Source organism: Terrabacter sp. NPDC000476 (assembly GCF_040300125.1).
GTDB lineage: Bacteria > Actinomycetota > Actinomycetes > Actinomycetales > Dermatophilaceae > Terrabacter.
Map to the genome: position 1 here is coordinate 2,233,462 of NZ_JBEPDF010000001.1, position 55,969 is coordinate 2,289,430.

General features: G+C 74.2%; 57 protein-coding genes and 1 riboswitch (2 of these 58 running past the window's edge). Of the genes, 23 read left to right on the forward strand and 34 right to left on the reverse strand.

Translation table 11 applies throughout. The features are described 5' to 3' along the window. From clpB to dnaK, 7 genes are all read right to left on the reverse strand, one after another. Positions 1-28 carry the 5' portion of an ATP-dependent chaperone ClpB gene (gene clpB / locus ABT295_RS10520; RefSeq protein ID WP_352394297.1) on the reverse strand. 2,534 nt of this gene lie to the left of the window's left edge, so the window shows 28 of its 2,562 coding nt (coding positions 1-28); it begins with the start codon at positions 26-28; its stop codon lies off the left edge, out of view. Positions 29-173: 145 nt separating this feature from the next. Next, a complete protein-coding gene (locus ABT295_RS10525; RefSeq protein ID WP_352394298.1) occupies positions 174-437 on the reverse strand; it encodes a ribonuclease E inhibitor RraB in 264 nt (87 codons plus the stop codon). A 49-nt stretch (positions 438-486) separates the two neighbouring features. Next, on the reverse strand, positions 487-3,558 hold the full coding sequence (locus ABT295_RS10530; protein ID WP_352394299.1) for an ATP-binding protein: 3,072 nt from the start codon (positions 3,556-3,558) through the stop codon (positions 487-489). 171 nt (positions 3,559-3,729) lie between these two features. Next, the gene (locus ABT295_RS10535) at positions 3,730-4,182 is read right to left on the reverse strand and encodes a heat shock protein transcriptional repressor HspR (protein WP_345506147.1); all 453 of its coding nucleotides are present in this window, start codon (positions 4,180-4,182) and stop codon (positions 3,730-3,732) included. A gap of 43 nt (positions 4,183-4,225) precedes the next feature. Continuing rightward, the gene (locus ABT295_RS10540) at positions 4,226-5,260 is read right to left on the reverse strand and encodes a DnaJ C-terminal domain-containing protein (RefSeq protein ID WP_352394300.1); all 1,035 of its coding nucleotides are present in this window, start codon (positions 5,258-5,260) and stop codon (positions 4,226-4,228) included. A gap of 95 nt (positions 5,261-5,355) precedes the next feature. Then, a complete protein-coding gene (locus tag ABT295_RS10545; RefSeq protein ID WP_352394301.1) occupies positions 5,356-6,030 on the reverse strand; it encodes a nucleotide exchange factor GrpE in 675 nt (224 codons plus the stop codon). Then, entirely contained in the window at positions 6,027-7,940 is a 1,914-nt protein-coding gene (gene dnaK, locus ABT295_RS10550; protein ID WP_352394302.1) for a molecular chaperone DnaK, read from the reverse strand. Before dnaK ends, ABT295_RS10545 begins: the two co-directional genes overlap by 4 nt. A 264-nt stretch (positions 7,941-8,204) precedes the next feature. Here dnaK and ABT295_RS10555 point away from each other — a divergent pair, with 264 nt between their 5' ends. Together ABT295_RS10555 and ABT295_RS10560 are read left to right on the forward strand one after the other, a co-directional pair. Then, positions 8,205-8,627: a hypothetical protein gene (locus ABT295_RS10555; protein WP_352394303.1), complete on the forward strand. Its 423-nt coding sequence runs from the start codon at positions 8,205-8,207 to the stop codon at positions 8,625-8,627. Position 8,628: 1 nt separating this feature from the next. Continuing rightward, entirely contained in the window at positions 8,629-8,823 is a 195-nt protein-coding gene (locus ABT295_RS10560; RefSeq protein WP_352394304.1) for a helix-turn-helix transcriptional regulator, read from the forward strand. A 6-nt stretch (positions 8,824-8,829) separates the two neighbouring features. Here the strand turns inward: ABT295_RS10560 and ABT295_RS10565 are convergent, their stop codons facing one another. The 7 genes from ABT295_RS10565 to ABT295_RS10595 all read right to left on the reverse strand — a co-directional run bounded on the left by ABT295_RS10565 (position 8,830) and on the right by ABT295_RS10595 (position 15,886). Further along, positions 8,830-9,942, reverse strand: coding sequence for a glycerate kinase (locus ABT295_RS10565; RefSeq protein WP_352394305.1), 1,113 nt, complete (start codon positions 9,940-9,942; stop codon positions 8,830-8,832). Then, entirely contained in the window at positions 9,933-10,778 is an 846-nt protein-coding gene (locus ABT295_RS10570) for a sugar phosphate isomerase/epimerase family protein (protein ID WP_352394306.1), read from the reverse strand. Before ABT295_RS10570 ends, ABT295_RS10565 begins: the two co-directional genes overlap by 10 nt. Next, the gene (locus ABT295_RS10575) at positions 10,775-11,956 is read right to left on the reverse strand and encodes a dihydrodipicolinate synthase family protein (protein ID WP_352394307.1); all 1,182 of its coding nucleotides are present in this window, start codon (positions 11,954-11,956) and stop codon (positions 10,775-10,777) included. Before ABT295_RS10575 ends, ABT295_RS10570 begins: the two co-directional genes overlap by 4 nt. After that, on the reverse strand, positions 11,953-13,110 hold the full coding sequence (locus ABT295_RS10580; protein WP_352394308.1) for a Gfo/Idh/MocA family protein: 1,158 nt from the start codon (positions 13,108-13,110) through the stop codon (positions 11,953-11,955). Before ABT295_RS10580 ends, ABT295_RS10575 begins: the two co-directional genes overlap by 4 nt. Positions 13,111-13,196: 86 nt before the next feature. Continuing rightward, a complete protein-coding gene (locus ABT295_RS10585) occupies positions 13,197-14,003 on the reverse strand; it encodes an ABC transporter ATP-binding protein (protein WP_352394309.1) in 807 nt (268 codons plus the stop codon). A 17-nt stretch (positions 14,004-14,020) separates the two neighbouring features. Continuing rightward, the gene (locus ABT295_RS10590) at positions 14,021-15,052 is read right to left on the reverse strand and encodes an ABC transporter substrate-binding protein (protein WP_352394310.1); all 1,032 of its coding nucleotides are present in this window, start codon (positions 15,050-15,052) and stop codon (positions 14,021-14,023) included. 48 nt (positions 15,053-15,100) lie between these two features. Continuing rightward, positions 15,101-15,886: an ABC transporter permease gene (locus ABT295_RS10595; RefSeq protein WP_352394311.1), complete on the reverse strand. Its 786-nt coding sequence runs from the start codon at positions 15,884-15,886 to the stop codon at positions 15,101-15,103. Between the two features lie 235 nt (positions 15,887-16,121). Here ABT295_RS10595 and ABT295_RS10600 point away from each other — a divergent pair, with 235 nt between their 5' ends. Next, complete coding sequence (locus tag ABT295_RS10600; protein ID WP_352394312.1) at positions 16,122-17,147, forward strand: LacI family DNA-binding transcriptional regulator; 1,026 nt, start codon at positions 16,122-16,124, stop codon at positions 17,145-17,147. A gap of 6 nt (positions 17,148-17,153) precedes the next feature. Here the strand turns inward: ABT295_RS10600 and ABT295_RS10605 are convergent, their stop codons facing one another. After that, positions 17,154-18,869, reverse strand: coding sequence for an alkaline phosphatase D family protein (locus ABT295_RS10605; RefSeq protein ID WP_352394313.1), 1,716 nt, complete (start codon positions 18,867-18,869; stop codon positions 17,154-17,156). Next, positions 18,866-19,606: a dienelactone hydrolase family protein gene (locus ABT295_RS10610; protein WP_352394314.1), complete on the reverse strand. Its 741-nt coding sequence runs from the start codon at positions 19,604-19,606 to the stop codon at positions 18,866-18,868. Before ABT295_RS10610 ends, ABT295_RS10605 begins: the two co-directional genes overlap by 4 nt. Positions 19,607-19,655: 49 nt before the next feature. Between ABT295_RS10610 and ABT295_RS10615 the strand changes: the two genes are divergently transcribed. Genes ABT295_RS10615 through ABT295_RS10625 form a run of 3 tightly spaced genes read left to right on the forward strand, consistent with a single transcriptional unit; the run spans position 19,656 to position 21,723 of the window. Beyond that, the gene (locus tag ABT295_RS10615; protein ID WP_352394315.1) at positions 19,656-20,537 is read left to right on the forward strand and encodes a phosphotransferase family protein; all 882 of its coding nucleotides are present in this window, start codon (positions 19,656-19,658) and stop codon (positions 20,535-20,537) included. 10 nt (positions 20,538-20,547) lie between these two features. After that, positions 20,548-20,856: a TFIIB-type zinc ribbon-containing protein gene (locus ABT295_RS10620; protein WP_352394316.1), complete on the forward strand. Its 309-nt coding sequence runs from the start codon at positions 20,548-20,550 to the stop codon at positions 20,854-20,856. Positions 20,857-20,877: 21 nt separating this feature from the next. Beyond that, a complete protein-coding gene (locus tag ABT295_RS10625) occupies positions 20,878-21,723 on the forward strand; it encodes a DUF3626 domain-containing protein (protein ID WP_352394317.1) in 846 nt (281 codons plus the stop codon). 10 nt (positions 21,724-21,733) lie between these two features. On the opposite strand, the gene ABT295_RS10630 is transcribed toward ABT295_RS10625, so the two are convergent. Both ABT295_RS10630 and ABT295_RS10635 read right to left on the reverse strand, forming a co-directional pair. Next, positions 21,734-22,351: a hypothetical protein gene (locus ABT295_RS10630; protein WP_352394318.1), complete on the reverse strand. Its 618-nt coding sequence runs from the start codon at positions 22,349-22,351 to the stop codon at positions 21,734-21,736. A gap of 23 nt (positions 22,352-22,374) precedes the next feature. Further along, a complete protein-coding gene (locus ABT295_RS10635; RefSeq protein ID WP_352394319.1) occupies positions 22,375-24,087 on the reverse strand; it encodes an alpha/beta hydrolase in 1,713 nt (570 codons plus the stop codon). A gap of 108 nt (positions 24,088-24,195) precedes the next feature. On the opposite strand from ABT295_RS10635, the gene ABT295_RS10640 reads away from it, so the two are divergent. The 5 genes from ABT295_RS10640 (at position 24,196) to ABT295_RS10660 (ending at position 27,939) form a co-directional block, all read left to right on the forward strand. After that, positions 24,196-25,035: an alpha/beta fold hydrolase gene (locus tag ABT295_RS10640; RefSeq protein ID WP_352394320.1), complete on the forward strand. Its 840-nt coding sequence runs from the start codon at positions 24,196-24,198 to the stop codon at positions 25,033-25,035. Between the two features lie 219 nt (positions 25,036-25,254). Then, on the forward strand, positions 25,255-25,974 hold the full coding sequence (locus tag ABT295_RS10645; protein ID WP_352394321.1) for a DsbA family oxidoreductase: 720 nt from the start codon (positions 25,255-25,257) through the stop codon (positions 25,972-25,974). Between the two features lie 17 nt (positions 25,975-25,991). After that, positions 25,992-26,414 carry an MmcQ/YjbR family DNA-binding protein gene (locus ABT295_RS10650; protein ID WP_352394322.1) on the forward strand — a complete coding sequence of 141 codons (423 nt, stop codon included), beginning with the start codon at positions 25,992-25,994 and terminating at the stop codon, positions 26,412-26,414. Between the two features lie 30 nt (positions 26,415-26,444). Beyond that, positions 26,445-27,092: a CAP domain-containing protein gene (locus tag ABT295_RS10655; protein WP_352394323.1), complete on the forward strand. Its 648-nt coding sequence runs from the start codon at positions 26,445-26,447 to the stop codon at positions 27,090-27,092. Further along, positions 27,085-27,939 carry a 2-phosphosulfolactate phosphatase gene (locus ABT295_RS10660; protein WP_352394324.1) on the forward strand — a complete coding sequence of 285 codons (855 nt, stop codon included), beginning with the start codon at positions 27,085-27,087 and terminating at the stop codon, positions 27,937-27,939. The genes ABT295_RS10655 and ABT295_RS10660 overlap by 8 nt, the downstream gene beginning before the upstream one ends. Before the next feature lie 46 nt (positions 27,940-27,985). Here ABT295_RS10660 and ABT295_RS10665 read toward each other — a convergent pair whose 3' ends face one another. Further along, complete coding sequence (locus ABT295_RS10665) at positions 27,986-29,368, reverse strand: NAD(P)/FAD-dependent oxidoreductase (protein ID WP_352394325.1); 1,383 nt, start codon at positions 29,366-29,368, stop codon at positions 27,986-27,988. Between the two features lie 151 nt (positions 29,369-29,519). Here ABT295_RS10665 and ABT295_RS10670 point away from each other — a divergent pair, with 151 nt between their 5' ends. Then, positions 29,520-30,875: an aspartate aminotransferase family protein gene (locus ABT295_RS10670; RefSeq protein WP_352394326.1), complete on the forward strand. Its 1,356-nt coding sequence runs from the start codon at positions 29,520-29,522 to the stop codon at positions 30,873-30,875. Between the two features lie 41 nt (positions 30,876-30,916). Here the strand turns inward: ABT295_RS10670 and ABT295_RS10675 are convergent, their stop codons facing one another. Beyond that, the gene (locus tag ABT295_RS10675) at positions 30,917-31,675 is read right to left on the reverse strand and encodes a YqjF family protein (protein ID WP_352394327.1); all 759 of its coding nucleotides are present in this window, start codon (positions 31,673-31,675) and stop codon (positions 30,917-30,919) included. A 74-nt stretch (positions 31,676-31,749) separates the two neighbouring features. Between ABT295_RS10675 and ABT295_RS10680 the strand changes: the two genes are divergently transcribed. Together ABT295_RS10680 and ABT295_RS10685 are read left to right on the forward strand one after the other, a co-directional pair. Then, positions 31,750-32,733 (forward strand): L-lactate dehydrogenase, encoded by a 984-nt coding sequence (locus ABT295_RS10680; RefSeq protein WP_352394328.1) that lies wholly within the window; start codon positions 31,750-31,752, stop codon positions 32,731-32,733. A gap of 20 nt (positions 32,734-32,753) precedes the next feature. Beyond that, positions 32,754-33,476, forward strand: a complete 723-nt coding sequence (locus ABT295_RS10685) for a TetR/AcrR family transcriptional regulator (RefSeq protein WP_352394329.1) — start codon at positions 32,754-32,756, stop codon at positions 33,474-33,476. Here ABT295_RS10685 and ABT295_RS10690 read toward each other — a convergent pair whose 3' ends face one another. Further along, a complete protein-coding gene (locus tag ABT295_RS10690) occupies positions 33,477-33,860 on the reverse strand; it encodes a VOC family protein (protein ID WP_352394330.1) in 384 nt (127 codons plus the stop codon). 88 nt (positions 33,861-33,948) lie between these two features. Here ABT295_RS10690 and ABT295_RS10695 point away from each other — a divergent pair, with 88 nt between their 5' ends. The 4 genes from ABT295_RS10695 (at position 33,949) to ABT295_RS10710 (ending at position 38,259) form a co-directional block, all read left to right on the forward strand. Beyond that, a complete protein-coding gene (locus tag ABT295_RS10695) occupies positions 33,949-34,659 on the forward strand; it encodes a TetR/AcrR family transcriptional regulator (RefSeq protein WP_352394331.1) in 711 nt (236 codons plus the stop codon). A 10-nt stretch (positions 34,660-34,669) separates the two neighbouring features. After that, entirely contained in the window at positions 34,670-35,485 is an 816-nt protein-coding gene (locus tag ABT295_RS10700) for a thioesterase family protein (protein ID WP_352394332.1), read from the forward strand. Between the two features lie 122 nt (positions 35,486-35,607). Then, positions 35,608-37,266, forward strand: a complete 1,659-nt coding sequence (locus ABT295_RS10705; protein ID WP_352394333.1) for a L,D-transpeptidase family protein — start codon at positions 35,608-35,610, stop codon at positions 37,264-37,266. Between the two features lie 69 nt (positions 37,267-37,335). Further along, on the forward strand, positions 37,336-38,259 hold the full coding sequence (locus ABT295_RS10710) for a helix-turn-helix transcriptional regulator (RefSeq protein WP_352394334.1): 924 nt from the start codon (positions 37,336-37,338) through the stop codon (positions 38,257-38,259). 85 nt (positions 38,260-38,344) lie between these two features. On the opposite strand, the gene ABT295_RS10715 is transcribed toward ABT295_RS10710, so the two are convergent. Together ABT295_RS10715 and ABT295_RS10720 are read right to left on the reverse strand one after the other, a co-directional pair. Then, complete coding sequence (locus tag ABT295_RS10715; protein WP_352394335.1) at positions 38,345-38,773, reverse strand: OsmC family protein; 429 nt, start codon at positions 38,771-38,773, stop codon at positions 38,345-38,347. Positions 38,774-38,813: 40 nt separating this feature from the next. Continuing rightward, positions 38,814-39,827 carry an LLM class flavin-dependent oxidoreductase gene (locus tag ABT295_RS10720; RefSeq protein ID WP_352394336.1) on the reverse strand — a complete coding sequence of 338 codons (1,014 nt, stop codon included), beginning with the start codon at positions 39,825-39,827 and terminating at the stop codon, positions 38,814-38,816. Between the two features lie 98 nt (positions 39,828-39,925). Between ABT295_RS10720 and map the strand changes: the two genes are divergently transcribed. Further along, positions 39,926-40,708 (forward strand): type I methionyl aminopeptidase, encoded by a 783-nt coding sequence (gene map / locus ABT295_RS10725; RefSeq protein ID WP_352394337.1) that lies wholly within the window; start codon positions 39,926-39,928, stop codon positions 40,706-40,708. Beyond that, a complete protein-coding gene (locus ABT295_RS10730; protein WP_352394338.1) occupies positions 40,705-42,153 on the forward strand; it encodes a hypothetical protein in 1,449 nt (482 codons plus the stop codon). The genes map and ABT295_RS10730 overlap by 4 nt, the downstream gene beginning before the upstream one ends. A 33-nt stretch (positions 42,154-42,186) precedes the next feature. Here ABT295_RS10730 and ABT295_RS10735 read toward each other — a convergent pair whose 3' ends face one another. Next, entirely contained in the window at positions 42,187-42,567 is a 381-nt protein-coding gene (locus ABT295_RS10735) for a hypothetical protein (protein WP_352394339.1), read from the reverse strand. A 96-nt stretch (positions 42,568-42,663) separates the two neighbouring features. On the opposite strand from ABT295_RS10735, the gene ABT295_RS10740 reads away from it, so the two are divergent. After that, positions 42,664-42,945 (forward strand): hypothetical protein, encoded by a 282-nt coding sequence (locus tag ABT295_RS10740; protein WP_352394340.1) that lies wholly within the window; start codon positions 42,664-42,666, stop codon positions 42,943-42,945. A gap of 114 nt (positions 42,946-43,059) precedes the next feature. Here the strand turns inward: ABT295_RS10740 and ABT295_RS10745 are convergent, their stop codons facing one another. The 7 genes from ABT295_RS10745 to ABT295_RS10775 form a co-directional block, all read right to left on the reverse strand. Then, positions 43,060-44,274, reverse strand: a complete 1,215-nt coding sequence (locus ABT295_RS10745; protein ID WP_352394341.1) for a pyridoxal phosphate-dependent aminotransferase — start codon at positions 44,272-44,274, stop codon at positions 43,060-43,062. A 141-nt stretch (positions 44,275-44,415) separates the two neighbouring features. Beyond that, positions 44,416-44,958: a hypothetical protein gene (locus tag ABT295_RS10750; protein WP_352394342.1), complete on the reverse strand. Its 543-nt coding sequence runs from the start codon at positions 44,956-44,958 to the stop codon at positions 44,416-44,418. Between the two features lie 4 nt (positions 44,959-44,962). Next, entirely contained in the window at positions 44,963-46,567 is a 1,605-nt protein-coding gene (mptB, locus tag ABT295_RS10755; protein ID WP_352394343.1) for a polyprenol phosphomannose-dependent alpha 1,6 mannosyltransferase MptB, read from the reverse strand. Further along, on the reverse strand, positions 46,560-47,156 hold the full coding sequence (locus ABT295_RS10760) for a histidine phosphatase family protein (RefSeq protein ID WP_352394344.1): 597 nt from the start codon (positions 47,154-47,156) through the stop codon (positions 46,560-46,562). The genes mptB and ABT295_RS10760 overlap by 8 nt, the downstream gene beginning before the upstream one ends. A gap of 2 nt (positions 47,157-47,158) precedes the next feature. After that, a complete protein-coding gene (locus tag ABT295_RS10765; RefSeq protein ID WP_352394345.1) occupies positions 47,159-47,536 on the reverse strand; it encodes a hypothetical protein in 378 nt (125 codons plus the stop codon). A gap of 190 nt (positions 47,537-47,726) precedes the next feature. After that, a complete protein-coding gene (locus tag ABT295_RS10770; protein ID WP_352394346.1) occupies positions 47,727-50,099 on the reverse strand; it encodes an ATP-binding cassette domain-containing protein in 2,373 nt (790 codons plus the stop codon). Beyond that, the gene (locus ABT295_RS10775; protein ID WP_352394347.1) at positions 50,089-50,730 is read right to left on the reverse strand and encodes an ECF transporter S component; all 642 of its coding nucleotides are present in this window, start codon (positions 50,728-50,730) and stop codon (positions 50,089-50,091) included. The genes ABT295_RS10770 and ABT295_RS10775 overlap by 11 nt, the downstream gene beginning before the upstream one ends. 82 nt (positions 50,731-50,812) lie before the next feature. Next, a riboswitch (TPP riboswitch) is annotated at positions 50,813-50,929 on the reverse strand. A 63-nt stretch (positions 50,930-50,992) separates the two neighbouring features. Between ABT295_RS10775 and ABT295_RS10780 the strand changes: the two genes are divergently transcribed. After that, positions 50,993-51,436 (forward strand): DUF4235 domain-containing protein, encoded by a 444-nt coding sequence (locus ABT295_RS10780; RefSeq protein WP_352394348.1) that lies wholly within the window; start codon positions 50,993-50,995, stop codon positions 51,434-51,436. Between the two features lie 155 nt (positions 51,437-51,591). After that, a complete protein-coding gene (locus tag ABT295_RS10785) occupies positions 51,592-53,010 on the forward strand; it encodes an MBL fold metallo-hydrolase RNA specificity domain-containing protein (protein ID WP_352394349.1) in 1,419 nt (472 codons plus the stop codon). A 9-nt stretch (positions 53,011-53,019) separates the two neighbouring features. Here the strand turns inward: ABT295_RS10785 and ABT295_RS10790 are convergent, their stop codons facing one another. The 3 genes from ABT295_RS10790 to ABT295_RS10800 form a co-directional block, all read right to left on the reverse strand. After that, a complete protein-coding gene (locus ABT295_RS10790; RefSeq protein WP_352394350.1) occupies positions 53,020-54,018 on the reverse strand; it encodes a zinc-dependent alcohol dehydrogenase family protein in 999 nt (332 codons plus the stop codon). Between the two features lie 80 nt (positions 54,019-54,098). Beyond that, on the reverse strand, positions 54,099-54,752 hold the full coding sequence (locus ABT295_RS10795) for a response regulator transcription factor (RefSeq protein WP_352394718.1): 654 nt from the start codon (positions 54,750-54,752) through the stop codon (positions 54,099-54,101). 32 nt (positions 54,753-54,784) lie between these two features. After that, positions 54,785-55,969, reverse strand: the 3' portion of a protein-coding gene (locus tag ABT295_RS10800; RefSeq protein ID WP_352394351.1) for a sensor histidine kinase. The gene runs 54 nt beyond the window's last position; the window shows 1,185 of its 1,239 coding nt (coding positions 55-1,239); its start codon lies beyond the right edge, outside the window; its stop codon occupies positions 54,785-54,787.

Below are 55,969 nucleotides of genomic sequence, written 5' to 3' on the forward strand. Positions count from 1 at the left end.
CCTTGCTGGTGAGGGACAGCTCTGCCATTCGTCCTCCTCGTGCTGAGTCTGCTCGTGCTGAGTCTGCTCGTGGCAACCGGTTTCTACTTGAGTCTATTCCACTCAACTTCGTGCTGCGGGGGGACGTGACCGGGGCGACACGGGAGCCGGTCGGCGATGGCCGCGGGGACGGTTCAGGGCCGGTCGAGGGGGTCGGGGTCGTACCACCCGTCGAGGGCGGCGGCGAGCGCCGCGAACCGGACGGCATACGTCGGGTCGCGGGGCGTGCGCACGTACACGGCCCACTCGTGGTCCTCGCTGTCGTCCTCGCCGGCGAGCGCCTCGCGGACCACCCGGACGCCGGCGAACCCCTCGGCCTCGAGGTCGTCGGCCACCCCCTCGGCCGACTCCCGGTCGGGCAGCACGATGAGGTGCTCGGTCTCGGCCGGCGTGGTCACAGGACCCAGCGTAGGCGCCGGACCCGGCCTGGGCGCGCCCCGCCGGCGCTCAGGCCGTGTCGGGGTCCTGCCCGGTCTCGACGACGCGCGCCGCGATCTCACGCAGCTTGATGTTGCGGTTGAGCGAGGCCTGCCGCAGCATCTCGAAGCCCTGCTTGCCCGTGACCTTGTGCCGCTCGATGAGCACCCCGACGGCGTGGCCGATGAGACGGTGGCTCTCGATGGCGGCCTCGAGCTGCGACTCCTTGGCCTCCCGAGCCTGCTGGGCGACCACCCGGTCGACGGCCTGCCCGAAGGCCTGCGCGAGCAGGTCGCCGACGATGAGCTCGTCGCTCGCGACGAGGCGGGGCTCGTCGAAGGCCACCCAGGCGCGGCAGTCGGACTCGTGGGCGGTCGGCAGCAGCAGCAGCCCGTCGCGCTTCTCGCCGGCGAGCGCGTCGTGGCTGCGCGGACCGGACTCGAGGCCGCGCCGCACGTCGTCGGGCAGCTCCCCGGCGCGGACCCGTCCCCGCGGGGAGAGCAGGACGGCCTCGCCACGATGGGGCGAGACCCGGAGCGTGACCTCGCCGTCGAAGAGGACGGTGAACCCGGTGACCGCCGTCGCCACGGCCTGGTCGAGGTCGTCGGCGGCCGCGAGGTCGACGGCGATGCGCGCCGCGAGCTCACGGCGCATCCGGGACTCGCGTTCGCGGGTCTCGTCGTCGAAGACCGCCAGGACGAAGCCCTCGTGGTCCGCGGTGCCCGGCACGCTGGCCGAGCGCACCCGCACCCACGCCTCGCCGCCGCCCTTGCGCAGGATGCGGTGGCGGTCCTCGGCGGCCGGGTTGGCGGCGTCCAGCTCGCCCGTCGCGCCGTCGGTGGCCCACGGGTAGGGCGGCTCGAGCGGGCCGTCGGCGAGCGACCAGCCGAACGTGCGGTGGAAGGCGTCGTTGAGCTCGACCACGGCACCGGAGGCGTCGGCGACGACGAACGGCTCCTGGAGCGCGCCGAGGATCGCCCGGAGCCAGGCGCCGTCGCGCGACCGGGACTGCGCGCGGAGCAGGTTGGCCGAGAGCCGGGCCCGCAGCTCACGGGGCTGGAAGGGCTTGACGACGTAGTCGTCGGCGCCGTGCTCGAGTCCGGCGGCGCTGGCGTCGACACCGGCGCGGGCCGAGAGCAGCACGACGGGCAGGTCGCGCAGCGCCGGGTCGGCGCGGATCTCGCGCACGAGCGTCAACCCGTCCATGCGCGGCATCATGACGTCGGCGAGCACGATCGACGGGCGTGCGGAGCGCAGCTGGGCGAGGGCCTCGACGCCGTCGCGCACCGTGACGACGTCGTAGTCCTCGACGACGTGGCGCACGATGTAGTCGCGCATGTCGTGGTTGTCCTCGACGACGAGCAGCACCGGCCGCGGCAGCTCGGCACGCGTGTCCCCGTTGTCGGCGGCGTCCGCGTCGACGGCCACGGCGGCCACCGCACCCGAAGCGCGCGGCGCCCAGTCGTCGACCTCACCGAGGAACGAGGCGACGGGGCGGGGGGTGATCGAGGGTCGGTGGGCGGCGTCGAGAGCGGCCGAGCCCCACGGCAGGACGACGGTGAAGGTGCTGCCGGCGCCCTCGGCCGAGCGCACCGTGATGCGTCCACCGAGCAGCTCGACGATCTGCTTGACGAGGGCCAGGCCGATGCCGGCACCCTCGCGCGAACGGCGGTCGTCGCTGCGGTCGAGCTGGCGGAAGCGGTCGAAGACCCGCTCGAGGTCGCGCTCGGCGATGCCGATGCCGGTGTCGGTCACCGACACGGCGTAGCCCTGCTCGTGCGCGACGAGCCGCACGCCGATGCGGCCCTCGGGCGTGAACTTGAGGGCGTTGGAGAGCAGGTTGAGCACGATCCGCTCGAACATGTCGACGTCGACGTGCACCTCGCGGTCGAGCTCGTCGCAGACGACGTCGAGCTCGAGGCCGAGGCGCTCGATCGCGGGGCGGAAGTTCTCGGCGATGCCGGTCGTGAGCTCCTCGACGTCGGCCGGCACCCAGTGCGGCTCGACGGCCCCGGACTCGAGCCGGGTAAGGTCGAGGAGGCGGTCGACGAGCCCGGTGAGCCGGTCGGTGTTGCGGCGGATGAGCTCGAAGCGCTCCCGCAGCTCGGGGCTCAGGCCGTCGGTGCCGAGAGCGTCCTCCACCGGCCCGGCGATGAGGGCGAGCGGGGTGCGCAGCTCGTGGCTGACGTTGGCGAAGAAGTCCGACTTGGCGACGTCGAGCTCGGCCAGGCTCTCGGCGCGGTGGCGCTCGTCCTGCAGGTGCCGGATGCCGCTGAGGGCCATGGCGATCTGCGACGCGCACAGCTCGGCGAAGACCTGCAGGGACGCGTCCCAGGGACGCCGCGGGTTCTCGGTGAGCAACAGGTGGGCCGTCGGCGCGGAGAGGCCGGGCTCGACGACGGGCACGACGTGCCGGCCGTCGGGGGCTTCGTCGGGGCGACCCCACGTGAGGTCGACGCCGAGGTGGTCGGCCGTGTGGGCCCGGAGCACCCCGAGGGCCCGGTCACGCACCTCGGCGGGGTCGGCGGCGCCCACGAGGGCACTCGTCAGCTCGGTCGAGACCCGCACCCGCCGTTCGGCGAGCACCTTGGCGGTCGTCTCCGTCGCGACGTTGAGGACGCCCACGACACCGCCGCGCTCGTCGTGGATCGCCCCGTAGGACCACGTGAAGTAGGCCTCCTCGAGGAAGCCGAAGCGGTCGACGACGAGCTGCTCGTCCTCGACCCACGTCGCCGGCCCACCGCCGAGCACGCCGTCGAACATCGGGCCGATGACGTCCCAGACCTCCGGCCACACGTCACGGACCGGTCGGCCGAGCGCCGCCGGGTGCTTGCTCTGGCCGAGCATCGTGCGGTAGCCGTCGTTGTAGATCATGACGAGCTCGGGGCCCCAGCAGACGAGCATGGGGAAGCCCGAGGAGAGGCAGACGTCGACGATCGAACGCAGGTCGGCTGGCCAGGTGTCGACCGGACCGAGGGGCGTCGAGGCCCAGTCGGTGCGGTCGAAGAGGAGCTGCATCTCGTTCGACGTCGACGGGTCGTCGAGTCGGGGGACGGCAGGCACGCGTGCCGAGGTGTCGCCGTCCGGGCGCTGCGGGGTCACACGACCTCCGGGACAGAGAACAACGAAGGGCCTCCGGCGGCATCAAGCAACGGGCTGCCCCTTGGCTCGAGGCTCGCACAGTCTTGCACATGCTCCCGCGCGCGCGAGAAGCTCCGCGCGCGGGAGCCCGCGCGCGAGGTCCTGCGCCCGGGCCCGGCGCCCGGGTCCGCCTCAGCGCTCGGGGCGCCAGACGACGAGCGCCTGGGACGAGGGCGACCGCGGCGGCCGTTGCCCCGGGCGGACGGCGACGACCTCGCCCCTCGGACCGACCGCGAAGACGCGGGCGCCCGAGGCGAGCGCGGCCTGTGCGGCGGACAGCTCGGCGGTCAGCTCCTCGACGCGCGACCGCAGCGCGCTGACGTGGTTCTCGAGGTCGAGGATGCGCTGGATGCCGGCGAGCGAGACACCCTCCTGCGAGAGGCGCTGCACCTCCCGGAGCATCGCGACGTCGCGGGAGCTGTAGCGCCGGCCGCCCCCGCGCGTGCGAGACGGCGAGACGAGACCGAGACGGTCGTACTGGCGCAGCGTCTGGGCGTGCATGCCCGCCAGCTCCGCCGCGACGGAGATGACGAAGACGGGCGCGTCGTCGTCGTGCCCACCCGGGCGCGCGCTCCTGCGTGCCATCCTCGTCACCTCCTCTGTCGCTGCGGCCGCGTCGGTCAGGGCGTCAGGTCCGGGCCCGCTGGAACAGCTCGGCCCGGGGGTCGTGGCCGACCTCGGCGGCCGCCATCTTCTCGACGGCCTCACGGGCCTCGTCGGTCAGCCGCTGCGGCACGACGACCTGCACCCTGGCGAGCAGGTCGCCGGTGTGCTCGCCGCGTCGCACGCCGCGCCCCTTGACGCGCAGCACCCGTCCGCTGGGCGTGCCCGGGGCGACCTTCACCTTGACCTGGCCGCCGTCGAGCGTCGGCACGGCGACCGTGGCGCCGAGCGCCGCCTCGGCGAAGGTCACCGGCAGGTCGACGGTGAGGTTGTCGCCGTCACGGCCGAAGACCGGGTGCTTGTCGACCGACACCGTGAGGATGAGGTCGCCGGCCTGCGCACCGGGGTCGCCCTGACGACCTTTGCCGCGCAGACGGATCCGCTGACCGTCCTTGACGCCGGCGGGGATGCGGGCGGTGATCCGCCCGAGGTCGGGAGAGCTGAGCGAGACGGTCGAGCCCTGCACGGCCTCACGGAAGCCGATGCGGGTGGCTGCCGACACGTCGGTGCCGGGGCGCGGGCCTGCCGGCGCACCGTAGCCGCCGTAGCCCGCACCGGGCGCACCACCGCCGGGTGCGCCACCACCGAACATCTGGCCGAGGATGTCCTCGAGGTTGGGCTGCCCGCCGCCCGCACCGCCGGTGTTGAAGCGCATCCGACCACCGGGACCGCCGGCCCCGGCCGCGCCGCCGAAGGCGGAGAAGATGTCGTCGAAGCCGGCACCGCCACCGCCGGGGCCGCCCGCCGTGAAGCGCGCTCCCCCGTGCGACATCGCGCGGATCGCGTCGTACTCGCGCCGCTGCTCCGGGTCGGACAGGACGGCATACGCCTCGCCGATCTCCTTGAAGCGCTCCTCCGCCTTGGGGTCCCCGACGTTGTGGTCGGGGTGCATCGTGCGGGCGAGCTTGCGGTAGGTCTTCTTGATCGTCGCGGCGTCGGCGTCCTGCGGCACGCCGAGGGTCGCGTAGAAGTCCTTCTCGAACCAGTCCTGACTAGCCATGGCGCACCTCCTTCGTCGCGGGGTCGGCAGCGGTGGTCACGCTGCCATCATCGGGTATGCCGCCGGGCTGCGGGTGCAGCCCGGCGGCGGACACGTCAGGCGGGGTCGGCAACCGACACCCGCGCGGCGCGCACCAGCCGGTCACCGATGCGGTAGCCGGGCTGGAGCACCTGCACGACGGTGGTCCCCGTCGAGCCCTCGGGCAGCTCGGCCTCCACGTGCATGAGCGCCTCGTGCACGTTCGGGTCGAACTCCTGGCCGGCCTCGCCCACGCGCTCGACGCCGAAACGGCCGAGGGTGGCCTCGAGCTTGTCGGCGATGGCCGCGAACGGGCCACCGGCGAGGTCGCCGGCCTGGCGGGCCATGTGGATGTCGTCGAGGACCGGGAGCAGGGACTCGACGACGCTGCCGACGGCCGTGTGGCGGATGACCTCACGGTCGCGGTCGACGCGCTTCTTGTAGTTGACGTACTCGGCCTGCAGGCGCTGCAGGTCGGCGAGCAGCGTCGCCGCCATGGTGTCCTCCTCCGCGAGGGCCTCGGTCTCGCCCTCGCCGTCGGTGGAGGACCCGTCGGCGCGCGAGTGGTCGAACTCGTCCTCGCCACCGGGCTCGGACGAGGCGCCCGCGCCGCCCTCGTAGTAACTGTGGTGACGCTCGCCCGAGTCGCCCCGGGGCGGGGTGCCGGCGGCGTCGCCGCCGGCACCCGTCGCGTCCGTCGCGGTCACGTCGGGCTGCTCGCCGGACGTGCCGTGGGTGTCGGACTCGGTCACTTGGCGTCCTTGGCCTCGTCGTCGTCGACGACCTCGGCGTCGACGACGTCGTCGTCGGACGCGCCGGACGTGTCGGACGCGCCGTCACCGGCGGCCGGGCCGTCCTGCGCCCCGGCCGAACCCGCGGCGTTGGCGGCCGCCTGCTCGGAGGCGTAGACGGCCTGGCCCATGGCCTGCGACTTCGTGTTGAGGTCCTCGACCTTCGCCTTGATGTCGTCGGCCGTGGCCTCGGAACCCTCGGCGATGGCGGCCTTGAGGTCGGCGAGCGACTCCTCGACCGGCGTCTTGACGTCGGCGGGGACCTTGTCGCCGGACTCCTTGAGGAACGACTCGGTCGAGAAGACGAGCTGCTCGCCCTGGTTGCGCACCTCGGCCTCCTCGCGACGCTTGCGGTCCTCGTCGGCGTGGGCCTCGGCGTCCTTGACCATCTTGTCGATCTCCTCCTTGGAGAGGGCCGACCCGCCGGTGATCGTCATCTTCTGCTCCTTGCCGGTGCCCTGGTCCTTGGCACTGACGTTGACGATGCCGTTGGCGTCGATGTCGAAGGTGACCTCGATCTTCGGCACGCCGCGGGGCGCCGGCGCGATGCCGGTCAGCTCGAAGGTGCCGAGCGACTTGTTGTGCTGGGCGATCTCGCGCTCACCCTGGAAGACCTGGATGAGGACCGACGGCTGGTTGTCGTCGGCGGTGCTGAAGATCTCCGAGCGCTTCGTCGGGATCGCGGTGTTGCGCTCGATGAGCTTGGTGAACAGGCCACCCTTGGTCTCGATGCCGAGCGAGAGCGGCGTGACGTCGATGAGCAGGACGTCCTTGCGCTCGCCCTTCAGGACGCCGGCCTGCAGGCTCGCGCCCATGGCGACGACCTCGTCGGGGTTGACGCCCTTGTTGGGGGCCTTCCCGCCGGTCAGCTCGGTGACGAGCGCGGTGACGGCCGGCATACGGGTCGAACCGCCGACGAGCACGACGTGGTCGATGTCGGCGACCTTGATGCCGGCGTCCTCGATGACCTTGTGGAACGGGGCCTTGGTGCGGTCGAGGAGCGACTTGGTCATCTGCTCGAACTGCGCCCGCGTCAGGGACTCGTCGAGGTGGATCGGGCCCTCGGGCGTCATCGAGATGTACTGCGCCGAGATGTTGGTGCTCGTCGCGGTGGAGAGCTCCTTCTTGGCGCGCTCGGCCTCGTCGCGGAGGCGCTGCATCGCGATCTTGTCCTTGGAGAGGTCCTGACCCGTCTTGTTCTTCACCTGGGTGATGAGGTGCTGGACGACGACGTCGTCCCAGTCGTCGCCACCGAGGTGGTTGTCACCGTTCGTGGCGCGCACCTGGATCGTGGCGAAGCCGTCCTCGGCGTCCTTGCCCACCTCGAGGAGGGAGACGTCGAACGTGCCGCCACCGAGGTCGAAGACGAGGATGAGCTCGTCCTCCTTGCCCTTGTCGAGGCCGTAGGCGAGCGCGGCCGCGGTCGGCTCGTTGACGATGCGCAGGACGTTGAGGCCCGCGATCTCGCCGGCCTCCTTGGTGGCCTGGCGCTCGGCGTCGTCGAAGTACGCCGGCACGGTGATGACGGCGTCGGTGACGGCCTCGCCGAGGTAGGACTCGGCGTCGCGCTTCAGCTTCTGCAGGATGCGGGCGCTGATCTCCTGGGCCGTGTACGTCTTGCCGTCGATCTCGGGCGACTTCCAGTCGGTGCCCATGTGGCGCTTGACGGAGCGGATCGTCCGGTCGACGTTGGTGACGGCCTGGCGCTTGGCGACCTCGCCGACGAGCACCTCTCCGTTCTTGGAGAACGCGACGACGGACGGCGTGGTGCGCCCGCCCTCGGCGTTCGCGATGATGCTCGGCTCGCCGCCCTCCAGGACGGAGACGGCCGAGTTGGTGGTACCGAGGTCGATTCCGACCGCACGTGCCATGGGGTGACTCCTTGGGTGCTGTTGCTGTGGTCTGGGAAAACAGGTCCTCGCTCAATCTGCTCCGACTTCGGCGTGATTGTCAAAACCGGACTCGCAAATCTTGCGTTCACTCGACTCAACTCTCGGGACGGCCGAACTGTTCCCGGCACAGACCTCGATCTCATCGGCGCTCACACCGGCCCTTGACGGCAGCGCGAGTGTCAAGCATCCTTGACGTCAAGCACGCTTGACATCCGCGTCGGGCGCACCGACCTGGAGGCTCCCGTGACCCCTTCGCCCACCACCCTCGGTCGCCGCCGCCTCGCCGCGGTCGTCGCCACCCTCGTCGGCGCCGGGGCCGTCGGCGTGCTCGCGGGGAGCATCGGCGACCGGCCGTTCGCCCTCACCGCAGCCGTCTTCGGCGCCGCCACGCTCGCGCCGGTCGGCGCCCTGGCGTGGCTGCTGCTCGTCGCGCCCCTGACCGTCCGGCGCGACCGCAACGCCACCGACAACGTCGAGCACGGCTGGGTGCAGGCGGCGGCCGCCGGGGCCTTCACCGACCTGCTCGTCGTGCTCGGGCTCGGTCTCGCGGTCGTCTCGGTCCTCGACCCCGTGCTCGAGACCCAGCTCGTGCTGCTGGCGATCGTCGTGCTCGCGATGGGCGACGCGAGCGTGCGCTACGTGGTGCTCGAGCGCCGCGGCCGCTGAGGTGGACAACGACATCGCGGCGCGCCGCGGCGAGCGCGGGCTGTCGCAGGCCCAGCTCGCCGAGGCCCTGGGGGTCTCGCGCCAGACGGTCATCTCGCTCGAGAAGGGTCGCTTCGACCCGAGCCTGCCGCTCGCGTTCCGGCTCGCGGCGCTCTTCGAGGCCAGGATCGAGGAGATCTTCCACCCGGACGAGTGAGGCCCGTCAGACCGGACCCGCCAGCTCGAGCGCGGCGCGTGCCCCGACCACCTCGAGCCATCGGGGTGCGTCACGCCGCGCGGCCCCAGCACCTCCCGCCTCGTCGACCAGCGACCACCCACGTGCTCCCGGCGGGAGACCCGCGGCGAGCTCGCCAGCCACGACCACGCCGCGGGCACCGACGTCCTCCGCCATCCCGAGCACGTGCCCCGTGGCCTTCCCCGACGCCGACTGCACGTCCCAGCGCCCCTCGCCCGTGATGACGACGTCCGCCCCGCTCACCGCCTGGTCGAGGCCCACGAGGCACGCCACGGCGGCCGCTCCCGGACGCAGCACGGCACCCCAGGCGGTCGCGAGCCCGTATGCCGTTCCACCCGCAGCTCCGGCACCCGCCAGGTCCGCGTCCCCGTCGAGCAGGGCGTGCCACCGCGCGAGACCCCGCTCGAGGTCCGCGACGACAGCGGGCGAAGCCCCCTTCTGGGGCCCGAAGACCCGGGCCGCGCCGCGCGGGCCGAGCAGCGGTGCCGTGACGTCGCAGAGCACCGTGACCCCTCGCACCGGAGGGGCCCTCAGCCCGCGTCGGTCCACGCGCGCAGCCTCCAGAAGCCCGGCGCCGCCGGGTACCACGTCCGCGCCGACCCGGTCCACGATGCGCAGGCCGAGCGCACGCAGCGCCCCGCTCCCCCCGTCGGTCGAGGCCGAGCCACCCACCGCCAGCGTCAGCTCGGCCACCCCGGCGTCGAGGACTGCGCACAGCACGGTGCCCAGGGCCTCCGTGTCGGCGCCGAGGGGGTCTGAGGAGCCGACGAGGGGGAGGCCGCAGCACTCTGCGAGCTCGACGACCGCCCGGTCACCGACGAGTGCCCAGCGTGCGAGGTGGGCTCGCCCGTCGGGGAGCCGCACCGACTCGGTGCGCTCCGTCGCGTTCTCCGCCGCGAGGACGGCATCGAGCGTCCCCTCGCCACCGTCGGCCATCGGGACCTCTACGACCTCGTCGCCGGGTCGGGCCCTGCGCCAGCCTCCGGCCAGCGCGGCCGCGACCACGGACGCGTCGGCACTCCCCTTGAACGAGTCCGGCGCGACGACGACGCGCAGCCGCCGGCCCGCGGTCACAGCCATGGAGCCACGAGTTCGTCGTAGCGGCCCCTCATCTGCTCGACGACCCTGTCGGCGTCCCGCGACCAGATGTCGGCGTTGAAGATCTCGACCTCGACGTCCCCGACGTAGCCGGCGCGGGTCACCGCGCGCGTCCACCGCTCGAAGTCGACGTGGCCGTCGCCCATCATGCCGCGCGAGAGCAGCGCCCCCTCCACGATGGGGAGGTTGAAGTCGCAGACCTGGTAGGAGCTGATCCGACCCTCCCGACCCGCCCGGTCGATCATCGGCTCTGCCGCGGGATCCCAGAAGACGTGGAAGGTGTCGACGACCACGCCGACGGCACTCGCGTCGTGCTCCGACGCGAGGTCCAGCGCCTGCTCCAGGGTGGAGACGACGGCGCGATCGGCGACGAACATGGGGTGGAGCGGCTCGAGGGCGAGACGGACGCCGTGGTCGACGGCATACGGCACGAGGTCGCCCAACCGGTCGGCGACGCGCTGGCGGGCGGCCAGCAGGTCACGGTCGCCGTCCGGCAGCCCACCGGCCACGATGACGAGCTCCGGGGCACCCAGCGCCGCGGCCTCGTCGATCGCGCGGCGGTTGTCGGCGAGCGCGGCGCGGACGCCCTCGTCGGTGACCGCTGTGAAGAAGCCGCCTCGACACAGCGAGGACGCCCGCAGCCCGGCCTCCCGCAGGCGTCGGGCCGCGGCTGCGAGGCCGACCTCCTCGACCTTGTCGCGCCAGAGTCCCAGGGCGGGCACGTCCAGCCGGAGGGCGAGCGCCACCGCCTCGTCGAGCGAGAGCTGCTTGGTCGTCATCGTGTTGAGCGAGAGCCGCTCGCGCGCGGACGGCCTCATGACGCCTCCCAGCCGTGCACGGCCAACCACGCCGTGACGCGGCGCGCGGCCAGCTCTGGGTCGGCGACGAGCCCGGCCTTGGCCGCCAGCTCGAACGTGCGCACGAGGTGCAGGACGGACCGTCCCGTCGACAGACCCCCCACCATCGAGAAGCCGGGCTGCCGCCCGTTGACCCAAGAGAGGAAGGCGATGCCGGTCTTGTAGAAACGGGTCGGAGCCGCGAAGACGTGCCGCCCCAGCTCACGGGTGCTCTCGAGCACCTTGCGCGCGACCACGTCGTCACCACGGTCGAGCGCCTGCAGCGCTGCTGACGCCGCCGGGGCGATGGCCGCGAAGATGCCGAGCAGGGCGTCGGAGTGGGCCCCCTCCTCGTCGTCGCAGATGAGCTCGGGATAGTTGAAGTCGTCGCCGGTGTAGAGCCGCACCCCCTCGGGCAGGGAGCGACGCAGCCGACGTTCGTGACCGGCGTCGAGGAGCGACACCTTGACCCCGTCGACGCGCTCGGCGTTGCGGCTCACGAGCTCGAGGAACGTCTCGGTGGCCACGTCGAGGTCGTTGCTGCCCCAGTAGCCCCCGAGGGCCGGGTCGAACATGTCGCCCAGCCAGTGCAGGACGACGGGCGCGGAGGCGGCGTCGAGCACCTCGTCGTAGACCCGGAGGTAGTCCTCCGGTGTCCGTGCGGCGCGAGCGAGCGCCCGCGACGCCATGAGGATCACACCGCTGCCGGCCGCCTCGACGAACTCGACCTGTTCGCGGTACGCGGAGGTGACCGCCCGCAGCCCATCAGCGTCGGGAGTGGCACGTGCGGGCTCGAGCTGGTCGGTCCCGGCCCCCGACGCGATGCGGCCACCCAGCCTGCGGGCCTCGGTGGCCGACCGCTCGACGAGCTCGCGGGTCGCGGCCCAGTCCAGCCCCATCCCCCGCTGGGCCGTGTCCATGGCCTCCGCGACGCCAAGGCCCCACGACCACAGGTCGCGGCGCAGCTCGAGCGTGGAGTCCCAGTCGATGTCGGCCGCTGCTCCGGGCGTGCTGTCGGCGAGCACGCGCGGCACGACGTGCGCGGCCGCGTAGGCGACGCGGGACCGGATGGGCTCCGTCGGACGCACCCAGTCCCCCGGCCCGTCGAGCTCGAGCACCCGACGTCCTCCGGCGGGCGTGGGCAGGACGACGTGGCTCACGAGACGAGCTCCGGCACCTCGAGCCGCCGCCCGGTCGCGGAGGACTCGAGGCCGAGCGCGGCCAGCTGAACGCCGCGGGCACCGGAGAGGAAGTCGTAGCGGTGGGCACGGCCGGCGACCACGTCGTGAAGGAACTCCTCCCACTGGGCCCGGAAACCGTTGCGCGGCACGGCGTTGTCCGGCACCTCGAGCCACTGGTCGCGGAAGCGCTGGGTCTCGGGCAGGTCCGGGTTCCAGACCGGTTTCGGCGTCGCACTCCGCGGCTGCGCCACGCAACGGTGCAGCCCGGCGACGGCCGAGCCGTGGGTGCCGTCGACCTGGAACTCGACGAGCTCGTCACGGTGCACCCGGACCGCCCACGAGGAGTTGATCTGCGCGATGACGCCGTCACCGACCTCGAAGATCCCGTAGGCGGCGTCGTCGGCCGTCGCGGCGTACTCGCGCCCGTCCTCGTCCCAACGCCGGGGGATGTGCGTGGCGGTGCGGGCCGTGACTGCGCGCACCGGCCCGATGATGCCCTCGAGGACGTAGTTCCAGTGGCAGAACATGTCGACGGCGATACCACCGCCGTCCTCGCTGCGATAGTTCCAGCTGGGGCGCTGGGCGACCTGGAGGTCGCCCTCGAACACCCAGTAGCCGAACTCGCCACGCAGCGACAGCACCCGACCGAAGAAGCCCTCGTCGACGAGGCGCCGCAGCTTGACGAGGCCGGGCAGGTACAGCTTGTCGTGGACGACCCCGGCCACCACCTCGGCCTCGCGAGCGACGGCGGCGAGGCCGAGCGCCTCCTCCACCGTCTCGGCCGTGGGCTTCTCCGTGTAGACGTGCTTGCCTGCGCGCATGGCGCGGGTCAGGGCGTCGACGCGCCGCGAGGTCACCTGCGCGTCGAAGTAGATGTCGACCGAGTCGTCGGCGAGCACGGCCTCGAGATCGGTCGACCACTCGGCGACGCCGTGACGCGCCGCTATCTCGGCGAGCTTCTCCGCGTTGCGGCCGAGCAGGATCGGTTCGATCGCGACGCGGGAGCCGTCGGCCATCTCGAGACCGCCCTCGTCGCGGATCGCGAGGATGGAGCGCACGAGGTGCTGGCGGTAGCCCATGCGGCCGGTCACGCCGTTGAGCGCGACCCGCAGGGTCTTCGGGGTTTCGGGCATGACGGATCCTTCGGTCGGGCCGGTGGGGCACGTGACGGGACAGGGTGGTCAGCACGCTGACCAGGGATGGTGACGGGGCGGAGTGGTCAGTCGACCTCACCGGACGTGCCGAGCAGCTCTCGCACGGTCGTCGTGAGGTCCTGGAAGGTGGGGTCGGCCATCGACTCCGCGTAGACCCGGTGCTGGGGCAGCGCCACGTCGAGCTCGCGCAGGATGCGCCCCGGGCGCGGGCTCATGACGACGACCCGGTTGGCGAGGTAGACGGCCTCCGGGACGGAGTGCGTCACGAGGAGCACGGTGACGCCGGTCTCCTCCCAGATGCGGTGCAGCTCGACGTTCATCCGCTCCCGGGTGAGGGCGTCGAGGGCGCCGAAGGGCTCGTCCATGAGGAGCACCTCCGGCTCGTGGAGGAGGGCCCGGCACAGCGACACCCGCTGCTGCATCCCGCCGGAGAGCTCGTGCGGCAGGGCACCCTCGAAGCCCTGGAGGCCGGTCATGGCGATCAGGTCACGCGCGCGTGAGCGGGCCTCGTCCCTGGGCATGCCACGCATCTCACCCTGGAGCAGGATGTTGCCCTCGACGGTGCGCCACTCGAGCAGCGCCGCGCGCTGGAACACGTAGCCGATGTCGGGCCGGGGTCCGGTCACGGTCGTGCCGTTCAGCACGACCTCGCCCTTCGACGGCCTGGTCAGCCCCGCGACCGCCTTGAGCAGGGTGGACTTCCCGCAGCCCGAGGGGCCGGCGATGCTGACGAACTCGCCGCGTGCCACGGTCAGGTCGATGCCCTCGAGCGCCGTGACGTCGGCGCGCTTGGACGCGAAGCGGATGTGGACGTCGTGCACCTCGAGCGCGGGCCCTGACGCCTCGCGCCCCCGACGCGCTCGGTCGGTCATCGTGGCCGACACGGTCGTCACTCCCCCGCCGGCTGGAAGGAGCTGTCGTAGTACGTGGAGCGCTCCTTGGCCGAGCCGAGCAGCCCGGCCGAGGCAAGCACCTCGATCGTCGCGTCCCAGTCCGCGTCGGCGTCGACGCCGGGCGCCTGTCCCTCCGTGTTCTTCGTGTGCAGCAGCTGGGTCGTCTGCTTCCACTGGTCCAGCAGGACGTCCTTCTTCGGCATCTGCGGATCCTTGCCGGCCATGGCCGCCACGGCCGCGTCCGGGTTCTTCTCGGCGGCGGCGAAGGACTCGCTGGTCGCAGCCACCATCGCCTTCGCCAGCTCGCCCCTGGAGCCGATCGTCGCGTCCGAGGCGATGAGGCCGTTGCTGTAGAAGTTCAGCCCCACGTCGGAGTAGCGCAGGTAGCGCATCTCCTTGCCGCTCTTGGCCGCGATGGTGGGTCCCTGGTCATGGGCGAAACCGATGAGTCCGTCGACCCGACCGCTGATCACGGCGGCGATCTTGCCGGCGGCGTCGAGGTTCTGCTGCTTGACGTCGTTCGGCGCCAGGCCCGCCTTCTCGAGGTAGATCGGGAACGTCGTCGTCGGCGCATCGCCCGCCGAGACCGCGATGGTGCGCCCCTTGAGGTCGGCGGGCGAGCTGATCCCACTGTCGGCGAAGACCTGCACGGCCGACGGAGTGGTCTGGAGGAAGACGCCGAGGCTCTTGACCTTGACGCCCTTGTCGACGTTGGACAACACGGCCGGGGTGTCCGCCCAACCGAAGTCGACCTGGTCGCCGCCGACGGCCTGGACGGTCTTCGTCGACCCCTGCCCCGCCTTGATGGTGAGGTTGATGCCGTGCTTGGCGAAGATGCCCTGCTCGACGCCGAGGTAGAAGGGCGCGTGCTCACCGTAGGGATACCAGTTGAGCATCAGCGTGACGTCGGTGCCGCCACCGGAGGCGGGCGCTGCGGCGTCGGTGCCTGAGCTGCCGCAGGCCCCGAGGGCGAGGGTCGTTGCGGTCGCGGCGGCGAGGACCACCGCACGTCGTCGGGTGAGCTGCATGGGACTTCTCCTGTTCGCTGGGCCCGGGAACTGTTGCCCGGGGCTCGGCTAGAGCTGGACGGTCGAGCTGCCGAGGCCGCGCTGGGACGCGTGCCACGGGATGACGAGGCGTTCGACGAGCTGGATCGCGGCGAACATGAGCACGCCCACGATCGACATGAGGATGAGGGCGACGAAAAGGCTTGCGGTGTCGACGTTCCCGTTCGCCTGGAGGATGACGTAGCCCAGGCCCGAGTTCGCGCCGACGAACTCACCGACCACGGCGCCGGTCACGGCGAGGGTCGCGGCGACCTTGAGGCCCGAGAAGAGCTGAGGGAGCGACGCCGGGAAGCGGATCTTGCGGAAGACCCGCGCCCGCCCCGCACCCATGGTGGAGGTCAGCTCCAACACCTCGGGATCGACGTCGCGAAGGCCCGCCAGCCCGGAGATGACGATGGGGAAGAAGGCCATGAGCACGGCGACGATGATCTTCGGGCCCATCCCGAAACCCAGCCACACGACGAAGAGCGGCGCGATCGCGATCTTGGGGATGACCTGGGCGAAGAGGACGACGGGGTAGATCGTCCGCTCGAGGCTCGGCGAGTAGACCATCGCCACGGCGACGGCCTCGCCGACGACCACCGCGATGGCGAACCCGATGACCGTCTCGACCACGGTGACCCACGTGTTCGACGCGAAGTAGCCGAGGTTGTCGGCGAAGGCCGACCACGTCTCGCCGGGCGAGGGCACGAGGTAGGGCGGCAGCAGTCCGGTCGTCGTCGTGGCCCACCAGGCCACGAACGCGACGAGCGCGAAGGCGACGGGGCGCCAGGACCCGATCACGGCGCGGATCACGGAGTTGTCGGCCCGAGGGGCCGGAGCGGGTGCGGCGACCCGGGGTCGCTCATCGACCGCGGCGTGGGGAGACATCCTTGTCCTCTCTCGTCGGCGCCGACCGCTCGCACTGCGTCGGAAAGCGCTTTCCGGTACTGTAGGCACCGAGCCGGGCACTGTCAACGGTCCACATGGATGCCCTAGATTCCCAACGACGACAAGGAGGTCGAGTGACGTGGCAGTGACGCTGCAACAAGTGGCGGTTCGGGCGGGGGTGTCCCTGGCGACGGCGTCGCGGGTGCTCAACCGGTCGAGTCGGCACCCGCGCGAGGACATCACCGAACGCGTGCGAACCGCCGCAGCGGAGCTCGGCTACGTGCCGAACGCCCAGGCCCAGGCCCTCGCCCGGGCCACGACGGCCCTCGTCGGGCTCGTCGTGCACGACATCGACGACCCCTACTTCGCGACGATCGCCGCAGGGGTCCAGGCGACGGCCCAGTCGCTGGGCAAGCAGACGCTGCTCGCGGCCACCAACCGCGACCCCGACCTCGAGTGCGCCGCGGTCGAGTCCTTCGCCGCCCACCGCACTGAGGCCATCGTGCTGGCCGGATCGCGACGCAACAGCCCGGCCTCGGCCACCGAGCGCCTGTCCACCCTCTGCGCGGCCTACGAGCAGAACGGCGGACGAGTGGCGCTCATCGGCCAACCGCTCCCCGGTTTCTCGGCCGTCGTGCCCGAGAACCGAAGGGGCGCCCGGGCCCTGGTCGAGGCCCTCGTCAGGGAGGGCCACCGTCGCTTCGTCGTGGTCGCGGGACCCCGGTGGCTGCGCACCTCGACCGACCGCGCCGATGCGTTCGAGGCCGAGGCCCGGCGCCACACGGCTGACGAGGACGTGGTGCTCGAACCGCGCCTCACGACCGACTTCACCCGCGACGGGGCGTATGCGGCAGCGTCCGAGCTGCTTCGATCGGGCCTCGGCGACCGCCGCTCGCCCCTGTGCATCCTCGCCGTCTCCGACGTGATGGCGCTCGGGGTCCTGGCAGCCTGCCGCGACCTCGGCGTCCGGGTTCCCGACGACGTCGCCGTGGCCGGCTTCGACGACATCAAGACCCTGCGCGACACGACCCCGTCCCTCACCACCGTTCACCTCGACCTGCTGGGGATGGGCCGGGCGGCAGCGGAGCTGGCCCTCACCTCGGCCGGCCGGCCGCCGGGCGCGTCGAGCTTCGAGGCGACCGTCGTCCTTCGCGACAGCACCCGCCTTCGCCCGGCCGGCGGCTGAGAGCCGTCAGCGAGTCCCTGGCAGACGCACCGTCGCCACGGTCGTCAGCACCGGGTGGGCGTCGTCCCCGTCGCGGATCTCGCCGCCGCGCCAGACGATCGACAGGTCGGGCCCCTGGACGGTCAGCTCGGCGAGGCAGTTGTCGAACCACGGCCCGTCGGTCACCTCCCACGAGCACGGCGGCTCGGGCACGCGCCGCGAGCGCGCGGCCACGGCGTGCATCGGCCGCACGAGGCTGCGGGCGAACGCCGACATCATGACGCGCACGCCGCGCGGCATGGGGTTGCGGATGGGCGAGCACACGGCCTGCACGATCCGCGACCGGGCGCCGTGGCGCTCCCGCGCGTCGACGACCTCGGCGACGTAGGAGTTGTGCACGTCGCCGGAGAGGAACGTCACCGTGGCCGGGGCCGCCCCGCGCCGACCGCTCGCGACGTCGAGCACCATGTCGAACACCTCGACGAAGCCGTCGTTGAAGGCGGCCCAGTGCTCGAGGTCGATGGACTGCCGCGCCTTCTCGGCCGCCCGGGCCACGAGCGGTCCGTGCGTGCCGCTCGCGAGCACCTCGTCGATGGCCTCGAGGTCGTGCAGGCCCGGGGGCAGCAGGAAGGGCAGCGAGGTGCCGATGAGCAGGTGGTCCACGTCTCCCGTCAGCTGCTCGTCGAGCCACTGCAGCTCCGCGGGGTCGAGCATCGAGCGGTGCTCGGGCTCGAGCACGCGCGCCGCCCGCGAGTCGACGACGACGAGCCGGCAGTCACCGAGGTCGCGGCGGTAGCTCCAGCGGTAGGCCTCGGGGTGCCGGTCGGTGCGCCGGGCGAGGTCGAAGACGGCGTCCGTCAGGTCGAGCTCCGCCTCCATCCCCCGCGAACCATCCGCGCCGCGCGAACCAGCTTGCGCGGCAATGACTTCCGCGTAGACCTCGTCGTCGGCGAGCTGCGCCGGCGACAGGTTGCCGATGTGCTGGTAGACCCAGTACGACGACAGCCCGCCCATCAGCCGCTCGTGCCACCACGGGGTCCGGTTGATCCGCTCGTGCCACGTCCACGACGTGTTCCAGTCGTCGCGGATGTCGTGGTCGTCGAAGACCATGCAGCTCGGCACGGTCGAGAGCAGCCACCGGTTGGCGTCGTCGTTCCAGGCGAGCCAGTAGAGGTGGGCGTACTCCTCGAAGTCCTTGATCTCCTCCCCCGGCGGCTCGGCGAGGTCACGGCGCGTCGCGATGAACTCCCGCATCGCCTCCGAGGTCTCGTCGGCGTACACCTGGTCGCCGAGGAAGGCCACGAGGTCGGGCCACTCCTCCTCGCCGCGGGCGAGCGCGAGCGCCAGGGTGCGCAGCGCGTCGACACCGTTGCTCGCGTGGCCCTCCCGGTCGTGCGGCACGCTCGTGCGGCACGAGCCGAAGAGCAGGCGCGTGGGCCGGTCACGGTCGATGGTGCGGATGCGCGGTGCGGGGAACGGACTGGCCGGCGACGGCCACGCAGCTGCGCCGTCGACCGACACGGCATACGGCAGGTCGCACCCGGGGGCGAGCCCGTCGACGACCACGAGCGCGTAGTGGTGCCCGTGCACGCGGAAGGTCGGCGCCGACCAGCGACGGCCGTCGGCCTCGACGGTGACGACGACGGCGGCGGCCGTCTCGACCCAGACCGTCGCGTCCGTCTCGCCGACGTGGCGCAGCATCGGCCCCAGGACGAGGGCCGGCGCGTCGGCCCGCTCGCTCATGACCCGAGGTGGGCGTCGAGGAACGCGAGCGTGCGCTCCCACGCGTCGGCCGCCACCACGGCGTTGTAGCGCACCGGAGAGGTGTCGTTGAAGAAGGCGTGCCCGACGCCGTGGTAGACCCGCGCCGAGAAGTCGACGCCGGCCTGCTCCATGCGCGACTCGAGGTCGGGCACGGCGTCGGTGATGCCGTGGTCGTCCTCGCCGTAGAAGGCGAGCACGGGGCACGCGATCGTCGCGGGGTCGGCGGACTCGGGGAAGCTGCCGTAGAACGGCAGGGCTGCCCGGAGGCGCGGGTCGGCGGCCGCGAGGGCGAACGCATACGTGCCCCCGAAGCAGAAGCCGACGACCCCGACCCGGCCGCGCACGCCCGGCTCGTCGACGACGCCGTCCACGACGGCACGCAGCGCCGGCACCGCCCACGCGGCGAACTCCGGCTGGCGGGCGGGCGTCGTCGCCTCCCGCAGCTGCGGCTGCGCGGCCAGCCGGTCCCCCTCCGACGCGCTCGACATGAGCTCGAAGATGCGCGCGCCCACCTCCGGCGTGAGCCCGACGTGACCGAGCAGGTCGGGCGCGACGGCGAGGTAGCCCTGCGCGGCGAAGCGGTCGGCGACGTCCTTGACGTGGTCGACCAGCCCCCAGATCTCCTGGATGACGACGACGGCACCGCGCGGCTCGCCCGCCGGGTCGGCGCGGTAGGCGGTGAGGTCGTGCTCGGGAACGTCGATCATGCGGCCCATGCCCCAGTCCTACCCCCTCTCCATGTGAACCGGGCGCGACAATCGGTGCATGCCTTCCGCGACGACCCACTCGGGCGCCGAGGTCGTCGTCGTCGGCGACACCGTCACCAAGCTGCACCACCCGAGGACGGATGCCGCCCTGCTGGCCGAGCGCCTCGCCGTCGTCGCGCGCGGTGCCGAGGCGGCCGCGGTCTGGGTGCAGCCGCTGCACGACGTGCCGGCGCGCGCCGCCGACGGACGGCTCACGAGCGCGTGGCCGCGGGTGGAGGTGCTCGCCCCGGACGACGGCGAGCAGCCCTGGGCCGAGGCAGGTCGGCTGCTCGCCGACCTGCACGGCTGGTCGGTGCCCGTCACGGCGACCGACCGCCCGGGCTCGCTCCCGCTGCCCGACCACGGCTGGCCGGCCCGTCTCGCCCGGGCCCGCGCCAGGATCGGTCGATCGGGTGGCGGGGCCGCCGCCGTGCTGCTGCGCGGGCTCGGCGACCGGCTCCTCGACGAGCTGGCGCTCGGGCCGGCCGCGCCCGTCGGGCAGGCGCCCCGGACCGTCGTGCACGGCGACTTCCACCTCGGCAACCTCGCCCGCACGGGTGCAGGGCTGCGCCTGCTCGACCCGGACGACCTCGGCCTCGGCGACCCCGCCTGGGACCTCGCCCGCCCGGCCGGCTACTGGGCGGCCGGGCTGCTCGCCGACGAGGACTGGGACCGCTTCCTCGGCGCCTACGCCGACGCGGGCGGCCGCGCGGTCACGCCCGGCGAGGACCCGTGGCCGCGGCTGGACCTGCCGGCGCGGTGCGCCGTCTTCGTGGCCGCCGTCCGGGCGGTGGCCGGCCCCGAGGGTGGCGCCGAGGACGACCCGGGGCGCGGCGCCGCCCAGCCCGCTCACAGCGCGCTCCCAGCCGATGCTCTGGTGGCGGCCTGCTCGCGGATGTGAGGATGGGCCCATGAGCCAGCAGCCACCCCCGTTCCCCCACCAGGACTCGACCGGCGCGGCCTACCAGCCGCAGGGCTTCGTCTGCCCCAAGTGCCGCGGCACGATGCGCACCTACGACCGCAACGGCGTGCACGTCGAGCAGTGCGACCAGTGCCGCGGCATCTTCCTCGACTTCGGCGAGTTCGAGCACCTGAGCCAGCTCGAGAGCCGCTTCACCGCCCAGCCGCCGCCCCAGCAGTACGGCGGCCCGCAGTGGGGCAGCCGGGGTGGCAAGCAGTACCGCAAGAAGGGCATGGCCGGCCTCTTCTTCTCGAGCTGAGCCCCGGGCGGTGACGACGACGTGACGACGCAGCCGGATGCCGTCCGGCGGGCGCTCGCGCACGTGCGCCGACTCTCGGCCGGCCCGGCCCTCGAGCCGAGCGCGCGGGTGACGCTCAACTTCCACCCCGACCGCCTCGTGCGGGGCGAGCCGATCCTCGCGGCCATGGGGCGCGACGGCTGCTACCGCTCCCAGTTCGAGACCGGCACGAGCAACGGAGGGCTCACCGCGCACCCCGGTGGCGACCGGTGGCGGTGGGAGAGCCGGATCTTCGGCGGCGCCTACGACGTGGCGGAGGCCGCGCTGCGCCCGATGTACGGCGGCCTCGACCTGCGCCGGTGCGGCTACGGCGCCGCGCCCCGCTTCGGCTCGGCCCACGTGCGGCTGGGGGCGGCCACGCTGGAGCGCACGACGTTCTGCTTCCCCGACAGCGTCTTCGAGCCCGAGCAGTTCGGCACCGCAGCGGCGTTCGGCCTCGCGGACGTGGTGGCGGCGGCGCACGACCCCGCAGCCGACCTGCTCGACGACTACGTCGAGGCGCACGTGCACGGCCTCGTCGACCTGGCCCGGGACGTCGAAGCGCTCGTGCTCGACCCGGCATACCGCGGCACCGACGTCGAGGCCGACGCGCGGCGTCTGGGCGTCCCCGTCGAGTGGCACCGGGGCTTCCGTCTCGAGGTCGAGACCCTGCGGGCCCATCCGGACTACCGCGGCCCCGAGTTCGTCGCGCTCGGCGAGGCGCTCGCCGTCGACGGCGTGCTCACCCCACCGGTGATCGGCGCGGCGTCGCGCGAGGGGCGCCACGACGAGCAGGCGCTCAAGCGCGTGTGGCACCTCCTCGCCCGCTTCGGCGGCCGCACCGCCTGAGCCGGCGCGCCTACGCGCCGGGCTCGACCCGGGTGACGACCGTCGTCACGACCGAGGTCACCGATGGCGTGGCCGGGGTCGACGAGAAGCCGAAGCGGCAGGCCGGTTCGACCCGCGTCAGGGCGCCGAGGGGCCTGCCCTCGAAGCGGCCCTCCAGCGCGGTCACGGCGTGCAGGTCGGTGGCGCCGTAGTACTCCCGGCGCCCGGCGAGCGCGGTGCCCCGCGTGCGCACGCCCTTCATGACCACCCGGGCGACCGGGTCGACGACGGTCGCCCAGGCCGGGCTGGCGGCGAGGCGCCGCGGCACGGCGCGCAGGAGGCGCCCGAGCGGCAGCCGGGGCCCGACCTCGAGGTCGAGCTCGAGCGACGGCGACCCGACGTGCCACCGTCGCGGCCCGCTCGTCACGGTGATCGGCTCGATGCGCACCTCGTCGAAGGCATACGTCGACTCGATGAACGAGGCCACCTCGGGCGTGGGCGCGAGCAGCACGCGGTGCCCGTGGGCCGTCTCGACCATGGCGTCGCCGAACGCGCCGAGGGGCGTGGTGTGCCACGACCCGATGACGACACGGACACCCGAGGTGGAGCCGACACCGGCGATGTGGCCGCGGAAGCGTTGAGCTGGCACGGTCCCGAGCCTAGGCGCTCGGCTCACTCGACGCGGTTGACGGTCTCCTCGATGCCGGCCGTGATGCGGCTGTAGTCGTCGGTCGGCGAGCCGCCGAGCACCGAGCCCCACGCCGGCACGAGCTCCGCACCGTAGCGGTGGCCGTAGCCGTCGGGCGGGTCGTGGCCGACCGCCATGTCGGTCGTCAGCTGCCAGAACGTCACGAAGGGGATCCACGTGACGTCGGGGTTGACGTCACGGCCGCGCGGCTCGCGCAGCCAGTCCGGCTCGGCGCCGAGGAGGGCGGGGTTCCACCAGACGACGGGGTCGGAGGGGTGCTGGGCGTACACGAACCGCGGGAAGTCCCAGGCGCCGTAGTCGCGCCCGTAGTAGTCGTGCGTCAGCTGGTCGCCGTTCGCCGCGAACCGCACGTGCAGGCCGTCGTCGACGACCGGCACGATCTCGGGCGAGCCCTCGGTGCGCTGCGCGGTGAGCTCCGCCGCGATGTCGGTGAAGCTCGGGGTCCCGACCCACACCCCGCCCTGCGCCCGGGCGAGCATGTCGGCGGCGTCGGTGAACGCGGCCTGCCCGCCGTAGGACCCCAGCGACTCGCCCCCGACGACGAGGCGCGGGCGCGAGCCCTCGGGCAGCGTCCGCCACACGGCATACACCTTCTCGAAGAGCGCGCGGCCGGCCTCCCGGGGGGTGTCGCGGTCGGTCATGATCGACATGGCGCTCGGCAGGTAGGAGTACTGCATCGCGGCGACCGCGCTGTCGCCGTCGCTGAGGTACTCGATCGACTGCACCGACCAATCGTCCACCCATCCGGTGCCGGTGGTCGTGATGACGGCGAGCACCCGCCGGTCGAACGCCCGCGTGCGCAGGAGCTCGCGCACGACGGCGTCGGCGACGTCGGCGACGCTGCGGTCGTCGGTGCGTCCGGCATACACCCGGATCGGCTCGTCCGCGGACTTCCCCGTGGCGGACGAGATCTCGGCCGCTGTCGGGGCGCTCGTGACGAACATCTGTCCCTGGAAGCCGAGGCTGTCGTAGGGCTCGAGCGAGCCGGGGCCGCCCGAGCGCAGCGGCGACGTCGGGGCGGTGCGGCCGCTCGGCGAGCTGGAGTTGACCTGGGCGGCGATGCCCGCGAACGCCTGCATGCCGCGGTGGAGGAGGACGCTGTCGGTGACCCACGCCGCGGCGATGGCGACGACGACGACGGCGATGACGGTCGCGATCGTCTGCGGCACGACGTGCCCTGCCGCCTCGGCGATGCCGTGGGTGGCGCTCCGCAGCCCGCGCGCGACCGAGAGGAAGAGCACGGCGACGACGGTGGCCAGCACGAGGGCGAGGGCCCAGTCGAGCGGGTCGAGGGGGGCGAGCCCCACGACCGCCGCGGTGCGGGCCTGCGAGCGCACGTTCGCGACGGTGAGCCCGAGCACCGCCACCGCCCCGAGCACCGGCGCCGCGACGAGCAGCACGTGCCGCGCCTGCTCGCTCACGGTGACGCGCAGCCCGATCCACCGCGCCACGGTGCGCACGACCCACGCGACGACGACGCCCAGCGCGTAGCCCGCCACGGCGCACAACCCGCTGATGAGGCCCTGGTAGTACCACGTGCGCGGCAGCAGGCTCGGCGACATCGAGGTGAGGAAGTAGGCGGCGCCGAAGAGCAGCCCGGTGCGCGAGAGGTGCCACCACGGCCGCCGGGGCCGGCGCGCGACGGTCGCGTCTGGCGCCGCGGTCTCGTCGGGCATGGCACCACCGTAGGTCGCGGGCGGCCCCCGCCGCCTCCGGCACCTCCCCTGGGTGACGACCCTGACCGCGCAGGCCGGGTGGGAGGGTCGGGGGGGCAGGATGGGGTCATGCCTGCTGACGACGAGCGCATCGCGACCTTCACCCGCGACGGACTGCACTTCGAGGTGACCGACGCCGGCCCGGCCGACGGCGAGGTCGTCGTGCTCCTGCACGGCTTCCCGACCGACCGCACCAGCTGGGACCGGGTGGCCGAGCGGCTGCACGCCGCGGGGCTGCGCACGCTCGCGTTCGACCAGCGCGGCTACTCCCCCGCCGCGCGCCCGGCCGGCCGTGACGCCTACCGCCTCGAGGAGCTCGTCGCCGACGTGCTGGCCCTGGTCGACGCCACCGGCCGCGAGCGCGTGCACCTCGTCGGTCACGACTGGGGCGGCGCCCTCGCGTGGCTCGTCGCGGCCAACCACCCCGACCGCCTCGCCTCGCTCACCGTCCTGTCGACGCCCCACCCCGCCGCGATGTCGCGGGCGTGGCGCCGGGGCCTCGAGCAGAAGCGCAAGTCCTGGTACATGGCCGCGTTCCAGGTGCCGCGGATCCCCGAGCACGTCGTGGCCGCGACCTTCAGCACCCTGATGGCCCGCTCGGGACTGCCCGACCCCGAGCGCAGCAGGTATGCCGCCCGGCTGGCCCACGCGGACGCGCTCACGGGGCCGATCAACTGGTACCGCGCGGCCGGCCGCTCGCACGTCGGGGCGCACCGCGTCGAGGTGCCGGCCACCTACGTGTGGGGCTCGCGCGACGCCTTCCTCGGGCGCACCGCGGCCGAGCTGACCCGCGAGCACGTGGTCGCCGACTACGCCTTCGTCGAGCTCGACGCCGGGCACTGGCTCCCGGAGACCCGCGACGCCGAGGTGGCGACCGCGATCGTGCAGCGCGTCACCCCCCGCCCCTGACCGTCGAGAGGCCACTCTTCGCGGGTCTCCGCACGTCGAGAGGCCACTCTTCGTCCCTCCTGCCCGACGAAGGGCCACGCTTCGTCCCACCAGGAGTGGCCTCTCGACGGCGACGCACCCACCAGAAATGGCCTTTCGACGGTGGAGGACCCACCAGAAGTGGCCTTTCGACGGTGGAGGGGCGGGAACAACCGGCGGGGGCCGGTAGGTTGCACGACCGTGAAGATCGACATCTGGTCCGACATCGTGTGCCCGTTCTGCTACCTCGGCAAGCGCCGGCTCGAGGCCGCCCTCGCGACGTTCGAGCACGCCGACGAGGTCGAGGTGACCTGGCACAGCTTCGAGCTCGACCGGGGCGCCCAGCCCGTGTCGGACCTGCCGCTCGTCGACCTCGTGGCGCGCAAGTACGGCACGAGCCGCGAGCAGGCCGTCGCGCAGCACCGCTCGATGGCCGACGCCGCCGCCGAGCTGGGTCTCGCCTTCAACTGGGAGCAGGCCCGCTACGGCAACACCTTCGACGCGCACCGGGTCGTCCACCTCGCCGCCGAGCACGGCCTCGCCGACGCGGCGCACGAGCGCCTCATGCGGGCCTACTTCACCGACGGGCTCGCGGTCGGCGACCGCGAGGTGCTCGTCGGGCTCGCCGGGGAGATCGGCCTCGACCCCGACGCGGTGCGCGCGATGCTCGAGTCGGACGACTACGGCAACCACGTGCGCAGCGACGAGGCGACGGCCAAGATGCTCGGCATCGAGTCGGTGCCCTTCTTCGTCCTCGACCGCAAGTACGGCGTCTCCGGCGCCCAGCCGCCCGAGGTCTTCACGCAGGCCCTCCGGACGGCGTGGGAGACGCGCCACGAGGTGCCCGAGCCGGTCGCGGCGGGCGGTGGCTGCGGCGGGGGCTGCGGCGCCGGCGGCTGCGGGGGCGCCTGCAGCGCCTGAGCCCTACCGTGGTGGGCATGGCCCACCCGATCATGTTCGACGACGGCGACCCCTACCTCGCCCGCGTCCGCGCGATCTGCCTCGCCCTCCCCGGCGCCGACGAGAAGGTGTCGCACGGCCGCCCGACGTTCTTCACGACGAAGGTGTTCCTCACCTACGGCGGTGTCGTCAGGGGTGACCACGACCCCGAGCCGTACCGGCAGTCGGTGCTCGTGCTGCCCGACGCCGCCGAGCGGCCGGCCCTGCTGGGCGACGACCGCTTCTTCGACCCCGCCTACGTCGGGCCCTCGGGGTGGGTCGGGCTCGACCTGCGGGCGTGCGGTGCGCCCGACGAGCTGGACTGGCAGGAGGTGGGCGAGCTCGTCGACGCGTCGTACCGCCTCACGGCCCCCGCGCGACTCGTGCGCGCACTCGACGACGCCCGCCCGGCGGGCGCGTAGGGTACGCACGCGAGGTCGACGGAGGCGCACATGGGACGGCATGCGGAGGTGGGCACCACGGGGTCGTTGCGCGCGGTCGTGCTGACTATCACCGCATCGGTCCTGCTCGTCGTGGGCGGTGTCGCGATCCTCTGGTCGGCCTCCGACCTGCGCATCGGGCCGCCCGGCCGCGTCTCCCGGACCGTGGCCGCCGACGGGAGTCCGGGCGTCGTGCGCCTCGGGCAGCTGCGCGACGCGGGCGAGCTCGACGAGCTGGAGCAGCGGGGCGCGGCGTGGACCGACCTGGCGGCGATCCGCCTCGCGATGGGTCGCGAGGTCGTCGCGCTCGTGGACGCCGAGCGCCGGCGGGAGGGGTGCGCGCCGCTCTCGCCCAGCCTCGTGCTGCGGCGGGCGGCCCAGCTCCACACCGCCGACATGGCCGACGCCGGCTACCTCTCCCTGACCAGCCCCTCGGGCGTCACGCTGCTGCAGCGGGCGCGCGACCTGGGCTACGCCGGGCCGATGGTCGGCGGCAGCGTCTCTGTCGACCACGCCGGCCCCGAGGGGGTCGTGCACGCCTGGCTGGGCGTCGCGCGCTCCCGCACGACGCTGCTCGACTGCTCCTACAACCAGGTCGGCGTCGGCTTCGCGACCACCGACGCGAACCGGACCTACTGGACGGTGGCGCTGGGTGGCTGAGCCGACGGGCGCGCCCCTGCCGCGCTGGCACTCCCAGGACCGCCACGTCGTGCGCCTCGAGTGGGGCGCCGCGGGCGCCGAGGCCCTGACGAGGTATGCCGTCGCGTCGGGCTCACCCGTCTGTGCGGTCGTCGTCGACGTCCTCAGCTTTACGACGTGCGTCTCGGTCGCGGTCGACGCCGGGGTGCGCGTGCACCCCTACCGGTGGAAGGACGCGACGGCCGAGGCGTTCGCCGCCGAGCGCGGCGCCGTCCTCGCCGTGCCCCGCCCCGTCGGGCGCGCGACCGGCGGCATCAGCCTGTCGCCCTCGACGATCCGCGGTGCCGCGGGACTGCGCGACCTCGTGCTGCCCTCGCCTAACGGCGCCACGACGAGCGCCGTGCTCGCCGGCACCGGGGCCGACGTCGTCGCCGGCTCGCTCCGCAACGCGTCGGCCGTGGCCGAGTGGATCGTCGGCTGGCTCACCGACCGGCTTGTCGCGACGCCCCGTCCGGGGCCGGGCGGTGGGCCGACCGTCGTCATGGTGCCGAGCGGGGAGCGCTGGCCCGACGGGTCGCTACGCCCCGCCGTCGAGGACCTCTGGGGCGCGGGGGCCGTCGTGGCCGCCCTCGCGGCGAGGCTCGAGCACCGCGGCGGGCCGCTCCTGCTCAGCCCCGAGGCCGAGCTGGCCGGCACGGCCTGGCGCGCGGTCGAGGCCCGGGCCGGCGCGGCGCTGGCCGGCTGCGCGAGCGGGCGCGAGCTCGTCGAGCAGGACTGGGCCGACGACGTGGCGGTCGCCGCCGAGGTGGACGCCTCCGACGTCGTGCCGGTGCTCACGGACGGCGTCTACACCGCCCACCGGGCCTGACCCGCCCGCCCGGCCCACGGCATACGGCCGCGGTGGGGGCGGCGCCCTACTGGCCGAGCGCCGACCAGAACGCCGAGGCGGCGCGCGACGGGCGCCCGGTGCGCCGCTCCGAGCGGTCCGCCGAGCCCATGAGCGCCGTCACGGCGTTGACGCCCAGCCAGCGGAGCGGCTCGGGCTCCCACGGCCGCGAGGTGCGCCCCGCCCACGGCAGGGCGGCGAGCTCTTCGGGGTCGTCGTCGCGGATCATCGCGGCGAGGGTGCGGCCGGCGAGCGCCGACGTGGCGACACCGTCACCGACGTAGCCGCCGGCGAACCCGAGGCCGGTGTGCCGGTCGTGGTGCACCGAGGGGAACCAGTCCCGCGGCACGCCGAGGTTGCCGCCCCAGGAGTGCGTGAAGGTCACGCCGTCGAGGATCGGGAACAGCTCGACGAGGATGCGCCGCAGGCTCGCGTGCACCCGCTCGTCGCGGTCGTAGCGCGGCGCGACGCGCGAGCCGTAGTGGTAGGGAGCGCCCCTGCCGCCGAAAGCGATCCGTCCGTCGCGCGTACGCTGGCCGTAGATCGTCAGGTGCCGGTTGTCGGCGAACGTCGTGCGTCGCTCGAGGCCGATCTGCGCCCACGTCGACTCCGGCAGCGGCTCGGTCGCGGTCATGAGGGAGTAGATCGGGGCGAGGGCGCGGCGGCGGCCGGGCACGGTCGGCGTGTAGCCCTCGGTCGCGAGGACGACGTGTTCGGCGCGCACCGTGCCGTGCGGGGTGACGACGCGGCGGCTGCCGACCTCGACCGCCGGGGTCTGCTCGAGGACGGTGACGCCGCGCCGCTCGACGGCGTCGGCGAGGCCACGCACGAGGCGGGCCGGGTGGATCGCCGCGCAGTGCGGGGTCCACGACCCACCGAGGGCCTGGCTGACGGCCGCCATCTGCGTCACCTCGTGGGCGTCGAGGAGGCGGTGGTCCTCGTCGCCGAAGCCCCACGCGTGGTGCTCGGCCACCTCGGCGCGCACCCGGTCGAGCTGCGCGGGGTTGCGGGCCACCGCGAGGTAGCCGCCCTGGTCGAAGTGGCAGTCGATGCCCTCGGCGGCGGCGATCCGGCCGACCTCGGCGACGGTGTCGTGCAGCCGGTGCTGCATGCGCACCGCCGCGTCACGACCCCGCTCGGCGGCCATCCGGGTCAGCGATGCCGGGAAGAGCGCCGAGCACCAGCCCCCGTTGCGACCCGAGGCGCCGAAGCCGGCGACCTCCTTCTCGACGACGGCCACCCGGATCGTCGGGTCGGCCGTGACGAGGTGGTAGGCGGTCCACAGCCCGGTGTAGCCCGCGCCCACGACGGCCACGTCGACGTCGAGGTCGGTGCCGAGCGCCGCCCGCGGCTCGATGGGGTCGATCGTGTCGTGCCAGAGGCTGAGGCCGCGGTATCCGCTCGGGGGCATGACGGGGATCATGCCACCGCAGTCTGTGCCCGTTGAAGGGTTCTGCTCGACTCTTTTCGTTGGAACGACAGTCCACGCCTTCGGATTCCGTCGCGAACCGGGCACCGCTCCACCACTTCCGCCGAGGCGTCCGACGCGGCATGATGCCCGCATGAGCACCCTCGACCGCACCCGCCTCGCCGACCTCCACGCGCGCGAGCGGGAGGCCTTCACGGCGGCGCGACCGCGATCCCGGGCCCTCGCCGAGCAGGCCGCGCAGCACATGCCGGGCGGCGTGCCGATGAGCTGGATGGTCAAGTGGCCCGGGGACCACCCGGTCTTCGTCGAGCACGCCGAGGGGGCGCACTTCACCTGCGTCGACGGCATCGACCACGTCGACCTCTGCCTCGGCGACACCGGCGCCATGATGGGCCACTCCCCCGCGCCCACCGTCGAGGCGGTCACCCGCCAGCTCTCCCGCGGCATCACGACGATGCTGCCCACGGAGGACGCCATCGCGGTCTCGACGGGCCTCGCCGAGCGGTTCGGCCTGCCGTACTGGCAGTTCACGCTGACCGCCACCGACGCCAACCGGCACGCGATCCGCTACGCCCGCCACCTGACGGGGCGCAGCAAGGTCGTCGTGCACAACTGGTGCTACCACGGGTCGGTCGACGAGGCCTTCGCGACGCTGGGATCCGACGGCGGCACGGTGGACCGTCCGGGCAACATCGGCGCCCCGGTCGCCACGTCGGAGACGACGCGGGTCGTCGAGTTCAACGACCTCGACGCGCTCGAGCGGGCCCTGGCCCACGGCGACGTCGCGGCGATCCTCGTCGAGCCCGCGCTGACGAACATCGGCATCGTGCTGCCCGACCCCGGCTACAACGAGGGCGTCCGCGAGCTCGCCACCCGCTACGGCGCGCTCCTCGTCAACGACGAGACGCACACGATCTGCGCCGCCCCGGGCGGCTACACCGGCGCCCACGGCCTCGAGCCCGACCTGCTCGTCATCGGCAAGTCGATCGGCGGCGGGATCCCCTGTGGCACCTTCGGATTCAGCCAGGACATCGCCGACCGCATCGTGCGCTCGGTCGAGCTCGAGGACATCGACGTGGGCGGCATCGGCGGCACGCTGGCCGGGAACGGCCTGTCGATGGCGGCCATGAAGGCCACGCTCGAGCACGTCATGACGCCCGCCGCCTTCGAGCACATGGTGCCGCTCGCCGACGCGTGGGCCGACGGGGTGCAGGCGGGGATCGACGAGGTCGGGGCGCCGTGGCACGTGACGCGCCTCGGCGCGCGGGCGGAGTACAACTTCTCCCTCGAGCCCTCGCACGACGGCCAGCAGGCCCACGACGCCGACGACTTCGAGCTGCAGCAGTACCTCCACCTCTACGCGCTCAACCGGGGCATCCTGCTGACGCCGTTCCACAACATGGCGCTCATGAGCCCGGCCACGACGCGGGCCGACGTCGACGCGCACAGCGCGATGTTCCTCGACTGCGTGCGCGAGCTCTTCGCCTGACGCGCCCGGCGGGCGGCGACGGCCGCCGCCCGCCTGCGAGGTCAGGCCACCCGGGACGCCCGCCCGAAACGGGTGGACACACCGGGTGACCACAGCGCGCGCAGCCGGGGCCCGGTGGCCGTGACACCGCTCGCGCCGAGCAGGTCGTCGTCGAGCCCGACGACCTCGGCCTCGTGCAGCGGCCACGGCTCGTGCTCGTTCGGCACCCAGATCGTGCGTCCCGCCACCCGGGTGTGCGCGCCCCAGCGGGCGGTCAGCCACGTCTCGAGCGGCGTCGGCTCGACGCGCTCCCCGACGCGCACGGTGAGCCGGCTGCGCAGGCCGCGCGCGGGCGCCCGGCGCCGGCTCGCGTACGTCACGACGTCACCGTCCCGCTGCAGCCGCATCCGCGCCCACGTGTAGGGGATGCCGAGTCCGGCACGGGCGGCGAGCACGACGAGCGCGCGCTCCGTCTCGAGCGAGCGGAAGAGCACGCCGTGCCGGCCCGCGTCGTCCACGGAGTAGAGCCGGATGTTCGTCTCGAGGAAGCTGCCGAGCCACGGCAGCCGGGGCGACGGGGCCCTCCCGAGCCGGATGCCGTCCATGACGAAGGGCACGAGGGCGGCATACGTGCGCCCGTCGGCGAAGACGTCGGGACGGGTGCCCGCCGGGAAGAACGGCGCGACCGCGTCGGGGTCGACGGGCCAGTGCACGAAGGTCAGGTCGCGCCACACCTGGTCGAAGACGACGGGCCGGCGCAGCGCGGGCGGGTCGACGGGGTAGCCCTCGAGGGCGGCGCGGGAGGCGGGTGCTGCGTCCACGAAGCCATCGTCGCACCCGCCCGGGAGCACTAGCGTGGGGGCGACGGCCCGGGCGACGCGCGAGGAGCGGGACCATGACGGTGGAGGCACTGACGGACGACACGCGCCGGCGGCGTAGGACGAAGCTCGGCATCGTCGGCGCCGGTGCCGTGGGGGCCACGCTCGCGTATGCCGCCCTGATGCGCGGCGTCGCCCAGACCGTCGCGCTCTACGACGTCAACACCGCCAAGGTGCGCGCGGAGGCGCTCGACCTCAGCCACGGCATCCAGTTCGTGCCGATGGCCCACGTCGAGGGCTCGGACGACGTCGAGGTGCTCGCCGACTCCGACGTCGTCGTCTTCACGGCCGGGGCCAAGCAGAAGCCGGGCCAGTCACGGCTCGACCTCGCGGAGTCGACGATCGGCATCGTGCGCTCGATCCTGCCGCGCCTCGTCGAGGTCGCACCCGACGCGGTGCACGTCATGGTGACGAACCCCGTCGACGTCGTGACCTACGCCGCCCTGCAGATCTCCGGGCTGCCACCCGCGCGGCTCTTCGGCTCGGGCACCGTGCTCGACTCGTCACGGCTGCGCTTCCTGCTCGCCGAGCACATCGGGGTGGCGGCCCAGAGCGTGCACGCCTACGTCGTCGGCGAGCACGGGGACTCCGAGCTGCCGCTGTGGGACTCCGCGTCGGTCGGCTCGGTGCCGCTGCTCCGGTGGCGCACCCCGGACGGCGCCGTCGCCCTCGACGCGGCCGCGCGCGAGCGCATCGCCGCGGACGTCGTGCAGTCGGCCTACCGCGTCATCGAGGGCAAGGGCGCGACGAACTACGCGATCGGGCTCGCCGCGACGCGCATCATCGAGGCGGTGCTCTACGACGAGCACCGCATCCTGCCGGTCTCCTCGCTGCTCACCGACTACTACGGCATCGGCGACGTCTGCCTCTCCGTGCCGGCCATCGTGCACGCCGGCGGCGTCGGCGACCGGGTCGAGGTGCCGATGACCGACGCCGAGCTGGGCGGCCTCCGGGCGTCGGCGGAGGCGGTGCGCGCGACGGCCCGGCGCTTCGGCTTCTGAGGCCGGAGCAGAATGGGGACGTGACCCCGTCCGCACCAGCACCCGGCCCCGAGGCGGGGGCGCCGAGCCCCGGCGGGCCGAGCGCGCCGGCACGGGCGACGTACCACCACGGCGACCTGCGGCGGGCCCTGCTCGAGGCCGGCACCGACCTCGCGCGCGAGGGCGGCCCCGACAAGGTCGTGCTCCGGGAGGCCACGCGCCGCGTCGGCGTCTCGGCCAACGCCGCCTACCGGCACTTCGCCGACCGCGACACGCTGCTCGAGGAGGTGGTCTCGCGGGCCCAGGCGCGCGCGGCCGACGTCATCGCGGCGACCATGGACGCCGTGCCCGAGCGGCGCGACGCCCGCGCCCGGGCCCGCGCGCGGTTCCGGGCCGTCGGGGTCGGCTACCTCCGCTTCGCCATGGACGAGCCCGGCCTCTTCCGCACCGCGTTCGCCGTGCCGGTCGACCTGCGCCGGGCCGGCTCGGCCGACGCCGCCGGACGGTCCGGCCGCACGCCCTTCCAGCTGCTCGCCGACTCGCTCGACGACATGGTCGAGGTCGGCGTGCTGGCGGTCGCGCAGCGACCCGGCGCCGAGCTGCTCGCCTGGGCCGCGGTGCACGGCATGGCGATGCTCGCCCTCGAGGGCCCGCTGCGCGACCTGCCCCCGGGTGCGGTCGACGCGCTGGCGCCGCGGCTCGTGCGGATGGTCGACCTCGGCCTGGGCCTGCCCGACGGCGTCACGGACCCGGCGCCCGGCTGATCACACCCACTCGACGAGCTGGACGACGAGCCCGTTCGGGTCGCGGTACTGCACGTAGCGCTCGCCCCACGGCTCGGTCTCCGGTGGGGTGACGACGGGCACCCCGGCCGCCACGAGACGCTCGTGCGCGGCGTCGAGGTCCTCGACGACGAAGGCGAGCAGCAGGCCCGATCCCGCCGGCCCCGCCACCTCGGCCGGCTTGAAGGAGGCGAGCCCGGTGCGCAGCAGCACGACGTTCGACCCCCCGGACGGGTGGCTCAGCGAGACGAAGCCGTCGGCTCGCATCTCGACGGCGTGGCCGAGGTGCTCGACGAGGAAGGCGGCCGACGCCTCGGGGTCGGCGACGTTGAGCGAGATGGCGGAGCCGGTCACGGTGACGGTCATGGGACACCTTCCTGGGTTGTTTCCGTATGGCGTACGGATCGTTAACGTACGGCATACCGGATCTGTTCCGACGACCGACGGAGGGTGCATGGGCAGCGTCCACCTGCTGTGGCGCCACGAGCGGCCGCAGCCCGCCCGACCCGGACGCCGCCCCCGGATCGGCGTCGACGACGTCGTGGCCGCCGGCATCCGGGAGGCCGACGCGCACGGGCTGCACGACGTGTCGCTGCGGCGCGTGGCGCAGCGCCTCGGGGTCGGGGTGATGACGCTCTACGGGCACGTCGACGACAAGGCGACGCTGCTCGAGCTCATGGTCGACCAGTGCCGGCTCGACATGGCGTGGAGCCCGCTCGCCGGGTCGCCGCGCGCGATGCTCGAGCAGGTGGCTGAGGAGAACCTCGCGCTCTTCGCGGCCCACCCGTGGCTCGCCCACGTCGAGACCGAGCGCGCCGTGCTCGGCCCGGGCACCCTCGGCAAGTACGAGCGCGAGCTCGCAGCCGTCGAGCCCCTCCCCCTCGACGACGCGGCCCGGGACCAGGCGCTCGCCCTCGTGCTGACCTTCGTGCGGTCGTCGGCGCGCGCGCTCGAGGCCGCGGCGGGCGAGCGCGCGCAGGAGTCGCCCGAGCAGTGGTGGGCGCGCGAGGGCGCCGAGCTCGCCGCCCTCGGCGTCGAGGAGCGCTACCCCCGCGCGAGCCGCGTCGGGCGGGCGGCGGGCGAGGCCATGGACGCCGCGGCCGACGCCCGGGCCGCGCACCGCTTCGGCCTCGACGTCCTCCTCGACGGCCTGGACCGCTCCTAGGGTGGGGAGGGTGAGCACCGACCGGACCGCAGCCCTCGACCACGACACCCCGGCCTCCTACCGACGGCTCGGGCCCGGGCACTACGCGCCGACGGTGCACACCCAGGGTGCGTGGCGCGACGACGAGCAGCACATGGCGCCGGTGAGCGGCCTGCTCGCCCACGAGATCGACCTGCACGAGCCGCGCGAGGGCCTGCAGCTCGCGCGGCTCTCCTTCGACATCCTCGGCGTCATCCCCGCCCGGCCGAGCCGCGTCGAGGTGCGCACGACCCGGCCGGGGCGCACCATCGAGCTGGTCGAGGCGACGATGACCGTCGACGACCGGGCGGTCGTGCGCGCCCACGCGTGGCGCCTCGCGGCGCACGACTCGACACCGGTGGCCGGCGTCGAGCTCGAGCCCATCCCCGGTCCCGACGACCTCCCCGAGTGGGCCGGCACCGACACGTGGGAGGGCGGCTACATCGCCGGGCTCGAGTTCCGGGCCGACCCGGCGCGCCGCCCCGGCCGCACCCGCACCTGGATCCGCGCCCGGCACCCCCTCGTCGACGGCGAGCCCGCCTCCCCCACAGCGGATCTCGTCCGGCTCGCCGACACCGCCAACGGCATCGCGGTGCGGGTCTCGCCGAAGGAGTGGATGTTCCCGAACGTCGACCTGACCGTGCACCTGGTGCGCGAGCCGGTGCGCGGCTGGGTCGGGTTCGACACGCGCGTGTCGATGGGTCCGACCGGCCTGGGCCTCACGTCGACGACGCTGCACGACGAGCACGGACCCGTCGGCCGCGCCGAGCAGATCCTCACCGTCCGCCGGATGCCGCCACCGCGCTGACGAGGGCGCCCGCAGACCCGTCGCGCGCACCGCAGGCCAAACGGCCGTCGGCCTGCCACAATGAGGGGCGCGGTCGCGCGCACTCCACGCACCGCCAGGCGGTCAGGACACCAGGGGACATCGTGAGGACCAACCGCATGGACCGGGGGCGGGCCGTTCGGGCGCTCGCCGCCACGCTCGTCACGACGGCGCTCGTCGCCGCCGCTCCGGCCGCCCGCGCCGACGACCTGACCGGCACGCCGGCCCCGACGTCGTCGGGTTCCGCGCCGTCGACGACGGCCGGCACGACGGCGGCGACGACCACCGCGACGGAGACGACGGAGACGACGGGGACGGCGACCACGCCGACGACGACCACGTCGACGACGACCGCCCTGCAGTCCACGCCGACGACGACGGCCCCGGCCGCCCCGGCCCCGGCTGCGACCACCCAGGCCCCGGCACCCACGACGACCGCCCCCACGACGACGGCCCCGAGCCCCGTCGTGCTGCGCAGCGGCGACACCGGCTGGGCCGTGCAGGACCTGCAGGCGCGGCTCGCCGTGCTCGGCATCCCGTCGGGCACGGTCGACGGGCGCTACAACAGCGCGGTCGCCGCCGCGGTGCGCACCTTCCTCACGGCCAACGACCTGCCCGGCACGGGCCAGCAGCTGACGCGGGCGGCGTGGGCCGCGCTCGTGAAGCAGACCGCGTCGCGCCTCGTCATCGCCTCGGGCACCCTGAGCAACCAGGTCAAGGACCTCCAGGTGCGGCTGCGCCTCGTCAAGGCCGACTACTGGACCCTGCGGATCTCGGGCTTCTACGGCTGGACGCTCGGCCAGAGCGTGCTCGCCTTCCAGCGGGCCCAGCACCTGCCCCAGTCGGGCGTCGTCGACGAGCGCACGTGGTCGCGCCTCGTGCGCGTGACCTCCACGAAGGTGCTCGCCACGGAGGGCACGACGAGCAACCTCGTCAAGGACCTCCAGGTGCGCCTCCGCATCGTCCGCCCGTCCTGGTGGACGCAGCGGGTCTCCGGCTTCTACGGCTGGACCCTCGGCCAGAACGTGCTCGCCTTCCAGCGCACCTACGACCTGCCGCAGTCGGGCGTGCTCGACCAGCGCACCTGGGACCAGCTCGTGTCGCGGACCCGGTCGCCGCTCTCGATCGGCACCGGCGCGTCGGTCGTCACCGTGCGCGAGCTGCAGCGCCGCCTCGGGGCCAAGAAGCTGTGGCCGTATGCGTTCTCCGGCGTCTACGGGTGGACGCTCGGCCAGAAGGTCCTCGCCTTCCAGCGCGCCTACGACGTGCCGCAGTCGGGTGTCGTCGACCAGCGCACCTGGGCCCGCCTGCGTGCCGTCACGTGGACTCCCGGCACGTTCGACCAGCACCGCTACCTCTCCGGCGCCCGCCCCCTCATGCCCGCCGCGTCGTCGCTCGACAAGCGGTGCCGCACCGGTCGCGTCATGTGCGTCGACAAGGACACCCGCACCCTCACCTGGGTCGTCGACGGCAAGCCGCTCATGGTGATGTGGGCCCGCTTCGGCAAGAGGGGCCTCGAGACGCGCGAGGGCACCTTCCGCGTGTCGCGCAAGTACGAGTACGTCATCTCGAACCTCTTCTTCACGCCGATGCCCTACTCGATGTTCTTCTCGGGCGGCCAGGCCGTGCACTACTCGTCGAACTTCGCGCGGCTCGGCTACGCGAGCGCGAGCCACGGCTGCGTCAACATCGCCGACCACGCGCAGATCAAGGCGCTCTTCTTCAAGGTGCGGGTCGGCGACAAGGTGGTCGTCCACCACTGATCGGGTTCCGTTGCGCACACAGCAAACCCGATCAGGTGTGCGTGGGGTGGCGGGGCGCAGGATCGTGACGTGACCGGACCCCGCGACACCTTCAGCGCCTGGCTGGACGTGCTCGTCGACACCCTCGACGAGCCCGGCCTGACGGGCGAGCAGATCGCGGGCCGGCTGCACCTGTCACGGTTCCACCTCGACCGCATCGTCAGCGCCGGCGCCGGTGAGGCGCCGAGCGCCCTGCGCCGCAGGGTGCTGCTCGAGCGCTCGGCCTACCGCCTCGCCGCGAGCCGCCGCACCGTCCTCGACGTCGCCGTCGAGGCGGGCTACGGCTCGCACGAGGCGTTCACGCGGGCGTTCCGTCGCGCCTACGGCTCGACGCCCAGTGCGTGGCGCCGGGCCCCGGGGACGATCCGGCTCGAGGCGGCCGACGACATCCACTTCCACCCGCCCGGCGGCATCCGTCTGCCGGCCCAGCGAAAGGTCACCGCCATGGACCTCGTGCAGAAGATGGTCGAGCACCACATCTGGCTGACCGGCGAGCTCATCGAGTGCGCCGCCCAGCTCACCGACGAGCAGCTCGACGAGCCGATCCTCCTCGGCATCGACGACGATCCCGACCCCTCGACCCTGCGCCGCATCGTCAGCCGGCTCGTCGGCCAGATGGCGATGTGGAACGCGACGATGGCCAGCCGCGACTACGACTTCTCCGTCGAGGAGCACGAGTCGCTGACGTCGGCGCGGCGCCGCCTCGCCGAGGCCGCGCCCGTCTTCCTCGGCCACGTGCGCGACGCGATCGATCAGGGCCGGCTCGACGACGTCTTCGTCGACGCCTCGAGCGACCCGCCCTACGTCTGCTCCTACGGCGCGATGGTGGCGCATGTGCTGACCTTCGCCGCGCACCGGCGCACCCTCGCGGTGCGCGCGCTCGACGCGAACGGAGTCACCCGGCTCGGGTGGGGCGACCCCATCGAGTGGCTCGACGCCGCGCACCGCGCCTGACGGCATACGTCCTCGGGGCCCGCGACGGGCTCCGGTCCGGCGACCTGTCACCCGAACGGGTGCAGGTCGCCGGACCGAACCACGGTCACTCGACGGTGGTCGTGACCTGCTGACCCAGCTCGACGGTGCGGCTGACGGTGCACCACTCGTCGTGCGAGCGCTTGACGAGCTTGGGGAGCATCTCGCGGGCCGCGTCACCGCCGTCGCCGTCGGGGAAGCGCACCCGGAAGCGCACCTCGATGTCCTGCAGGTGGTTGCCGTGCTCGTCCTTGACCTTGTCGGCGGTCACCTCGACCTCGAACTGCTCCGGCTCCGCGCGACGGGTCGTGACGGTGTCGACGTCGACGGCGGTGCAGCCGGCGATGCCGGCGAGGAGCAGCTCGACGGGCGAGAGCTCGTCGGTGCCCGAGCTCGTCGTGATCGAGCCTCCGCGGTCGTTGCGCACCGTGTAGCGCCCGACGGCGTCACGGGTCAGGGTGACGCGGCGCAGGTCCTGGGGGTCTCTCTCGCTCATGGGTGCAGCCTCTCAGACGTCGGTCGCAGCGGGGCCCGGGTCAGAGCCAGGCGTCCGCGAGCAGCTCGTAGGAGCGCAGGCGGTCCTCGTGGTCGTGGGCGCCGCACGTGACGACGACCTCGTCGACGCCGGTCGCCTCGACGAAGCCGGCGAGTCCGTCGCGCACCTCGTCGGCCGTGCCGACGAGCGACACGCGCGTCATCTCGCTCACGGCCTGGCGCTCGGCGGGCGACCACGTCGCCATGAGGCTCGCGATGTCGCCCTGCGGCTCGGGCAGCCCGGCCCGGCGGCCGGTGACGATGCCGTGGAAGCGCTGGAGCACGCTCGTGAAGAGGCGCTCGGCCTCCTCGGTGGTGCCGGCCACCATGACGTTGACGCCGGCCATGGTGCGCGGGGCGTCGAGGCCCCCGGGCTCGGTCGAGGGGGTGAACCGCGAGCGGTAGACCTCGAGCGCGCTCATCAGCGCGGCCGGCGCGAAGTGCGAGGCGAACGAGTAGGGCAGGCCGAGCGCGGCCGCGACCTGCGCACCGCCGTGGCTCGAGCCGAGGATCCAGATCGGCACGTGGGTGCCCTCGCCGGGGATGGCGCGCACCTTGGCGTCGGGGTCGGGGTCACCGAGGTAGCCGATGAGCTCCTCGACCTCGCCGGCGAAGTTCATCGCCGCGGCCTCGCTGCGGCGCAGCGCGCGCGTCGTGAACGGGTCGGTGCCCGGCGCCCGGCCGAGGCCGAGGTCGATGCGGCCGGGGTGGATCGTCGCGAGCGTGCCGAACTGCTCCGCCACGACGTAGGGGGCGTGGTTCGGCAGCATGATGCCGCCGGCGCCGACCCGGATCGACTCGGTCTGGTCGGCGACGTGGCCGATGAGCACCGCGGTGGAGCTCGACGCGACGCCGCGCATGTTGTGGTGCTCGGCCATCCAGTAGCGCTGGTAGCCCCACTTCTCCGCGTGACGGGCGACGTCGACGGTCGAGGCGATCGCCTCACCGGGGGTGCCGCCGTCGAGGACGGGCACGAGGTCGAGGATGTTCAGCTGGGCTTTCGGGGCAGGACTCACGTGGGTGCCAACGGGCCACGCCGGTCGGGGTATTCCGCGCCCGGCTTGCGAACGCCCTGCGCTGCGGGATAGGTGTGGGGCACCTACAGGGAGAGACCATGATCGAGATCTTCACCCCCGCCGAGCTGCCGCGCGCCCGCGCGGCGGGCCGCGTCGTCGCCGACGTGCTGGCCGAGCTGCGTCGCCGCACCACCGTCGGCACGACGCTGCTCGAGATCGACGCCTGGGCGAAGGAGCTCATCCTCGGTGCCGGTGGCGTGTCCTGCTACGTCGACTACGCCCCCTCGTTCGGGCGCGGTTCGTTCGGCCACTACGTCTGCACGTCGGTCAACGACGCCGTGCTCCACGGGCTCCCGAACGGCCACGTGCTCGCCGACGGCGACCTGCTGACGCTCGACCTCGCCGTGCTGACCGACGGCATCGCCGCCGACTCCGCCATCAGCTTCATCGTCGGCGAGGCCCGACCGACCGAGAGCGTGGCGATGATCGTCGCGACCGAGCGCGCGCTCGCGGCCGGCATCGCCGCGGCCCGGCCGGGCGCCCACCTCGGCGACGTCTCGCACGCCATCGGCTCGTCGCTCTCTGCGGCGGGCTTCCGGGTCAACACCGAGTTCGGCGGCCACGGCATCGGCTCGACGATGCACCAGGACCCGCACGTGCCCAACATCGGCCGGCCCGGGCGCGGCTACCGGCTGCGCGAGGGGCTGCTGCTCGCCCTCGAGCCGTGGGTCATGCTCGACACGGCGTCGCTCGTCGTCGACCCCGACGGCTGGACGCTGCGCAGCGCCACGGGCGGCCGGTCCGCGCACAGCGAGCACACCATCGCGATCACCGCCGACGGCGCCGAGATCCTCACCCTGCCGAGCACCCCGCACCCGTGAGCGGAACGACCGCGCGGCGGCGTGTGCTCGTGCCCGTCGTCCTGCTGGCCGCGTTCCTGGTGAGCGGCGGCGTGACGCAGGCCGTCACCCCGTTCATCCGGCAGGACGACTGGGCGTTCCTGCTGCCGGAGGGCACCCCGGGGGCCGTCCCGCCCTCGTACTACAACGCGAGCGAGGGGCGCTGGCTCAACAGCGCGTGGTGGTGGCTCGTCGGCCAGCACGGCACCACCCAGACGGCCGCGCTCACGTATGCCGTGGCCTACGCCCTGCTCGTCGCCGGCGCCTGGCGCGTGCTGCACGTCGCCGGCATCCGTCCTCGTCCCGCCGTCGACGCGCTGCTCGGCGTCGCGCTCTACGCGTCGTGCGTCTGGGTGCAGCTGCTCTACTGGCCCGGCACGCTGACGCCCTCGGTCATGTGGGGGGCCGCGGCGCTGTGGCTCCTGCCGTGGGCCACCCGGCGCCGGGCCCGACTCGCCGGCTGGCTCGCGGTCGGCGCGGCCGGGGCCGTGCTCACCTATCCCCCGACCGGCGTCGTGCTCCTCGTGCTGGCGGTCGTGGCGCTCGGCGAGGCCCGTTGGCGCCGGGTCGGGCTGACCGTCGTCGCGTGGGGCGTGGGGTTCGCGGCCGGCATCGGCGTCGCCTACTCGCTCAACCTCGTGCTCAACGGGCACTTCGGCCTCCAGCTCGCGGCCTGGCGCCACGCCAACCCGCTCACCTCGCCCGCGGCGCTCGCCGAGAACGTCGGCCGGTGGCTGTCGACCGCCGGCGAGCTGTGGTCGGCGCAGTGGTGGGTCGCCGTCGTGGCCGTCGTCGCGACCGCCGTGGGCTGGCGCGACCCGGTCGTGCGGCCCCGGCTGCAGCGGCTGCTCGTCGCGCTCGTCGTGGCCTGCGGGGTCGACGCCGCGCAGACGGTCGCCACCGGCCTCGTCACCGAGGCGCGGGGCCAGCTCTGGAGCTGGCTCGCGGCGGTGCTCCCCGCCGCGCTGCTCCTGCTGCCGCGCGAGCACGGTGACGACCGGACGACGCCCGTGGGGCGCGGGCTCCTGCGGCGCGAGACCGTCGGGGCGGCCCTGCTCGCGGTGCTCGCCGTCGGCGGTGTGCTCGCCTGGCGGGCCGACCTCGGGCCGCACCAGGCCACCCGGGCGCAGTACGCCGCGATCGCCGCGGCGGCGGCCGCCCACCCCGAGGGCACGCCCACGCCGACGATCGTCGTCTACCAGGACCCCACCGTGCGCGAGACCCGCGACGGCCGGCTCATGGCGAGCACCCTCTTCATGGCGGTCCAGCAGGAGCGCGGCTCGGTGCCGCGCTGGTGCGTCGGGGTCGAGTGCCGGGTCATCGGCGAGCAGGCCGACCGCGCGTCCGTCGTCCAGCTGGGCACCGCGTCGGACGGTTCGCCGCTCGTCGGGATCGTCGTGCCGCGGCCGCCCGACTGGCTCTCCTAGGTCACGCGCCCACGTCGGGCGCCGGCGGACCGGTCAGGGCAGCCGGAGCTGCCCGATCTGGTCGTCGTGGTCGGGGCAGAAGGTCTGCACGCCGGCGGCCATCAGCTGCTTGGTGCGCAGGGCCTCGCCGGTGTTCGCCAACGGCTTGCCGGTCTCGTCGTCGACGGCGATCTGGGCGAGGTCGACGCCGCCGTTCTGCAGCGCCCAGCAGGTCGTCGTGCCCGTCTCGATGTCGTCGTCGACGGTGTCGCCGGTGACCGTCGCACCGAGCTTCTGCGCGGCCAGCACGAAGTCGGCCTCCTCCGCGGAGATGCTCGGCCGGGCCTCGGCGACACCGGCAGGCAGGTCGGCGAGGGTCGGCTCGGAACCGCCGCACCCGCCGAGCGCGAGGACGGCCACGACCCCGGCGCCCACCAGGGCGCCGTCACGCCACCGCCCGGTTCGGCCGGGTCGGCTGGCTGGGCTCGTTCCACCGCGCTCGGTCAAGGCTTGCATCGTTACCCTGAACGCGTGAGCGAGCCCGAACGTCCCCGCCTCGCGTCCGGCGCCCGGCTGGCCGCCGACGCACCGCTGGCCCGTGGCGCCGTGGCCGCCGCCGTCTCGGCCGTCGTCTTCGGCTTCGTCTTCCTGCCGCAGGTGCTCGGTCTCGCGCTCGCCGGCCTCAGCCTGGCCCGCCGCGAGACCGGCGGCCGTCGCCCGGCGCTGCTCGCGGTCGCGATCAGCCTGGCGCTCACGCTCGTCTGGGCCGTCGTGCTCGGCCTGCTCCTCAAGTGGTGGGCCCGCTCCCGCTGACCCGCTGACCCGCCGACCTGCCGACCGCAACCATCCGGCCACGGCGGGCTTCCGGAGCCGATCAGCGCCTCGACGCCACCGGCATCCGGCCACGGCGGGGATCGTGCGGCCCGGCTACTGGGAGTAGGTGGCGAGGAACTTCTCGAGGCGACCGACCGCGTCCTCGAGCTCCTCGACGCGGGGCAGGAAGACGATGCGGAAGTGGTCGGTCGTCGGCCAGTTGAAGCCCGTGCCGTGCACGACGAGCAGCTTCTGCTCGCGCAGCAGGTCGAGGGCGAAGCGCTGGTCGTCGCGGATGTCGTGGACCTTCGGGTCGAGCCGCGGGAAGAGGTAGAGCGCGCCCTCGGGCTTGGTCACCGAGACGCCGGGGATCGCGTTGAGCATCTCCCACGCGACGTTGCGCTGCTCGAGCAGGCGCCCGCCGGGCAGGATCAGCTCGTTGATCGACTGGTAGCCGCCGAGCGCGACCTGGATCGCGTGCTGGGCCGGCACGTTGGCGCACAGCCGCATGTTGGCGAGGATGTCGAGGCCCTCGATGTAGTTGCGGGCGTGCTCCTTGGGCCCGGTGATGGCGAGCCACCCGGACCGGAACCCCGCGACGCGGTAGGCCTTGGAGAGCCCGTTGAAGGTCAGGCACAGCAGGTCGGGCGCGAGCGAGGCGATCGAGGTGTGGGTGGCTCCCTCGAAGAGGATCTTGTCGTAGATCTCGTCGGCCATGACGATGAGCTCGTGCTCGCGCGCGACCTGCGCGATCGCCTCGAGGACCTCGCGGGGGTAGACCGCACCGGTCGGGTTGTTCGGGTTGATGACGACGATGGCCCGGGTGCGGTCGGTGATCTTGCTCCGGATGTCGTCGACGTCGGGCGCCCAGCCGGCCTGCTCGTCGCAGACGTAGTGCACGGCCGTGCCGCCCGCGAGGCTCGCCGCGGCCGTCCACAGCGGGTAGTCGGGCGCCGGGATGAGCACCTCGTCGCCGTTGTCGAGCAGCCCCTGCATCGCCATGACGATGAGCTCGCTCACCCCGTTGCCGAGGTAGATGTCCTCGACGCCGACGGGCGGGAAGTCGCGCAGCTCGTAGTGCTGCTTGACGGCACGCCGGGCCGACAGGATGCCCTTGCTGTCGCTGTAGCCCTGCGCCGTCGGCAGCTCCTGGATGACGTCGACGAGGATGTCCTCGGGCGCCTCGAAGCCGAACGGCGCCGGGTTGCCGATGTTGAGCTTGAGGATGCGGTGCCCCTCGTCCTCGAGCCGCTTGGCCTCGGCGAGCACGGGCCCCCGGATCTCGTAGCAGACGTTCTGCAGCTTCTTGCTCTGGGTGACCGCGCGCATGGGGCAAGGGTCGCACCCCACCCGGCGGGACTCCGGGCGATTCCCACCATGTGACCTGACGTGTCCGTCACGTCCCCTGCCGAGCAGGTATGCCGGGTGGCCCGGTCAGCGCCTCGGTGAGCGTCCCCGTCAGCGTCCCGGTCAGCGTCCCAGGCAGCCGAACGCGGAGGCGGGGCTGCGGGCGGTGAGCGCCTCGACGAGCTGGTTCATCGAGGCCGCCGAGACGTCGATCGTCAGCTCGTGGCCGGCGACGTCGCGCGAGAGGTGCGCGACGACGGGCGCGACGGCCTCGCCGGACGACTGCCGCCAGCCCTTCTGGAGCAGGAAGCCGACGAGCTCGGCCGCCTGCGGCCCGGTCGAGGGCGGGTAGGTGCGGGTGACGCTGCCGTCGGTGGCCGCGCGGCAGGGCGGCATCTCGCCGTGCCCGAGCGGGGTCAGGGTGCGGTCGAGCTCCTCGACCTGGCCGGCGAGGGACGCGTAGGCCGCGAGGTCGTCGGCGTGCACCCGCCCGGCCCAGGCCCAGCCGCCGAAGCCGACGAGACCCACCACGAGGAGCGCGAAGGCGGCCGGGACGACACGTCGACGGGCGTGGACGTCCCGGGCGCCGTCGCTCGGCTCCGGGCGCGGTCGGGAGCGGTGCCCGCGACCGGCCTCGGCCTCGTCGACGAAGCCGGAGTCGCTCACCGGGTCAGTCTCGGGCACCCCGGTCGCGACCGGAAGCACTTGCGGCAACTGTCGCCGAGCCGTGACGCCGCAGCAGGGGCCGGTCGAGGTCGAGCAGGCCGGCCCAGTCGGCGCGCCGGGCCGTGCGCAGGCCCCGGCGCACGACGAGGACGAGCACGACGAGCGCGAACGGCACCCCGACGACCGTCGTCGTGAGCCCGAGGCTGTAGCCCTCGGGGAGGGTGGCGAAGCAGACGACGGTGGCGACGACGGCGAGCGGCCCCTCGAGGCGGTCGCGCCAGAGGGCGCCGAGCGAGACGGCGAGCGGCGGCAGCATCCAGAGGTAGTACCAGCCGAGGAAGACCGGCGCGAGCACGACGACGGCGAGCATCGCCCACCCGATGCCCCGCACCGGGCGCAGCCGTGCCTCGGCGGCCGCCTCCTCCGCGGACAGGCCCGAGCTGTCGATCGGCTTGAGCGCGGCGAGCCAGACGAGCACGAGCAGCACCGCGAGCACGACGAGCGCGACGGCCCGGGCGGCGGCGATGCCGGCGTCGCGCCACTCCTCGTGCCCGAGCAGGTGACCGACCGCGCCGACGGCGATGCCGACGGACGTCGGCAGGGAGGTCCACTGCTCGTTCTTGCCGGGCGTGCCCGTCGGGTTGAGCCACGAGAACCCGAGGCCGGTCAGCAGGCCACCCAGCACCATCGGGACCCCGGCGCTGCCGACGGTGGCGAGCCCCGCGCGGACGACCTCCGACCAGCGCACGGATGCCGGCGCGCCCGTGCGCACGGCCCGTCCCGTCGCGCGGTGGCGGGCCCAGAGCACGGCGACGAAGGGCAGGGCGACGACGGCGGTGACCTTGACCATGGCCCCGAGGGCGATGACGACGCAGGCGAGCACGAGGCGCCGCCGCAGCGCGAGCGCGACGCCACCGAGCACGGCGGCGACCATGAGGGCGTCGTTGTGCGCGCCGCCGACGAAGTGCGCCCCGACGAGCGGCACCGCCACACCGAGCCACGTGGCGCGCACCGGTGACCACCCGAGCCGGCGCGCGACGTCGGGCACGGCCCACGCGAGCACGACGACCCCGGCCACGGCGAGCAGGCGCAGCAGCAGGAGCGCCACCCAGAGCTCGCCCGACACGGCAGCCACGGCGCGCGCGAGGAGCAGCCAGACGGGGCCGTAGGGCGTGGGGCTGTCGAGCCAGGTGGGCGCGGTCGAGCTGCGCCACGGGGAGTCGAGCTCGCGCACGACGTGGTCGTACGGGCTGAGCCCCTGGTCCCACAGCAGGCCCTGCGCGGCGTAGGAGTAGAGGTCGCGGCTGTAGAGCGGCATGGCGAGCACGAGCGGGCCGAACCACAGCGCCGTCGTCGTCCACCACCACTTCACGCCGACGTCGGCCTCGCGCAGCCGCCACCACGCGACGACGAGGAGGGCGAGCGCGAGCACCGACACGGTCGCGAGCAGCGGCGAGCCGCCCTTGCTCGACCAGGCGGCGACGCCGGGCCAGAGGACGCCGGTGTTGGGCCGGGGCAGCGCGCCCGAGCCCCACGAGGCCGCCGCGAGCGCGAGCGCCCCGGCGCAGCCGGCCCAGCGCCACGTCGCGGGGGGACGCGCGTCAGCCATGCGTGACCGGCTCGTCACCCCACGCGAGCAGTCGCCACCCCGAGCCGGGGTCGCGCTCCATCGTCACGACGTGCGCGTTGTCGAGCCGGCGCCCGTCGAAGAACTCGGGCGGCAGCCCGAGGGACGCCGAGCACCAGACGCGCATCGCGGCGCCGTGGCTCACCGCGACGGCCGACGCGTGCCCGTCGGCGGCGATCCGCGCGATGGCGTCGTCGTAGCGCGCGAAGAAGCCGGCGCCGCTCTCGCCGCCGGGGATGGCGTGCGCGGGGTCGTCGCGCCAGCGGATGACGGCGTCGACGTAGGGCTGCCAGTCGGTCGACATCTCGTAGTCGCCGGCCTGGATCTCGCGCAGGCCGGGCAGCACCACCATCTCGAGCCCGAGCAGCTCGGCGAGGGGCCCGGCGGTCTGCTGGGTGCGCACGAGGTCCGAGGTGTAGATGGCCCCGAGGTCCTCGCCGCCGAGGCGGTCGGCGAGCGCCCGGGCCTCGGCCCGGCCCTCGTCGGTCAGGTCGAGGCCGGGCACCGCGGTGTCGAGCTGGCGCGCGACGTTCGCATGGGTCTGCCCGTGGCGGACGAGGAAGAGGCGCATCGTCACAGCCCCTTGACGGTGACGCCGCTCAGGCACTCGACCCCGGTCCTGGGGCCGGTGTGGAAGTTCGGGACCGACACGGGCGCGGTGGCGCCGGGCTCGAGCGTGATGTCGACCTCCTTGCCCGCGACGTCGCTGCCGTCGGAGCGCTTGACGATGAAGACGGCCACGGTGAACGTGTGCTTCTCCGAGTCGGAGTTCGTCAGGGTGCCGGTGAAGCTCCACACGTCGCCGGTGGCCTCGCAGGACGCGTCGGTCAGGCTCGAGGCGGCGTCGAAGAGCTCGCCGTCGCTCGGCTCGGCCGACGGGTCGATGACGTCGTCGCTCGGGGTGACCGCGGTGATGGTCGGCTGCACCGGCACGCTCACCGTGGGGGCCACGCCGTCGTCCGAGGACGGCTGCGGCTGCCCGCACGCACCCAGCACCGCCACGAGCGCCCCGGCGGCGCACCACGCCCCGACCGTCCGGGAGCGGTGAGCAGCGTCGTCCCGACGGAGTCGGCCTGTCCTGGGCACGAGCGGCCCCTTCCTGTCGCGAGGTGTGCGCGGCCCATTGTGCCCCGGCCGGCGGTCAACCCAGCAGCAGCCGGGCCGTCACGGCGGCCACGACGACGAGCAGCCCCGCCCCCACGGCGACGGTGTCGGCCGTGCGCCACGGCGCGGGCCCGGCCCAGGTGCGCCGCCGCGCCTCCGCGAAGCCCCTCGCGTCCATCGCGAGCGCGAGGTTCGACGCCTGGCCGAGCGCGCCGACGAGCAGTCCGCCGGTGACGACGACGGCCTCCCGGGCCCGGGCGGCCACGGCGTGCCGGCCGGCCTGCACCCCGCGCACCCGCCGGGTCGTCATCAGCTCGCCCCACAGGGCGTCGAACGACTGCAGCCGCTGGAGGGCGGCCGTCGCGGCGACGACCGGCCGCGCCGGCAGGTGGAGGCGCTGGGCGAGGTGGTCACCGAGCGCCTCCGGGTCGAGGTGGCCGACGACGACCGCAGAGGGGACGAGGAGGCAGAGCACCCGCAGCGCCGCCCCGGCCGCGACCTCGAGGTCGCGCCCGCCGAGCAGCCAGGCCGACCACGCGACGCCGGCGACGGCGACGACGGCCGGCACGAGCCGGGCGGCGACGCCCCGGAGGCGGCCCTGCGGCGCGGGACCCGCTCCGGGGGCGAGGAGCGCGAGCAGGCCCAGCACCACCTCGACGCCCAGGACCACGAGGCCCTGGCGCCAGGTGTCGAGGAGCGCCGGCAGCGGGAGCACGCAGAGCGCGGCCGCGAGGAGGGCGAGCGGCCCAGCCCGCGCCACGAGCGGGCGGCGGGCCTGCTCGGGCTGGGTCGAGGGCGTCGGGACCGCCGGCGTCCCCGGCGGGCGGGCCGGTGCGGCGACGGCGAGCACGTCGTCGGCGGACGCGACGACGCCCGCGTCGTGGGTCGCGACGACGACGGCCGTGCCCTCCTCCCGCGCCGCGGCGAGCAGGCCGGTCACGGCGGCCCACGTGCGGCGGTCCTGCCCGACCGTCGGCTCGTCGGCGAGGAGCAGCGCCGGGGCGTGCGCGACGGCGGACGCCATGGCGAGGCGGCGCTGCTCGCCACCGGAGAGGTGGCGCGGGTCGGCGTCGGCCAGGTGGTGCAGCCCCAGGGCCGCGAGGAGCGCGTCGGCGCGCGCGCCCGCCGTGGAGGGGTCCTGGCCGAGGGCGTCCGGTGTCGTCAGCACGTCACCGCGAACGGTGCGCCCGAGCAGGGCGGTGGAGGCGCGCTGCGGCACCCACGCGACGGCGCGGGCGACCTCGGGCGAGGACCACCGGTGCGGCGGACCGTCGGCCGTCGCACCGTGGGGCACGGTGAGGCGCACCGTCCCTCCCGAGGGCTCACGCAGGCCGCCCAGGGCGGTGAGCAGGGTGGACTTGCCCGCCCCGCTCGGCCCGACGAGGGCGAGGGCCCGACCCGACCTCGCGACGAGGTCGGTGCCGTCGACGGCGAGCGTCGTGCGCGAGGGCTCCCCGAGCCGCCGGCTCCGGTGCTCGACCCGCAGCCCCTCGGCCCGTGCGACGACCTGGCCGGCCACCCCACCACCGGCCACGGCTCCACCCGCGGCCGCCGACCCGACGGGCGGCAGGTCGACGCGGAGCGGCTCGGGCTCCGGCAGGCCGGGCACCCAGATGCCCTGCGCGGCAAGGGAGTCCGCGCGCTCCGCGAGCACCTCCGCTGGCGGGCCGTCGGCCACGACCTGCCCGTCGTCGTCGAGCACGACGAGCCGGTCGACGAGCTCGACCCACCCGTCGAGCCGGTGCTCCACGACGACGAGCGTCAGGCCGCGCCGGGTGGCGACGTCGCCGACGACCCGACGCACCTGCGCCGCCGTGGCCGCGTCGAGCATGGCCGTCGGCTCGTCGAGCAGCAGCACGGACGGCTCCATGACGAGGGCGCCGGCGAGGGCGAGCCGCTGCGACTCGCCCCCGCTCATCGTGTCGGGGCTGCTGTCGGGCGGCATCGTCAGGCCGACCTCGGCCAGCACCGCGGACACCCGCGCCGGCATGTCGGCCGCCGGGCACCCGACGTTCTCGAGGCCGAAGGCGACGTCGCGTCCGATGCTGGACGCGACCCGCCCCGCCCCGGGGTCCTGGAGCACGAGGCCCACCGCACCCGGAACTGCCTGGGGCGCCTGCTCGCCCACGGTCACGGCGCCGGAGAGGTCCCCCGCGTCGGCCGTGTGGAGCAGGCCCGCGACGGCCCGGAGCAGCGTGGACTTCCCCGAGCCGCTCGGCCCGGCGAGCAGCACGCGCTCGCCCGGCGCGACGTCGAGGTCGAGGTCGCGCAGGACCGGCCGGGCCCGGCCGTACGGTCGCCAGGTCAGGTCGCGCACGCGGATGCCCGCGCCCGCGACCGCGCCGGTCAGGGGCTGCCGGGTCGTCGCACCCGGCGCGTCGGCGGGTGGCACGACGCGGTCAGACCGCACGCCGCTCGCGCACCTCCTGGCCGGGCGGGAAGGGGTTCAGGGCCCCGGCCCCGGCCAGCAGCCGCGTGAGGCCGAGCGCGAGCAGCGAGCCGAGCACGGCCACGCACCCGCCGAGGAGCAGCAGGTAGGACACCTTGTAGCCCCAGCCCCAGTCGGTCCAGTACGAGTACCACTCGTACACGGCCTCGAAGGCGCCACCGAGGAAGCCGCCGAGCAGCAGCGGCCCCCAGCGGTAGACGGCATACCCGAACGCGGCGAAGCCGAGCTCGACCCCGAGGCCCTGGAGCAGGCCCGAGACGACGGTCGTGAGGCCCCACTGGGTGCCGACGAGCGCCGAGACGACGGCAGCCAGCAGCTCGGTGAAGACGGCCGCGCCGGGGCGCCGGATGACGAGCATCCCGACGATGCCGGCGACGAGCCAGGGCCAGTTGAAGAGGGCGCCGAGCGGCGGGAAGCCCGCCGAGACGACGCCGGAGGGAACGGCGTAGACGAGCCCCCAGGCCCAGTAGGCGACGCCGAAGGCGACGCCGAGGAAGGCGCAGGTGAGCAGGTCGATGGTGCGCCAGCGGGTGAGCGGGCCGCTCGCCGTGATGGTGCGGGCCCTGCCGGTGGACGTGGTGGTGCTGGACATGTGTGACTCCCGGGCTCCAGTGGAAACGAGTGGATACCTGGGGGAGGTCACCGGGTGACGTCGTGCCACGAGCCCTCCGGCGACCCGAGAAATCCCGACTTCCTTCGCCGGTGCTAACCGGAGCAGGTTCGAGGGTCTGCGGCTGGGCCGTCTGGGCCGCCGCACTCTCAGCGCGAAGGGCGCTCCCCTGTCGTGATGAACGGGTGGTGCTGTTCAGTTGTGGCCCCGACTCTACTCCCGGCTCCGTGGGTACAGTTCGGGCATGGCTTCCAAGCGCACGAAGAAGGCCGCCGCCGCCGAGGCCGGCGGGACGCAGCACTCCCCGGCCGGGGGTGCGGTCTGGAAGATCCTCAGCGTCGGCTCGACGATCCTCGCGACGAAGATCGCCACCGATGCCGCGCAGAAGGGGTGGAAGCTCGCCACCGGCCGCAACGTGCCGGTCAAGGGCGACTTCGAGCGCGAGCGCACCCGCGACGTCATCCTCTTCACGGCGATCTCGTCGATGGCGGTCGCGGCCGCCCGCGTCGCGGCCGAGCGCGGCGCCGCGACCTACTACCGCCGCTCGACCGGCCACCTGCCCAAGGCGCTGGAGGAGAACGAGGTCTCCCCCGACGACAAGAAGGCGCACCGCAAGCTGGCCAAGGCCAAGCACAAGGCCGAGAAGGCGACCCAGAAGGCCATCGACAAGGCGACCGGGAGCCGCTGAGGCCGCTCCCGCCGCACCACCGCCGCACCACCGCGGCGGGGCCACCACGGAGGGTCCCGGCCGTCTCGGGACCTTGGCCCCTGACGGCTCGGCGCCGGGAGCGCGACGCTGGGGCCGTGGGCCGCAGCCCGTCGGCCCGGTCCCGGAGGTGCACGATGGCCGACCTCACCACCTCGGGCCACGCGCCCGTGCTCACCTTCCTCGGCGCGGCCGGCACGGTGACGGGCAGCAAGTTCCTGCTCGACGCCGGGGCCCGCCTCCTCGTCGACGCCGGCCTCTACCAGGGCGAGCGGCGGTGGCGGTCGCTCAACTGGGCGGCCCTGCCGCTGCCGCCGGACAGCCTCGACGCCGTCGCGCTCTCGCACGCCCACCTCGACCACTGCGGCTACCTCCCCGCCCTCGTGCGCGGCGGCTTCGCCGGGCCGGTGCTCGCCACGTCGGGCACGGCCGCCCTCGCCGCCATCGTGCTGCGCGACAGCGCGCACCTGCAGGAGGAGGAGAGCGTCGCCGCCCGCCACGGCGGCTGGTCGAAGCACGACCCGCCGCTGCCGCTCTACACCGCGGCCGACGCGGAGCGCGCCATCGCGCTCGTCGAGCCCCAGGCATACGGCGAGGCCGTCCGCGTCGGGCCGGACGGGGCGGACGGGCCGGACGGCGGCGTCACCGTCGCCTTCGTGCGGGCCGGGCACATCCTCGGGTCGGCGAGCACGCTCGTGCGGTCCGGCGCGGCCTCCGTGCTCTTCTCCGGCGACCTCGGCCGCACCTCGCACCCCCTGCTGCTCGGCCGCGACCGGCCGCCGGCGGCCCGCACGGTCGTCATCGAGTCGACGTACGGCGACCGCGTGCACGAGCGGGGCGACCCCGACCACGCCGGTCTCGCCGACGCGATCCGGCGCACGGTGCGGCGCGGCGGGTCGGTCGTCGTCCCGGCGTTCGCCGTCGACCGCACCGAGATCGTCCTGCTCGCGCTGGCCGACCTGCGCCGGCGCGGCGAGATCCCCGACGTGCCGGTCTACGTCGACAGCCCGATGGCCCTTGCCGCGCTCGAGGTCTACCGGGCGGCCGCGCACCGCGCCGAGACCCGCCCCGGCGCCGTCGACGCCATCGCGGCGCTGCCCGACCTTCGGGCCGTGCACTCGGCGGAGGAGTCGATGCGGCTCAACACGCCGGGACGGCCGTCGGTCATCGTCTCGGCGTCGGGCATGGCGACGGGCGGGCGCGTCGTGCACCACCTCGAGCACCTCCTGCCGCAGGAGCGCAACACCGTCGTGCTCACCGGCTACCAGGCGGTCGGCACCCGCGGGCGTGCCCTGCTCGACGGGGCGCGCGAGGTCAAGATCGCCGGGCGCTACGTGCGGGTGCGCGCCGAGGTCGTCAGCGACCCGACGTTCTCGGTGCACGCCGACGCCGGCGAGCTCGTCGCCTGGCTGGGCGAGCTCCCGCAGCCCCCGGAGTCGGTCTACGTCGTGCACGGCGAGCCCGCGGCCGCCGAGGCGCTCGCCGCCCGCATCCGGGCCGAGCACGACTGCGCAGTCGCCGTGCCGCGACTCGGCGAGCGGGTGCTGCTCGACTGAGCAGCGGTGTCAGACGACGAGCACGGCGGCGCCGTGCACGCGCCCGGCCTCGAGGTCGGCGAGCGCGCGGTCGGCCTCGTCCATCGGCACCGGCGTCGTCGCGACGCGCAGCCCCAGCCGGTCGGCGAGGGTCAGCAGCTCCTCGCCGTCCCGGCGGGTGTTGCTCGTGACGCTGCGCAGGCTCCGCTCCCGGAAGAGGTGACGCTGGTAGTCGAGCACCGGCACGTCCGAGAGGTGGATGCCGGCCACCGCGAGGGTGCCACCCGGCCCGAGCGCCTCGAGCGCCACCGGCACGAGGTCGCCCGCCGGGGCGAAGAGGATCGCGGCGTCGAGCGGCACGGGCGGCGCGTCGGTGGGGCCGCCGACGGAGGCCGCGCCGAGCTCGGCCGCGAGCGCCCGTGCCCCCGCCCCGCGCGTCAGCACGTGCACCTCGGCGCCCTGCGCGACCGCGACCTGCGCGGTGAGGTGCGCGCTCGCGCCGTAGCCGTAGATGCCGAGGCGGCCACCCGGCGGCAGCTCGGCGCGGCGGAGTGCCCGGTAGCCGATGATGCCGGCGCAGAGCAGCGGCGCGGCCTCGACGTCGGAGAACGACGCGGGCAGGCGGTAGGCGTACGCCTCCGGCACGACGGTCCACGGGGCGTAGCCCCCGTCGGCGTCCCACCCGGTGTAGCGCGAGGCCGGGCACAGGTTCTCCCGGCCCGAACGGCACCACCGGCAGGCCCCGCACGTCGACCGGAGCCACGCGACGCCGACGCGGTCGCCCGGCACGAACCGGTGGGCGCCCTCGCCGAGCACCGCCACCTCGCCGACGACCTCGTGCCCGGGCACGAGCCGGTGCCGGTGGCGGGGCAGGTCGCCCGTCACGACGTGCAGGTCGGTGCGGCACACCCCGCACGCCCGCACGCGCACGAGCACCTCACCCGGCCCGGGCTCCGGCACCGGCAGCTCCGCCCGCACCAGCGGCCTCCCGCGCAGCGGTCCGGGCTCCTCGACGACCCATGCCTCCATGCCCCCGACCCAACCGCGCCCGGCCGGGGCGGGCAAGGGGCCAAGGTCCCGCCTGCAGAGGCCCAGCGGGGTCGGCTGGGTCAGGCGTCGCCGACCCGCACGAGCCCGGTCTCGTAGGCGAGCACGACCATCTGCACGCGGTCGCGCAGCCCGAGCTTGGCGAGCACCCGCCCGATGTGCGTCTTCACGGTGGCCTCGGCGACGAAGAACGACGCCGCGATCTCGGCGTTGTTGAGGCCCCGCCCGACCGCCTCGAGCACCTCGCGCTCGCGCTCGGTGAGCACGTCGAGCCGCTCGAGCCCGCTCGGCGCGGCGGGGGTGACGAGCACCGGCAGGAAGCGGTCGAGCAGGCGGCGCGTCGGCCCCGGCGCCACGACGGCGTCGCCCGTGTGGACGGCCCGGATCGCCGTGAGCAGCTCGGACGGGCCGGCGTCCTTGAGCAGGAACCCCGCCGCGCCGGCGCGCAGGGCGGCGTAGACGTACTCGTCGAGGTCGAAGGTCGTCAGGACGAGCACCTTCGGCGTCTCGCCGCGCTCGACGATGCGCCGGGTCGCCTCGATGCCGTCGAGCCGGGGCATCCGGATGTCCATGAGCACGACGTCGACCGCGCGCCCGGGCAGCGCGTCGAGCGCGGCCTGCCCGTCGGCGCACTCCGCGACGACCTCGATGTCCGGCTCGGCGTCGAGCACCATGCGGAAGCCGGCGCGCACGAGCGCCTGGTCGTCGACGATCATGACGCGTGTCGCGGCGTCGGTGCCCGCCTCGTTCACGGCTCCCCCTGTGTCGGTCCGGTCGGTGCGACGGGTGCGGTCGGTGCGCCCGTCGGAGTCGGTGTGGTGGGCATCGTCGCGAGCACCTCGTAGCCGCCACCCGCGCCCGGCCCGGCCGTCAGTGTGCCACCGTGCACCGCGACCCGCTCGCGCATGCCCGCCAGCCCGTGGCCGCGGCCGTCGTCGACGCTGCGCACCCCGATGCCGTCGTCGCGCACGAGGATCCGCAGCCGCTGCTCGTCCTGCTCGACCTCCACGCGCGCGCTCGCGCCGGCGCCCGCGTGCTTGATGACGTTGGTGAGCGACTCCTGCACGACGCGGTATGCCGCCAGGTCGAGTCCCACGGGCCGGGGCCGTTCCGCACCGCGCACCGTGAGCGTCACCGGCACCCCGGCCGCACGCACGCCGGCCACGAGGTCGTCGAGCTGGGTGACGCCCCCGGTCGGGGCGAGCTCGAGGCCCGACTCGGGGTCGCGCAGCACCCCGACGAGCCGGCGGGTCTCGCCCAGCGCGTCGCGCGCCGTCGAGCCGATCGTCTCGAGGGCACCGACCGACCGGGCGAGCGCCCCCTCGGGACGGCGGGTGGCGGCATACGCGGCGCCGTCGGCCTGCACGACGATGACCGACAGCGCGTGCGCGACGACGTCGTGCATCTCGCGCGCGATCGCGGCGCGTTCCTGCTGGGCGGCGAGGAGCAGGGCCTGCTCGCGCTCGCGCTCCACGCGCTCGGCACGGTCCTGCAGGTCGGCGAGGCGCTGGAGGCGCGCCCGCTTGAGGTCGCCGAGCGCCCAGGCCGCGACCGACGCGGCGGCGCACGCGACGAAGGTGAAGACGAACTCCCCGGCTCCCGGCATCCGTCCGGCGGTGGCCGTGAAGCGCACCCCGGCGATGGCGGAGCCGAGCGCTGCCACCCCGAGGCCGGCGAGGCGCACGCCGCGGCGCCGGTCGTAGGCGGCGAGCGAGTAGAGGGCGACGAGGAAGGCCATGTCGCCGGGGAGCAGGTTGCTCGTCGGCACGACCCGCAGGGCGAGCGCGAGGCTGACGACGGCGAACGCCGTGGCGGGGTGCGACCGGCGCCAGATCAGCGCGAGCGACGACGCCCCGACGATCGCCCACCCCCAGCTGTGCGCCTCACCCAGCAGCACGAGGCCGAGGAGGGCGAGCGCGAGGGCCAGGGGCAC

Bases quoted from the DNA above. Each gene is read 5' to 3' on its own strand.
- ABT295_RS10635 (WP_352394319.1), bottom strand. From the start codon at position 24,087: ATGCCCGACGAGACCGCGGCGCCAGACGCGACCGTCGCGCGCCGGCCC.
- ABT295_RS10640 (WP_352394320.1), top strand. From the start codon at position 24,196: ATGCCTGCTGACGACGAGCGCATCGCGACCTTCACCCGCGACGGACTG.
- mptB (WP_352394343.1), bottom strand. From the start codon at position 46,567: ATGGCTGACGCGCGTCCCCCCGCGACGTGGCGCTGGGCCGGCTGCGCC.
- ABT295_RS10565 (WP_352394305.1), bottom strand. From the start codon at position 9,942: ATGGCTGTGACCGCGGGCCGGCGGCTGCGCGTCGTCGTCGCGCCGGAC.
- ABT295_RS10785 (WP_352394349.1), top strand. From the start codon at position 51,592: ATGGCCGACCTCACCACCTCGGGCCACGCGCCCGTGCTCACCTTCCTC.
- ABT295_RS10795 (WP_352394718.1), bottom strand. From the start codon at position 54,752: ATGATCGTCGACGACCAGGCGCTCGTGCGCGCCGGCTTCCGCATGGTG.
- ABT295_RS10745 (WP_352394341.1), bottom strand. From the start codon at position 44,274: ATGCGCGCGGTCACCCAGAGCAAGAAGCTGCAGAACGTCTGCTACGAG.
- map (WP_352394337.1), top strand. From the start codon at position 39,926: ATGATCGAGATCTTCACCCCCGCCGAGCTGCCGCGCGCCCGCGCGGCG.
- ABT295_RS10570 (WP_352394306.1), bottom strand. From the start codon at position 10,778: ATGAGGCCGTCCGCGCGCGAGCGGCTCTCGCTCAACACGATGACGACC.
- ABT295_RS10605 (WP_352394313.1), bottom strand. From the start codon at position 18,869: ATGAGCGAGCGGGCCGACGCGCCGGCCCTCGTCCTGGGGCCGATGCTG.
- ABT295_RS10665 (WP_352394325.1), bottom strand. From the start codon at position 29,368: ATGCCCCCGAGCGGATACCGCGGCCTCAGCCTCTGGCACGACACGATC.
- ABT295_RS10790 (WP_352394350.1), bottom strand. From the start codon at position 54,018: ATGGAGGCATGGGTCGTCGAGGAGCCCGGACCGCTGCGCGGGAGGCCG.
- ABT295_RS10540 (WP_352394300.1), bottom strand. From the start codon at position 5,260: ATGGCTAGTCAGGACTGGTTCGAGAAGGACTTCTACGCGACCCTCGGC.
- ABT295_RS10615 (WP_352394315.1), top strand. From the start codon at position 19,656: ATGCCTTCCGCGACGACCCACTCGGGCGCCGAGGTCGTCGTCGTCGGC.
- ABT295_RS10590 (WP_352394310.1), bottom strand. From the start codon at position 15,052: ATGCAGCTCACCCGACGACGTGCGGTGGTCCTCGCCGCCGCGACCGCA.
- dnaK (WP_352394302.1), bottom strand. From the start codon at position 7,940: ATGGCACGTGCGGTCGGAATCGACCTCGGTACCACCAACTCGGCCGTC.
- ABT295_RS10780 (WP_352394348.1), top strand. From the start codon at position 50,993: ATGGCTTCCAAGCGCACGAAGAAGGCCGCCGCCGCCGAGGCCGGCGGG.
- ABT295_RS10775 (WP_352394347.1), bottom strand. From the start codon at position 50,730: ATGTCCAGCACCACCACGTCCACCGGCAGGGCCCGCACCATCACGGCG.
- ABT295_RS10580 (WP_352394308.1), bottom strand. From the start codon at position 13,110: ATGCCCGAAACCCCGAAGACCCTGCGGGTCGCGCTCAACGGCGTGACC.
- ABT295_RS10760 (WP_352394344.1), bottom strand. From the start codon at position 47,156: ATGCGCCTCTTCCTCGTCCGCCACGGGCAGACCCATGCGAACGTCGCG.
- ABT295_RS10690 (WP_352394330.1), bottom strand. From the start codon at position 33,860: ATGACCGTCACCGTGACCGGCTCCGCCATCTCGCTCAACGTCGCCGAC.
- ABT295_RS10670 (WP_352394326.1), top strand. From the start codon at position 29,520: ATGAGCACCCTCGACCGCACCCGCCTCGCCGACCTCCACGCGCGCGAG.
- ABT295_RS10695 (WP_352394331.1), top strand. From the start codon at position 33,949: ATGGGCAGCGTCCACCTGCTGTGGCGCCACGAGCGGCCGCAGCCCGCC.
- ABT295_RS10680 (WP_352394328.1), top strand. From the start codon at position 31,750: ATGACGGTGGAGGCACTGACGGACGACACGCGCCGGCGGCGTAGGACG.
- ABT295_RS10715 (WP_352394335.1), bottom strand. From the start codon at position 38,773: ATGAGCGAGAGAGACCCCCAGGACCTGCGCCGCGTCACCCTGACCCGT.
- ABT295_RS10535 (WP_345506147.1), bottom strand. From the start codon at position 4,182: ATGGCACGCAGGAGCGCGCGCCCGGGTGGGCACGACGACGACGCGCCC.
- ABT295_RS10650 (WP_352394322.1), top strand. From the start codon at position 25,992: ATGGCCCACCCGATCATGTTCGACGACGGCGACCCCTACCTCGCCCGC.
- ABT295_RS10655 (WP_352394323.1), top strand. From the start codon at position 26,445: ATGGGACGGCATGCGGAGGTGGGCACCACGGGGTCGTTGCGCGCGGTC.
- ABT295_RS10620 (WP_352394316.1), top strand. From the start codon at position 20,548: ATGAGCCAGCAGCCACCCCCGTTCCCCCACCAGGACTCGACCGGCGCG.
- ABT295_RS10610 (WP_352394314.1), bottom strand. From the start codon at position 19,606: ATGGGCCGCATGATCGACGTTCCCGAGCACGACCTCACCGCCTACCGC.
- ABT295_RS10585 (WP_352394309.1), bottom strand. From the start codon at position 14,003: ATGACCGACCGAGCGCGTCGGGGGCGCGAGGCGTCAGGGCCCGCGCTC.